41 protein-coding genes (2 of these 41 only partly in view) are annotated in these 57,671 nt (G+C 56.3%); 23 read left to right on the top strand and 18 right to left on the bottom strand.

Annotation, left to right across the window (positions count from 1 at the left end):
* From B1C80_RS10725 to B1C80_RS10700, 6 genes are all read left to right on the top strand, one after another.
* On the top strand, positions 1 to 1,341 hold the 3' portion of the coding sequence (locus B1C80_RS10725; protein WP_077921084.1) for a RagB/SusD family nutrient uptake outer membrane protein. The gene continues 198 nt to the left of window position 1, outside the view; 1,341 of the gene's 1,539 nt are visible here — the last part of the coding sequence; its start codon lies off the left edge, out of view; its stop codon occupies positions 1,339 to 1,341.
* Positions 1,342 to 1,430: 89 nt separating this feature from the next.
* Complete coding sequence (locus tag B1C80_RS10720) at positions 1,431 to 4,814, top strand: FG-GAP-like repeat-containing protein (RefSeq protein WP_077921083.1); 3,384 nt, start codon at positions 1,431 to 1,433, stop codon at positions 4,812 to 4,814.
* A 282-nt stretch (positions 4,815 to 5,096) separates the two neighbouring features.
* Positions 5,097 to 5,774 (top strand): response regulator, encoded by a 678-nt coding sequence (locus B1C80_RS10715; protein WP_077921082.1) that lies wholly within the window; start codon positions 5,097 to 5,099, stop codon positions 5,772 to 5,774.
* Positions 5,771 to 7,147: a HAMP domain-containing sensor histidine kinase gene (locus tag B1C80_RS10710; RefSeq protein WP_077921081.1), complete on the top strand. Its 1,377-nt coding sequence runs from the start codon at positions 5,771 to 5,773 to the stop codon at positions 7,145 to 7,147. The genes B1C80_RS10715 and B1C80_RS10710 overlap by 4 nt, the downstream gene beginning before the upstream one ends.
* A gap of 56 nt (positions 7,148 to 7,203) precedes the next feature.
* Positions 7,204 to 7,437, top strand: coding sequence for a hypothetical protein (locus B1C80_RS10705; RefSeq protein ID WP_077921080.1), 234 nt, complete (start codon positions 7,204 to 7,206; stop codon positions 7,435 to 7,437).
* A gap of 128 nt (positions 7,438 to 7,565) precedes the next feature.
* Positions 7,566 to 8,093, top strand: coding sequence for a CopD family protein (locus B1C80_RS10700; protein ID WP_077921079.1), 528 nt, complete (start codon positions 7,566 to 7,568; stop codon positions 8,091 to 8,093).
* Between the two features lie 11 nt (positions 8,094 to 8,104).
* Here the strand turns inward: B1C80_RS10700 and B1C80_RS10695 are convergent, their stop codons facing one another.
* From B1C80_RS10695 to cobA, 5 genes are all read right to left on the bottom strand, one after another.
* Positions 8,105 to 9,565 (bottom strand): rubredoxin, encoded by a 1,461-nt coding sequence (locus B1C80_RS10695; RefSeq protein ID WP_077921078.1) that lies wholly within the window; start codon positions 9,563 to 9,565, stop codon positions 8,105 to 8,107.
* Between the two features lie 102 nt (positions 9,566 to 9,667).
* Positions 9,668 to 13,240, bottom strand: coding sequence for a nitrate reductase (locus B1C80_RS10690; RefSeq protein ID WP_077921164.1), 3,573 nt, complete (start codon positions 13,238 to 13,240; stop codon positions 9,668 to 9,670).
* Positions 13,241 to 13,306: 66 nt separating this feature from the next.
* Positions 13,307 to 14,599, bottom strand: coding sequence for a NarK family nitrate/nitrite MFS transporter (locus B1C80_RS10685; RefSeq protein WP_369822688.1), 1,293 nt, complete (start codon positions 14,597 to 14,599; stop codon positions 13,307 to 13,309).
* A 55-nt stretch (positions 14,600 to 14,654) separates the two neighbouring features.
* Complete coding sequence (locus tag B1C80_RS10680) at positions 14,655 to 16,205, bottom strand: alginate export family protein (RefSeq protein WP_139361634.1); 1,551 nt, start codon at positions 16,203 to 16,205, stop codon at positions 14,655 to 14,657.
* A 268-nt stretch (positions 16,206 to 16,473) separates the two neighbouring features.
* Positions 16,474 to 17,235, bottom strand: coding sequence for a uroporphyrinogen-III C-methyltransferase (cobA, locus tag B1C80_RS10675; RefSeq protein ID WP_077921076.1), 762 nt, complete (start codon positions 17,233 to 17,235; stop codon positions 16,474 to 16,476).
* Positions 17,236 to 17,511: 276 nt separating this feature from the next.
* Between cobA and nirB the strand changes: the two genes are divergently transcribed.
* From nirB to B1C80_RS10655, 4 genes are all read left to right on the top strand, one after another.
* Positions 17,512 to 20,076, top strand: a complete 2,565-nt coding sequence (nirB, locus tag B1C80_RS10670; RefSeq protein ID WP_077921075.1) for a nitrite reductase large subunit NirB — start codon at positions 17,512 to 17,514, stop codon at positions 20,074 to 20,076.
* Between the two features lie 76 nt (positions 20,077 to 20,152).
* Entirely contained in the window at positions 20,153 to 20,506 is a 354-nt protein-coding gene (gene nirD / locus B1C80_RS10665; protein WP_077921074.1) for a nitrite reductase small subunit NirD, read from the top strand.
* A gap of 3 nt (positions 20,507 to 20,509) precedes the next feature.
* Positions 20,510 to 21,976: an ATP-binding protein gene (locus B1C80_RS10660; RefSeq protein ID WP_077921073.1), complete on the top strand. Its 1,467-nt coding sequence runs from the start codon at positions 20,510 to 20,512 to the stop codon at positions 21,974 to 21,976.
* 2 nt (positions 21,977 to 21,978) lie between these two features.
* Positions 21,979 to 22,647, top strand: coding sequence for a response regulator transcription factor (locus B1C80_RS10655; protein WP_077921072.1), 669 nt, complete (start codon positions 21,979 to 21,981; stop codon positions 22,645 to 22,647).
* A 39-nt stretch (positions 22,648 to 22,686) separates the two neighbouring features.
* On the opposite strand, the gene B1C80_RS10650 is transcribed toward B1C80_RS10655, so the two are convergent.
* The 5 genes from B1C80_RS10650 to B1C80_RS10625 form a co-directional block, all read right to left on the bottom strand.
* A complete protein-coding gene (locus B1C80_RS10650) occupies positions 22,687 to 23,637 on the bottom strand; it encodes a Brp/Blh family beta-carotene 15,15'-dioxygenase (RefSeq protein WP_077921071.1) in 951 nt (316 codons plus the stop codon).
* Positions 23,638 to 23,748: 111 nt separating this feature from the next.
* Entirely contained in the window at positions 23,749 to 24,522 is a 774-nt protein-coding gene (locus tag B1C80_RS10645) for a bacteriorhodopsin-like (protein WP_077921070.1), read from the bottom strand.
* A gap of 932 nt (positions 24,523 to 25,454) precedes the next feature.
* A complete protein-coding gene (locus B1C80_RS10635) occupies positions 25,455 to 27,929 on the bottom strand; it encodes a carboxypeptidase-like regulatory domain-containing protein (RefSeq protein WP_077921068.1) in 2,475 nt (824 codons plus the stop codon).
* Between the two features lie 20 nt (positions 27,930 to 27,949).
* Positions 27,950 to 29,161, bottom strand: a complete 1,212-nt coding sequence (locus B1C80_RS10630) for a DUF4249 domain-containing protein (RefSeq protein ID WP_077921067.1) — start codon at positions 29,159 to 29,161, stop codon at positions 27,950 to 27,952.
* A 46-nt stretch (positions 29,162 to 29,207) separates the two neighbouring features.
* Positions 29,208 to 30,215: a cation diffusion facilitator family transporter gene (locus tag B1C80_RS10625; protein WP_077921066.1), complete on the bottom strand. Its 1,008-nt coding sequence runs from the start codon at positions 30,213 to 30,215 to the stop codon at positions 29,208 to 29,210.
* Positions 30,216 to 30,288: 73 nt separating this feature from the next.
* Between B1C80_RS10625 and B1C80_RS10620 the strand changes: the two genes are divergently transcribed.
* Positions 30,289 to 30,837 carry an NUDIX hydrolase gene (locus B1C80_RS10620; protein WP_077921065.1) on the top strand — a complete coding sequence of 183 codons (549 nt, stop codon included), beginning with the start codon at positions 30,289 to 30,291 and terminating at the stop codon, positions 30,835 to 30,837.
* Positions 30,838 to 30,925: 88 nt separating this feature from the next.
* The gene (locus B1C80_RS10615; RefSeq protein WP_077921064.1) at positions 30,926 to 31,564 is read left to right on the top strand and encodes a LysE family translocator; all 639 of its coding nucleotides are present in this window, start codon (positions 30,926 to 30,928) and stop codon (positions 31,562 to 31,564) included.
* 5 nt (positions 31,565 to 31,569) lie between these two features.
* On the opposite strand, the gene B1C80_RS10610 is transcribed toward B1C80_RS10615, so the two are convergent.
* Genes B1C80_RS10610 through B1C80_RS10595 form a run of 4 tightly spaced genes read right to left on the bottom strand, consistent with a single transcriptional unit; the run spans position 31,570 to position 34,275 of the window.
* Positions 31,570 to 32,337, bottom strand: coding sequence for a hypothetical protein (locus tag B1C80_RS10610; protein WP_077921063.1), 768 nt, complete (start codon positions 32,335 to 32,337; stop codon positions 31,570 to 31,572).
* A 30-nt stretch (positions 32,338 to 32,367) separates the two neighbouring features.
* Positions 32,368 to 33,147: an SDR family oxidoreductase gene (locus B1C80_RS10605; RefSeq protein ID WP_077921062.1), complete on the bottom strand. Its 780-nt coding sequence runs from the start codon at positions 33,145 to 33,147 to the stop codon at positions 32,368 to 32,370.
* A gap of 20 nt (positions 33,148 to 33,167) precedes the next feature.
* The gene (locus B1C80_RS10600; protein WP_077921061.1) at positions 33,168 to 33,608 is read right to left on the bottom strand and encodes a DUF2147 domain-containing protein; all 441 of its coding nucleotides are present in this window, start codon (positions 33,606 to 33,608) and stop codon (positions 33,168 to 33,170) included.
* A gap of 49 nt (positions 33,609 to 33,657) precedes the next feature.
* Positions 33,658 to 34,275: a TetR/AcrR family transcriptional regulator gene (locus tag B1C80_RS10595; protein WP_077921060.1), complete on the bottom strand. Its 618-nt coding sequence runs from the start codon at positions 34,273 to 34,275 to the stop codon at positions 33,658 to 33,660.
* A gap of 317 nt (positions 34,276 to 34,592) precedes the next feature.
* Between B1C80_RS10595 and B1C80_RS10590 the strand changes: the two genes are divergently transcribed.
* Genes B1C80_RS10590 through B1C80_RS10575 form a run of 4 tightly spaced genes read left to right on the top strand, consistent with a single transcriptional unit; the run spans position 34,593 to position 42,990 of the window.
* Entirely contained in the window at positions 34,593 to 37,838 is a 3,246-nt protein-coding gene (locus B1C80_RS10590; protein ID WP_077921059.1) for a SusC/RagA family TonB-linked outer membrane protein, read from the top strand.
* Between the two features lie 31 nt (positions 37,839 to 37,869).
* On the top strand, positions 37,870 to 39,468 hold the full coding sequence (locus tag B1C80_RS10585; RefSeq protein ID WP_077921058.1) for a SusD/RagB family nutrient-binding outer membrane lipoprotein: 1,599 nt from the start codon (positions 37,870 to 37,872) through the stop codon (positions 39,466 to 39,468).
* Between the two features lie 17 nt (positions 39,469 to 39,485).
* A complete protein-coding gene (locus B1C80_RS10580; RefSeq protein WP_077921057.1) occupies positions 39,486 to 40,112 on the top strand; it encodes a hypothetical protein in 627 nt (208 codons plus the stop codon).
* A 46-nt stretch (positions 40,113 to 40,158) separates the two neighbouring features.
* The gene (locus B1C80_RS10575) at positions 40,159 to 42,990 is read left to right on the top strand and encodes a M14 metallopeptidase family protein (RefSeq protein WP_077921056.1); all 2,832 of its coding nucleotides are present in this window, start codon (positions 40,159 to 40,161) and stop codon (positions 42,988 to 42,990) included.
* A gap of 99 nt (positions 42,991 to 43,089) precedes the next feature.
* Here B1C80_RS10575 and B1C80_RS10570 read toward each other — a convergent pair whose 3' ends face one another.
* Positions 43,090 to 44,634: a GH3 auxin-responsive promoter family protein gene (locus B1C80_RS10570; protein WP_077921055.1), complete on the bottom strand. Its 1,545-nt coding sequence runs from the start codon at positions 44,632 to 44,634 to the stop codon at positions 43,090 to 43,092.
* Positions 44,635 to 44,727: 93 nt separating this feature from the next.
* On the bottom strand, positions 44,728 to 45,504 hold the full coding sequence (gene surE, locus B1C80_RS10565; protein WP_077921054.1) for a 5'/3'-nucleotidase SurE: 777 nt from the start codon (positions 45,502 to 45,504) through the stop codon (positions 44,728 to 44,730).
* 228 nt (positions 45,505 to 45,732) lie between these two features.
* Here surE and B1C80_RS10560 point away from each other — a divergent pair, with 228 nt between their 5' ends.
* Genes B1C80_RS10560 through B1C80_RS10550 form a run of 3 tightly spaced genes read left to right on the top strand, consistent with a single transcriptional unit; the run spans position 45,733 to position 48,336 of the window.
* Positions 45,733 to 46,128: a RidA family protein gene (locus tag B1C80_RS10560; RefSeq protein ID WP_077921053.1), complete on the top strand. Its 396-nt coding sequence runs from the start codon at positions 45,733 to 45,735 to the stop codon at positions 46,126 to 46,128.
* Positions 46,125 to 47,222 (top strand): D-TA family PLP-dependent enzyme, encoded by a 1,098-nt coding sequence (locus B1C80_RS10555; RefSeq protein ID WP_077921052.1) that lies wholly within the window; start codon positions 46,125 to 46,127, stop codon positions 47,220 to 47,222. The genes B1C80_RS10560 and B1C80_RS10555 overlap by 4 nt, the downstream gene beginning before the upstream one ends.
* Before the next feature lie 19 nt (positions 47,223 to 47,241).
* Positions 47,242 to 48,336, top strand: coding sequence for a dipeptidase (locus tag B1C80_RS10550; RefSeq protein WP_077921051.1), 1,095 nt, complete (start codon positions 47,242 to 47,244; stop codon positions 48,334 to 48,336).
* A 12-nt stretch (positions 48,337 to 48,348) separates the two neighbouring features.
* On the opposite strand, the gene B1C80_RS10545 is transcribed toward B1C80_RS10550, so the two are convergent.
* Positions 48,349 to 49,353, bottom strand: coding sequence for a rhodanese-related sulfurtransferase (locus B1C80_RS10545; RefSeq protein ID WP_077921050.1), 1,005 nt, complete (start codon positions 49,351 to 49,353; stop codon positions 48,349 to 48,351).
* Positions 49,354 to 49,448: 95 nt separating this feature from the next.
* Between B1C80_RS10545 and B1C80_RS10540 the strand changes: the two genes are divergently transcribed.
* Positions 49,449 to 50,105 (top strand): deoxynucleoside kinase, encoded by a 657-nt coding sequence (locus tag B1C80_RS10540; RefSeq protein ID WP_077921049.1) that lies wholly within the window; start codon positions 49,449 to 49,451, stop codon positions 50,103 to 50,105.
* A gap of 1,131 nt (positions 50,106 to 51,236) precedes the next feature.
* Here B1C80_RS10540 and B1C80_RS10535 read toward each other — a convergent pair.
* Positions 51,237 to 52,355: a LacI family DNA-binding transcriptional regulator gene (locus B1C80_RS10535; RefSeq protein WP_077921048.1), complete on the bottom strand. Its 1,119-nt coding sequence runs from the start codon at positions 52,353 to 52,355 to the stop codon at positions 51,237 to 51,239.
* 169 nt (positions 52,356 to 52,524) lie between these two features.
* On the opposite strand from B1C80_RS10535, the gene B1C80_RS10530 reads away from it, so the two are divergent.
* The 3 genes in view from B1C80_RS10530 to B1C80_RS10520 are tightly spaced (at most 34 nt apart) and all read left to right on the top strand, a layout consistent with a single transcriptional unit that may run on beyond the window.
* Positions 52,525 to 55,587: a TonB-dependent receptor gene (locus tag B1C80_RS10530; RefSeq protein ID WP_077921047.1), complete on the top strand. Its 3,063-nt coding sequence runs from the start codon at positions 52,525 to 52,527 to the stop codon at positions 55,585 to 55,587.
* Between the two features lie 30 nt (positions 55,588 to 55,617).
* Entirely contained in the window at positions 55,618 to 57,108 is a 1,491-nt protein-coding gene (locus B1C80_RS10525) for a RagB/SusD family nutrient uptake outer membrane protein (RefSeq protein ID WP_077921046.1), read from the top strand.
* Between the two features lie 34 nt (positions 57,109 to 57,142).
* A protein-coding gene (locus B1C80_RS10520; RefSeq protein WP_139361633.1) for a DUF6259 domain-containing protein crosses the window boundary here: on the top strand, positions 57,143 to 57,671 show its beginning. It continues 1,655 nt past the right edge of the window; only the first 529 of its 2,184 coding nucleotides appear in the window; its start codon is at positions 57,143 to 57,145; the stop codon falls past the right edge of the window.

The following is a 57,671-nucleotide window of genomic DNA, read 5'->3' as shown; positions in this document are numbered from 1 at the left end:
ACCCACGACCTGCGGGGCGACGAAATGGCATCGGGGGGCGGTCAGCTCGAAACGCCCCGTAACCAGCTGCTCATTGGCGTGCACGACACGGGTAACTCGGTGTCGGGTAGTGTGTGGCGGGGCTGGTACCGGACCATTCACCGGGCCAACGTGGTCATTGAAAAAGGCGGCTCCCTGACGAGCGTTACCCCCGCCGTACGCGACCGGCTCCTGGGTGAGGCCCGGTTCCTGCGAGCCTGGGCATATTATGAACTGGCTACGCTGTACGGGGGAGTGCCGCTGTACAAAGAATTTGCCAAGTCGGTCGACGGGGCATTGGGGCGTTCTTCGCAGAAGGAAGTGTATGATTTCGTCATTGCCGACCTGAAGACGGCAGAGGCTGGTTTGCCGACTACCTACGACGCCAGAAACCTGGGCCGGGCCACCAAAGCCGCAGCCCAGACGCTGCTGGCCCGCACCTACCTCCAGCTGGGCGATTACACCAACGCCAAAGCTGAACTGCAGAAAGTAGTCAACTCGGGTCTGTACAAGTTGGTTGATGAATATACGGATCTGACCAACGAAGAGGGCGAGTTCAACACAGAGTCGATCTTCGAGGTCGTCTACGCCCCTTCGGGCGGAGCGTACAACTGGGGTGGCGACAGCGATGGGTCGGCCGTACAGGAAGAAACCGTACGGACGCAGGAATACTCAGCTATCGGCTGGCGTAACGTTATCCCGTCCAACAAAATCCTGAACGCCTACGAGCGGGTGTCGGCCGGCGACGCCAAAAATGATCCGCGCTATACCTTCTCCTATTGGGTAGAAGGGGATAAATTTAACAACGGCACCAGTGTATTAACCCCCGACCGGGTGCAGGGAAATGCCTCGGTTGTCGACGGCAAAACGATAAAGGTCAGCTGGCGTAAATATTCGGTTCTGTACAAGATCGACAACGGCTATGCCCAGAGCGGCATCAACATGCGGATTATGCGCTATGCCGACGTGCTGCTGATGCTGGCCGAATGCGAAAACGAGACCGGTAACCAGGCGGCTGCCATCAGTCTGATGAACCAGGTTCGGGCCCGGAAGTCGGTCAGCATGCCCCCGTACCCGACCAAAAACTATCCCTGTGCCAACCAGAGCCAGGTGTTTGATGCCATTGTCCACGAGCGGATGGTTGAACTGGCAGCCGAACAGGTCCGCAACTTCGACATCATCCGCTGGCGGAAGAACAAGAAGCAGAAGTCGGAGCCGCTGTCGTATTTCATTGCCAACAAGCACGAGTTGCTGCCGATTCCACAGGTTGAACTCGACAATAGCCCGGCTCTCGATCAGAAAGACCAGAACCCCGGCTACTAAGCCCGGCTGATCGTTGGTCCTTAACCCGAGTAGACTCCCTTCCCGAACTGATTTGGGAAGGGAGTTTATGTTAGTAACCTTGCTGGATAATGTATTCCATGCCGAAAGCGCTCGTTCTTTTTAGTATCCTGATGGCCGGTGGTATCGTCGGGTGCCAGCCCAAACCGGAGCCCCTGTTCGATACAATCGAAGCCAGCGAGTCGGGAATCGACTTTGCCAACACCCTGACGCCGTCGGACTCGCTGAATGCGTTTACGTTTACCAATTTCTACAATGGTGGAGGAGTGGGCGTGGGCGATTTTAACCACGACGGCAAGCCCGATCTGTTTTTCACCGGTAATCAGGAATCGTGCCGACTGTACATCAACCAGACACCGGCCGGGTCGTCTGATTTTCGCTTCGCCGACGCTACCGATGCGGCCGGACTCAGAACCCGGCGCTGGTGTACGGGCGTATCGGTCGTCGATATCAACCAGGATGGCTGGGACGATCTGTACGTGAGCGTAGCTGCGCATCCGGCCCTGCGCGAGACTCGCAACCTGCTGTTCATCAACCAGAAAACAGCTTCTCCTACCTTCCGCGAAGAAGCGGCTGCCTACGGCCTCGACTTTGCAGGATACACGACCCAGGCTGCTTTTTTCGATTGTGATCTCGATGGTGACCTCGATGTGTTCCTGCTCAACACAGCCCCCGATCTGCAGAACCCGAATTACCTGCGCCCGGCCATCAACAACGGAACCTATCCGTCTACGGGTCGACTGTATCGTAACGAAGGGTTCGGACCTGCCGGGCACCCGGTCTTTCGCGACGTGTCGACCGCTGCCGGCATCCGGTACGAAGGGCTGGGACTGGGCGTGGTGGTTTCGGACCTGAATCAGGACGGCTACCCCGATCTGTACTGCTCCAACGACTTCATCAGCAGCGATATATTGTACCTCAACAAAGGGGCCAAACCCGACAGTCAGGGAACGTTTCAAAACAGCATCCGGGCCTCGATGGCTCACACCAGCCTGTACGGTATGGGCATCGACGCGGCCGATATCAACAACGACGGGCGCATCGATCTGATGCAGCTGGATATGCTGCCCCGCGACAATGCCCGGCAGAAGATGATGCTGGGCGCGCCCGATTATGACAAGAAAGAGCTGAGCCTGTCGCCCCAGTATGGCTACCAGCTCCAGTACATGCGCAACACCCTTCAGATAAACCGCGGACAGGCCAATGGCGTCCCCACCTTCGGCGAACTGGGTTTGCTGGCTGGCCTGGCCCAGACCGACTGGAGCTGGACAACCCTGCTGGCCGACCTCGACCTGGACGGTTACAAGGACGTATTTGTGACGAACGGCTATCGGAAAAACGTAACCGACCGCGATTTTATCAGCTTTACGGAAGAGTTTGGCACCTTCGGAACCGACCAGGCCCGTCAGGAACAACGGAATAAGCTGCTTCAGAAAATTCCCGAAATCCGGCTGCGCAATTACGCGTATCGCAATCGAAGCAACCTGTCGTTCGAGGATGTATCGGCCAACTGGGGACTCGACGAACTGTCGTACGCGAACGGAGCCGCCTACGCTGACCTCGATAGCGATGGCGACCTTGACCTGATCGTGAACAACATCGATCAGGAAGCGTCGCTCTTTCGTAACAACAGCCGTCAGCGGCTCAAAAACGGGTATCTGTCGCTCGCATTCGAGGGCACCGCTGCGAACCGGGCCGGTATCGGCGCAACCGTAACGGTCTGGGCAGGGGGCAAAAAGCCGGTGCAGCAGGTGCTGGAGCAGTTTCCGGTACGCGGGTATCTATCGTCGGTCGGTAGGGGGCTGGTAATCGGGTTGGGTACGGCGTCCCAGGCAGATTCGATACGGGTCGTATGGCCAGGTGGGCTGACCGAGATGCGGTACCAGGTAGGGGCTAACCAGCGGCTGGTGTTTCGGGCTGCCGATGCCCGATTGCGGCCCGAACGAGTACAACCGTCGGCGGCTCCGCTGTTCGAACGGCTACCTGCCGGCACCGACTTTGTTCATCAGGAGTCAGACTTCGTTGATTTTAAAACCTACCCGGCCCTGCACAAAATGCTCTCGCGGACGGGAGCGGCAGTGGCGGTGGGCGACCTCAATGGCGATGCGTACGATGACATAGCCGTTGGGGCGTCGTACCGGGGCAGTGGGGGAGGCCTACTCTTCGGGCAGGCCGATGGGCGGTTCAGACGAGTCGACTGGATGCCCAATACGCCCATGGAAGTGGGCGCTGTACTGCTGTTTGACGCCGATAACGATCATGATAACGACTTACTGGTTGTCGGGGGGGGCAACGAACGCCCACTGTCGGTAGCGGAAGCATTCCAGCCAGTACTGTATCGAAATGATGGGGCTGGTCGCTTCCAGGCAGTATCTGCGCTGCCCTCACTGGCCGTCAGCAGCCAGACCGTACGGGCCGTTGACTTTGATCGAGACGGCGACCAGGACGTGCTGATTGCGGGTCGGCAGGTGCCCGGCAAATACCCCTTGCCAGCGTCTGGCTACCTCCTTCGTAACGACCGGCAAGCGGGTGGGCCGCTGCGGTTCACCGACGTAACGGCTCAGCTGGCCCCCGACCTGGCCAACCTGGGTATGGTCTGTGATGCGCTGCCGATGGATGTCGACGCTGACGGCGACGAGGATCTGGTACTGGTCGGTGAGTGGATGCCCCTGACGGTGCTGGAGAATCGGAACGGCCGGTTCAGCAGAAAAGCCACGACGCCGTCGGAAACCCCTGACACGTCGGCCGGTTGGTGGAACTGCCTGGCCAGTGGCGATTTTGACAAGGATGGAGATCTGGATCTGATGCTGGGCAACGAGGGGCTAAACACCCTGTACCGGGCGTCGAAAAACGAACCGATCCTGATTTACGGCAAAGACTTCAACCAGGACGGTCTCTTCGATCCTATCATGGGGTATTTCATCAACGGAACCCGATACCCGGCGCTGCCCCGCGATGCCCTGAACCAGCAGGTCATCCAGTTTCGGCGGAAGTTTCTGCGCTATGCCGACTATGCCGAGGCCCAGTTCAGTGACCTTTTTTCGGATCAGGAACTCCAGGATGCTTTTCAGGGGCAGGCCACCGAGCTTCGAAGCTGCTATGCCGAAAACAAAGGGGGTGGGCGATTTACGCTGCATCCGCTCCCCGGTCTGGCGCAGCAGTCACCTATCTTTGGCTTTGTCGTCGCTGACTTCAACCGGGACGGCCATCTGGATGCCCTGGCTACCGGTAATTGCTATACGAACGAAGCAAACATGGGGCGTCAGGATGCGTCGCGGGGGGTATTATTGAGCGGGAATGGCCGGGGGCAGTTTGCAGCGATGGAGGCTGGCGAAACCGGCTTCAGCGTAACGGGCGATGCACGCCGGACGTACTGGCTCCGTAATCCGGACCGGCTGGTGACGGCGCTGAGCAACGGCCCGCTCGTCATGCACACCTGGCGCCGGCCCCGCTGAATACAGGCTGCCATACGAACCCGGTCGAGGCCGGGTTTTGGCCAGAATACCCTTGTAGTCTACTAGTTACATAAAAAAAGCTGGTCGTAGTGCGGCCAGCCTTTTTGGTTTGAATACAACCTGAATTGAAAAAAGCAATGAGTGTGGGAGCCTGTCAGGACATCCGATGAATCAAAATTGGTAAATAGTAAGATTAAATACAACAATTCGGATAGATATAGTTTTCATGGTCCCTGAACAAGAAATTGCAGGTTCCGGTTGGTAGTACTAAACAGCAACGGTATGAAAATTCTGGTGGTCGAAGACGAGCCCAAAACCCTGCAGGCGATTCAGCAGGGCCTGGAAGAAAGTCAGTTTGAGGTAGATGTCGCGTATGACGGGCTGATTGCCAAACGGCTGGCAATGAAAACGACTTATGCCCTGATTATTACCGACGTAATACTGCCTGGCCTGAATGGCTTCGAACTGGTTAACGAACTGCGCCAGCATGGACTAACTACACCGGTTTTACTCCTGACGGCCCTGGGAGAGACAGAAGACAAGATAAAAGGATTTGACGCCGGGGCCGATCAGTACCTGACCAAACCCTTTCAGTTTGCCGAGCTGCTGGCCCGGGTGCGGTCGCTGACCAAACGCAGCACCCTGGTGACCATGACGGCCCAGACACTCCGCTACGCCGGTATCGAAATGAACCTCGATGCCAAGACCGTAAGTCGCGACGGACGGCTAATCGACCTGACCGCCCGCGAATTCGCTCTTCTGGAATACCTGATGCGAAACCAGGGTCGGGTCCTATCGAAACCCGATATTGCCGAACGGGTGTGGGATATTAATTTCGATACGGGTACGAACGTGGTTGAGGTGTATATCAACTACCTGCGTAAAAAAATTGATCGCGACTTTCCCACCAAACTCATTCATACCCAGTTCGGAATGGGTTATGTCCTGAAAGAAGAATGACCATTCGTACACGCCTGACGCTTCGCTTTACGGGCTTGGTTTCGGCCATCCTGGCGCTGACGTTTGCGAGTATTTACGGGTTCTGCTGGTATTATATCTCGTCCGACTTCTACCATCGGCTCGATCGGAAGGCGAGTACATACGGCGAGTTGCTCCTGCGGCAGAAGATGGAACCCCGGTTGCTCCGACGGGTGAGCCAGTTGCGCAAAGATCAGCTGCCCGACCAGAAGATTACCGTTTATAACGTGCGGGATGTGCCGGTCTTCATGACCAACGACGACCTGCGGCTGGGCATGCCGGCGCGCGAGCTACAGGCTATCCGCAAACAGGGTAAACGGGATTTTCGCTGGCAGCGATACTATGTGTCGGGTATCCGGTATCAGGTGCCGGACGGCGATTTTGTGGTGCTGGCTTCGGCCCGAAACGTGTATGGCGACCGGTTTCTGCGCACGATGCTCTGGACCTTTGGCGGGCTTTTTCTGGCGATAGTAGGCATCGTTGCCTTTGCTGGCCGGCTGTATGCGGGCGATGCGCTCGAACCGATGCAGCAGATCGAGGAACAACTGACCGATATCTTTCCAAGAACCATGCACGAGCGGCTCCGGATCAGCCGGGAAGACGATGAGATTAGCCGGCTTTCGGCCACCATCAACCGGCTGCTCGACCGGATCGAAGAGTCGTTTCGCCTGCAGCGCATGTTTGTGGCCAACGTCTCGCACGAGCTGAAAAACCCGCTTACCCAGATCAGTTCGCAACTCGAAGTCAGCCTGCTGAACCGGCGCGAACCCGAGGCCTATCAGCGCACCATCCGGTCGGTGCTGGAAGATGTTGGTCACCTGTCGGCGCTGACCCTGGAGTTGCTGAAACTGTCGCAGGTGAACGACGCCGATCCGGCCCGTCTGCTGACCGATACGATGCGGCTCGACGAGGTAGTCTGGGACGTGCGGGATCATGTCAACAACCTCCTCCCGGCGTACAGGGTGACGGTCGACCTGGGCGAACTACCCGATGATTTTGATCGGCTGACCGTAGCTGGCAGTACGACCCTGATCCGAACGGCGCTGATCAACCTCACCGAAAACGCCTGTAAGTTTGCCTCCGATGGCCAGGCTGCGCTCCGGGTCGAGTTCGAAGGCGACTGGGTCTGCGTCAGTGTCAGCAACCAGGGGCAGCCCATCCCGGCCGATGACCTGCCGTATATTTTTCAGCCTTTTTACCGGGCCAACCCCACCGCCGACGTACGCGGTTACGGGATCGGCCTGCCCCTGGTCGAACAGATCGTTCGTCTTCACCAGGGTCGGCTGTTTGTGCGGTCAGCCGATGGCGAGCCCACCGTGTTTCGGATCGAGCTGCCCCGCCAGCCTGATCTCTAATGAAATTCTAAGGTACAACTTAGCCCATTTTAAGAAGTAGGGGTGAATTTTGGGGTATGTTACGACTCACCGAAAAAGCCCGCCCATCGAACAGGCCAACCGGAAAGGCAGACGCTGATCCGATTCGCTTCGACGATCACCAGCCGCGGCAACAACCGCCCGTTAACCCGCCCGCGCCCGTCCCGGTGAAAAGCCGACGACCCGACTGGCTGTTAATACTGATGATTGGTTTGTTTTTGCTGGCTTTGCTGATCGTGTGGCTCGTTGACATACCGGCGTTGCTGGACTAGTTACTTTTCATAGTTGTTTTAGGTGATATGAATCCTGTCGGTGCTAGAACAACCGGCAGGATCTTTTTATATCGGTTCGTCGAGTTGCCGTATATTCGTCCTGCACGCATGCCCGACCGAGCTGATTTATGGCATTTCTGTACAGCAAATCCCTCCACATCATTTTTGTCGTGACCTGGTTCGCAGGTCTGTTTTACATACCGCGTTTGTTCATTTACGTTACCGAGGCCGAGTCGCTGACCGAGCCGGGCCGGCGCGTTTTGCAGGACCAGCTTCGACTGATGCAGCGCCGGCTGTGGTATGGCATTACCTGGCCATCGGCGGTGGTTACCCTGGCGCTGGGCCTCAACACCTGGTACCAGTACGGCGCTACCCCCGACTGGCTTATTTACAAACTAGGTCTGGTGCTGGGCTTATACCTCTACCACGGCTCATGCCACGTTCTGTTCCGGCAGCAGCAGCGCGGAGAGTTGCGCTATACGTCCAACCAGCTCCGAATCTGGAACGAAGTAGCTACCCTGTTCTTATTCGCCATTGTATTTCTGGTCATTCTGAAAGATGCGCTGAACATGCTCTGGGGCATGCTGGGCCTGTTTGCGCTGCTGATCGTGCTGCTGCTGGCGATCCGACTATACCGGCGGATTCGAAAAGCATGATCCAGTCGTCGTTAGAGCACCGCCGGGTCCGGTAAGGCTATCGCCACAAAATCGGTTTTGGGGGCGTCGCAGGTCGGACAGGTGTAGCCATCCGGCAGGTTATCGAAGGAAACACCAGCCGGTATGTCGCTGAGTACATCGCCATACCGCTCATCGTAAAGGGTAAAGCAGTGGGGGCACTGATGGCCTGGTGGCACCGATAGTATCTGGACCGGCGATTCTTCGGATCTGACGGATAGAGCCTCGCTGGTTTCGCGTAGCCGACGGCTGCTGTAGGTGCGGCACAGGCGGTCGATTTGCGCGGGCAGGTGAATTTTCAACAGGCCTTTCTCGAACCGGTGATAGGTTCGGCTATTCGGGTTAAAGTTCTCCGTGTAGTACAGGTCGTAGACGCTCAGCAGGGCCAGTTGCCCGAGTTGAAGCAGCGGGCGTTTGCGCACCAGAATCGAACCGAACACTTCGGATTTGGGGCGGGTCTGCACCCCGAAACACAACCCAAACGTACGGGTGTCGTTCTTCTCGAAATAGCGGATTAGGAAATGTTTGAGCCGGGTACCGTCGTCCGTATGGTCTTCCGTCTGCCAGGCCAGTTCATTGGCTGCGTGGCGAACATTGATGTTGTGTTTGCCCAGCACCCGCGACCATTTGGCCCGGTCTTTCTCTTCGATACCTTTTATGATCACGGATTTCCAGGGCGTTACGCAGAGTTCACCGATGCGGGTGGCCAGGCAAAGCGTACAAATATCGAGCAGAAAGGCCACCGAAAACTGTTCGTCGCGCCGGTACAGGCCCAGCCAGGACCGGTGTCCGTATCGGTTGAATCCTTCGTAATACGGCAGCGAAAACTCGGGTAGGTCAACATCCTGCGTAGCGGGCTGGGTTATGAACGACCGGCCATTGGTAACGGCGCTGTAGAGGGTATCCTCGCTTTGATGCTCCTGATCCAGCATGGATTCCTCAATGGCTTTGGCCAGTCGCCCAATGTCATTGGTGTAGATCAGCTCGGGCCAGCGGAACAGCCTGTTCGTCTGTTTGGGTCGAACGTATACGTACCAGAAATGCGGTTCCGGCGAGGTTATAAAATTCAGGTTGCCGGTAAAAAAAGGCGTAAAGCTCTGGTTAGCATCCGACAGATTCACCTTCAGGCGGGGCTGGTAGTCGAACTGGTCAAGCACGGTATGGTATTCGCTCTCCCGCAGCCAGGCGCCTGTTTTAAAAACATCCTCGCCACAGTAGGAACTGATGATATTCGGAAACCGACTGGTCGTTTCGTAGCGAATCCCGTGTTGTTTGAAGTCTTTTTCCAGCCAGCGCATGTCCTCGTAATGGACCGTCATCAGCAGCTGCTGCCGCGCCCCGAAGCGCACCTGACGAACCCGCGCTTCGTACGCCAGCGACAACACCGTCTGCAGCGTCCCCACCGATACGATACCACCGGGTATGTTGACCGTAACTGTATAATAATCACGCATAATAGAATTTCATTTTAATGATGAGTTATGAGTGATAAGTGATAAGTGAGTCCGCGTCACCGTGGCGGATGAGGTGGGGACGGGTATTGACAAATCGCTCATTCACCCATTTACCAACTCGCTCATGGAAACGAGAATACTTCGAATTTCGGGGCGGCAGGAACCGCAGCCGGTACCGGCACCCGTGGTCTGGCAAAGCTGCTGAAAATCGGTGCAGCCCGCCCGAATGGCTTTTTCCAGGTTGCCCTGCCCAACGGTGTTGCATGAACACACCAGCTTACCCGCAACCGGGTCAACTTTTTTGCTGGCCCGCAGGAGCTGTAGTCGTTTCTCGGACAGTTCGGTGCCGTTGGCAATCAGATCGCGAAACTCCTGAAACTCGTTCTTGTCACCGACCAGAATAGCACCCACCAGCTTGTCGCCGTGGACAATGCATTTTTTATAGTACCGTTTCGACTTGTCGATGAATACGATTTCTTCGTAGTTCGCATACTCCGCTGAGCCGGGCGGGGCTGGTATCTCCGTGATCCCCATGCTGCACAGATGAAGGCCTTCCATCTTCAGTAGGCTAACCGATAAGCTGCCCCCATATGGGGCCGATACGTCGCCAGCTATGAACCGGGCGGCAGTATCGGCCTGTTGCTCGGCGGCCAGGGTTATGCCCCACATCTGCCCGCGCCACTGCGCTACTTCGCCAGCCGCGAATATATGGGGGTCCGACGTTTGCATGTAATCGTTCACCACCACGCCCCGGTTGCAGGTTAGCCCCGCAGCCTGGGCCAGTTCGGTGTTGGGTACGGTGCCAATTGCAATCACAACGGCCTGACAACGTATCTGCCGACCCGAATTGAGCTGAATACCCTCAACCCGGCCGGTACCCATGAAGGTCTGAACCTCTTCGTTGAAGTACACCTCGATGCCTCGGTCCAGTAGCTCCAGGTAGAGGAGTTCGCTCGCCAGCGGGTCGAGCTGGCGTTCCATGAAGCGGCTGGCCCGCTGAATGACCGTGACCCGAACCCCAATCTGACGCAGCGACGCGGCCAGTTCGAGCCCCAGTAACCCACCCCCTACAATGACTGTATGGGGTTCATGCGGCCCGGAAGGACTGTCGACGGGCGGTTCCAGAAAGGGCATGAGTGAGTCGGCATCCAGGCGCGACCGCATGTTGAAGATGCCGGGTAAGCGGGGCACCCCTTTAGGCATAAAGGCGCGACTGCCCGTGCCGAGCAGAATTTTGTCATAGTCGTGTTCGACGCCATTCGTATCTACGACGACCCGGGCGTTTCGGTCGATGTGCGCGATGCCGACGCCTTTGTGGACGATGATGTTGTTGTCGGCAAACTGATCTTCGCGCAGCTTGACCAGTTGCGCCCACGACTGCGCCCCGCTAATGTAATCGGGGAGGAGCACCCGGTTGTAGAACGGATGGATTTCTTTGGAGAACACGTGAATCTCGTCGTCGCTCGTCGCGTTGAGCGAGCGGTAGGTATTGATGAAGCCCAGCCCCGCCGAACCGGCCCCAATCAGGATGATTTTCTCGACGGGCTTCCGGTAGGGAACCACCTGAACCGCCGTGAACTTGAAATCGGGCTCTTTGGAGCGGGGGTCTACCAGGGCGTTGGTCAGGTTGTTAGCGCGGTTCAGGTTGGCGTGTTCCGGGTTGCCGCCGAGCGCTTTCCCCCAGTGCATGGGCAGAAAACACAAGCCCGGCCGAACGTCGTCGGTCAGTTGGGCAATGACCCGAACCACCCCCCGGCGACCCTGAACCTCGACCAGTTGACCGTCGTTGATGCCCCGGTTTCGGGCATCGTCGGGGTGAAGTTGCAAATACGGTTTGGGCGTATGCTGATTGAGTTTGGCCACCCGCCCGGTTTTGGTCATGGTGTGCCACTGATCGCGAACCCGCCCGGTGGTCAGCATGAGGGGGAAGGTGTCATCGGTCGGCTCAGATGTGTTTTCGTCGGGAACCGCGTGAATCTGCGCCCGTTGGTTGGGGGTGTTAAATCGGTGGTCCGAGAACAGCCGCTTCGTCCCGGACGCTTTTTGCTCCTGCCGTTGCGTTAGTGTGTAGGGCCACTGAATACTGCGTTTTTCGTTCAGGAGCGCATAATTTACCCCCGTCACGTCAATTGTGGTGCCTGCCGTGATCGCGACATACTCATCGTAGACGGCCGACGCACTAATGTAGTTGAACGACTCGCCGAAGCCCATTTTCTGGGCAAACCGCCAGATAATCTCCACGTCGGGCAGGGCCTCTCCTGGCGCGTCCAGTACCTTAGGAAGGTGCGTGATTCGGCGCTCGGCATTGGTCATGGTTCCCTCTTTTTCGAGCCATGCCGCAGCGGGCAGCACTACGTCGGCAAAGGCGACGGTATCGGCCCGGTTCGACACGTCCTGTACCACCACAAAACGCGCCTTATTGAGGGCGTTCTCGGCCGCGTTCAGGTCGGGCATACTCACCAGCGGATTGGTATTGATGATCCAGATGGCTTTCAACCGATCATCGTTCAGGGCGTCGAACATTTCGGTAGCCGTCAGGCCCGGTTTCGGGGCAATCCGAACCGGGCCGTTCCAGAATGCTTCCAGCTCGGCGCGGTGGGCTGCGTTGGCTACCTCCCGGTGTCCCGGCAACAGATTGGCCAGGCCGCCCACCTCGCGCCCGCCCATCGCGTTGGGTTGGCCGGTAAGCGAAAACGGCCCGTTGCCCGGTGTGCCAATGCGGCCCGTAATCAGGTGCAGATTGATCAGCGACAGGTTTTTATTTACGCCGATCACCGACTGATTGAGGCCCATGGTCCAGAGCGACAGGAAGCCTTTGGATTGACCAATCCAGTTGGCGGCCTGCTGAATGTCGGCGGCTGGAACACCGCATACGTCGGCGGCTTCGTCGAGGATGCGTTGCATGACCTGCGCCCGGTAAGCCTCGAAACCATCGATATGCGACGTGACAAACGACTGGTCAACAGCGCCCTGTTCGATCAATAGCCGACCGATGGCATTGTTCAGGACAATATCGGTACCGGGACGAATGGGCAGGTGAAGATCCGACGAACGGGCCGAGTCGGTTTTGCGGGGGTCGACGCAGATCAGTTTGACGTGCGGATTGGCGGCTTTGTGGGCTTCGATCCGTCGCCAGAGAATGGGATGGCACCAGGCTGGGTTGGCTCCCTGCACGTAAAACACGTCGGCGGCTTCGATGTCGTCGTAGCAGACGGGCACCGAATCGTCGCCCAGCGACAGCTTGTAGCCCACCACCGCCGAACTCATGCACAAGCGCGAATTGGTGTCGATATTGTTGGAGCCAATGAACCCTTTGATCAGCTTGTTGACCAGATAATATTCCTCCGTCAGGCATTGCCCCGACACATAAAACGCCACGGAATCGGGTCCGTATTTCTGAATCAAGGTTCTGAAAACAGCCGCTGTTCGTTCCAGAGCCGCATCCCAGCTTACGCGTTGCATGGGCATCGCCCGGTTGAGTCGCATCTGTGGGTACAGCAACCGGTCCGACTGGTCCATGACGGTGTAATGCAGGTTCATGCCCTTGGAGCACAACATGCCGCGGTTTGACGGATGGTCTTTGTCTCCTTCAACCGTCAGCCGACCGTTTGGCTCCTGGTTGACTACGATGCCGCAGCCAACGCCACAATAGCAGCAGGTAGTTTTGTGTGTCATTGGATTATCTGGAAAAAACAGGCTGACGAACCTCCCGTTGCCGAATCCGACAGCCAGCATCAGTCATCAGGCCGTTTGCAGGTCAGCTTCGACAGGTTCGGCAACGGGTTCGGTATTGAAATTGACCAGCAACAGCAGCAGACCGACGAACACCACCACCACGCCGATATACAGGAAAGCTTGTCCGTAGCTGATGGTCGCCGATTTGAACAGAAAGCCCATCAGCATACCGCCCACGTTGCCGCCCGCGCCCACCACCCCGGAAATAATGCCGACCGCTCTGGGATTTACAAAAGGCGTGATGGCGTAGGTGGTGCCATTGGCCATTTTGAGAAACATGGCGAAGGTCAGCATCGAAACAATGGCCAGCGGCAGGCTACCCGTTTGGGCAAATAGCGCAATACCAGCGCCTTCCATAAGTAGCAGTCCCGCCAGGAGCAAGCCTTTACCACGCATGCCGTACCTCCGGCCCACCTTGTCGGCAACGATACCGCCAACGGCGCGGGCAAAAATATTCATGAAGCCAAACAGCATGGCCCAGAAACCAGCTTCTGTTTCGGCCATGTGGAAGTTATCGAAGAAGTAAAGAGCCGCCACCCCGTCGAAGGTAATCTCCATGCCGAAGCAGCAGCCATAGGCGAGAGCCAGGGCCCATACGCGCAGATCGGCGCAGGCTTTCCAGAACGAAACTGTTTCCTGCTGACTGTCGGCCCGTTGAATTTCGTCGTAATTGCCAGCAGGCGTGTCCTGGGTGTAGCGGTAGTAGACGAACGCCATAACAAGCATCAGCACGCCCGGTACGATCATCGCCAGCCGCCAGGCGTCGGCTTTTACGTAGCCAAAGCCAACAATAGCGCTCATGATGAGGGGCATAGCGAGCTGCGTAACGCCCCCGCCCAGGTTGCCCCAGCCTCCGGCAACGGCATTGGCTGTGCCTTTGATAGTGGGACCAAACATCATGGAGGTGTGAAACTGGGTGATGACAAACGAAGCCCCAATTACACCAATGGTCAGCCGAAACAGCAGAAACGTGGTGTAATCGTGGGCCAGGCCAACGAGCATAACTGGCAGCGACCCCAGAATCAGCAGCGCCGTGTATGTTTTGCGCGGTCCCCAGGTGTCGCAGAGCCGACCGATAATCAGCCGGGCAAAGATGGTAGCCGATACGGCGGCAATGATGGTATTACCCACCTGGGGTTTGGTCAGGCCCAGATCGGCCCGGATGGCAGGCATGAGCGGAGCCAGGCCAAACCAGCCGAAGAAGCAAACAAAAAAGGTAAGCCAGGTAATATGAAAGGTCCGCATCTGTACTCCGCGGATGCTGAAGATGTTCAGTCTGGTTAATTTATCCGTCGACATAGTCATTCTGGTTCAAAGCGTGAAAAATTGGTAGTAAGGGGTAGTTGGGGGCTAGTCACTTGACAGCCACAGGTTTGGTGTAGAAAAAATCGGGTCGGATGTTGATCATTAGATACGCCCATTTGCCGATCTTATCGTTTGCATTCATCGTACCCTGTTTGGCATACTCCAGGCTGTTGGTACCGTTCATGATCGAGTAGCCCAGCTCCAGGCTGGTGAATTTGTTCAGGGCGTAAGTAGTCACGAAATCGTATTCCAAACCCAGCTTCGGGTCGAGCCGGGCTCCAGCGGGCGCATCGGCCATCCGGTTGTAGGTGGGAGCCGCAAGGGCAAAATAATGCAGGTCGAAGGTGGTGGTCAGGCGGGTCGTGGCGTATCTGAATTTCAGGAAAGCATCTCTAAGGCCACCAGCGGGTGAGCCCGTGCCGACGTAGAAGTAATCCATATACCCCCAGTGCCGGTGGGGAGTGCCATAGAGCGGATCGAACCGGTTCGTTTCGCCAGCCCGTAAGGTCGTTGCGTCGTTACCCGACAGCACTTCGTAGCCGGGGCCGACGCTGAGCGCACCTGTCTGAAACATGACGTTCCCGCCGTAGTGGTACGCTTTTCGGATGGTCAGTCCGTCGCGGTCTTTGCCGTTTTGTCCATAAGCAAAAGCCTGCCACTGCACCTTGCGGTTTTTAGCTACTGCACTTCCGAACTGGCCGGTCAGCATGGCTCCGTAGGTCAGCCGGGAGTTGGTGCCGGTTACGTCGTACCGTCGTCCATATACGTAACCCGTTGTTGGGCTGCCGAGCGAGTCGAGCCGGTACTTTTGAAAGTCATCTTTGAAAATCAGGGCCGAGAACCGGGTCTGTCCAAACGTACGGGTCAGATACGCCAGCTGAAACGATTTGAACTGCTGATTCTGCCCGTTGGTGCTGAGTGGCGTGGCCAGCACCGGAGCGCCCCCTTTGCCGGTAGTCGGCATAAAGCCAGGCGGAATAGCCAGGCTCACGTTTGCCGACGAAAGCGCCGATGCCGGGGCGTTTCCGGCGGTATAATTACTGCCCACCACACCGAAGGCATCGGTGTTCTGATTAAATCCGGCCCCAAGATCCAGCGCCCAGCCCTGGTGTCGGGCTTTGAGCAGGGCCGCATCGAACCGACGACCCTGCTGTAGCCAGTCGAGGTTACCGAGCAGGCGTACATCGTCATAGACGAGTTCCTGGCGCCCCAGCCTGAGCGCCAGGTTCTGTATGGTTCTGAAACGGATTGTGGAGTCGGCGCGGTTAGCGAGGGTAATTTCGGCCCAGGCCTCGTGAACCATCAGCCGGTTGCCATCGGCATTGTTGATGGTGGCGGCATCCTGACCCCAGACCCGTACGTCCTGTATGGCGGTCTGGATCGTGACGCGATCCCATTTGTAGCCGAAGGTAAGACGGGTACGCTGGGATGTAAACAACGCGGCCGGACTGTTTTTAGGAGCCAGATTGCCGAGTCCGTCGCGAACTTCGGTGCGGGTTCTGATCTGCCCCGTCAGCGAAATCTGGGCGAATAGATCAGGCATGGCCACTATCAGAATAATCACCGACATGGCCAGCCGGGTGATGTAGAGTGATTTCATAAAATTCCAGATCGACAGAGGTACGAATGCGGTGAGATGACATAGCAATAGCAGGAATACCCGAATACGGGTAAACAACAGGCAAAGGCCTGACGGACAGGAGTCGGGAGGGGTGGTCGTGAAGAAGCCCGCAGAAGGGGTACCACACGGGCGAAATGAAGTCGTTTGCGTTAGACGCTTTTTTCCATTTTCTTTGATGCGTTTGTGTTATACATAGACAACCCTGTTGAGCCGGTCCAAAGGTGCCCCCACACCGGACCGGCTTTTTTTAGACCCGGGCTGTAGACAGATCGTGCAGATACGCCATCGAGTAGGATGGATGTAACCCAACGACCTCGCCGACCATCAGCACGGCGGGCGCCCCCACGCCCTGCAATGCTACCAGACTCGGCATCTCCCAGACCTGGCCAACCACGCACTGCTCGTTAGCGCGTGTTCCGTTCTGTACCACCGCCATCGGTAAGTGACCCCGACCGTACTGGCAGTACATCGCACATATTTCATCCAGTTTGTTCAGCCCCATCAGAATAACCACCGTCGCTTTAGACTGGGCGGCCAGGTATAGATCGTCCGACAAGTCGCCCTGGCGCGTGGTACCCGTGATGACCCAGAAGCTTTCGCTTACGCCCCGGCAGGTTACCGGTATGTGCTGCGATGCCGGTACCGCAATGCAGCTTGACACGCCCGGTATTACCTCACAGGGAATATGGTGTTCCAGGGCATAGGCATACTCTTCGTACCCCCGGCCAAACACGAAAGGGTCGCCCCCCTTCAGCCGAACTACATGCCCATGCTTACGGGCCAGCCGAACCGCCGTCCGGTTGATGTCATCCTGCGACATGGACACCTGACCGGCTCGTTTACCCACATAGGTCCTGAGCGCTTGTTCCGGAGCAAAGTCCAGCAGGGTGGCGTTGGCCAGATCGTCATACAAAATAACGTTGGCCTGCCGGAGCGCTCTGATCCCTTTTAGGGTGATCAATTCGCCGTCGCCCGGACCCGCCCCCACGAGTGTTAGCTTTGGCTGCATAGTGATGATCTACTAAGGTGTCTATTGAAATTGTACTATAATAGTGAGTTATAACTATCTGTGATTTCTGCTTCAAAAGTATAGGGTAAATTCTTAAAAACAAGAGTTTTCAATAAAATATACTTTAAATTTAATAATAAGAAGAATATAATTGTAGGAAAAAGTAAAAAGACAGTTTAATTTTGATGCGTAATAATTTATAAGCCGTGGGGGTTAATTCTTGAATTATTACAATTAAAAAACAGGGTTTTTATAAGTTCATAGTCACTAATAACTATGTATGCACAAACAGCAAAGCGCGTTGTCGTAATCGGCAACGGGATGGTCGGCTACAAATTCTGCGAGAAGCTGCTGGCCGATGAGAAAAAAACAACTGCGTTTACAGTAACGGTTTTTGGGGAAGAGCCGCGCGTAGCCTACGATCGGGTTCATCTGAGTGAGTTCGTCGGGGGGAAGTCAGCCGATGAACTGGCGCTGGCCCCGGTTAGCTGGTATGCCGAACACGGTATTCAGCTCTACCTCTCCGATCCGGTTGTTGCCATTGACCGGGAGCGGAAGGAAGTGCGGTCGCACACGGGTCGGGTCGTTCCTTACGATTATCTGATACTGGCTACGGGCTCAGGCGCTTTCGTGCCCACTATTCCGGGGGTTGAGAAAGAAGGAGTCTTTGTCTACCGGACCATCGAAGATCTGGAGCTGATCATGTCGCACGCGCGTCAGCTGCGAACAGGCGCGGCCCACGGCCCGAAACGAACCCGGGGGGCCGTACTGGGCGGGGGGCTGCTGGGGCTGGAAGCGGCCAAAGCGCTGCTGGATCTGGGCCTCGACGAAGCCCATGTCGTTGAGTTTGCACCCCGGCTGATGCCCCGCCAGATCGACGAAGCCGGTTCGGGCATACTAATGCGCAGGCTCGAAACCGTAGGATTGTCCGTTCATCTGGGGAAAAGCACCCAGGCGATAGTGGGCGAGGCTGCCATTAAAAGCATGGTCTTCGCCGACGGCGCCACGCTGGACGTCGATATGCTGATCATTTCGGCCGGTATCCGACCCCGCGACGAGCTGGCAATACGGGCTGGCCTGGATACGCATCCGCGCGGGGGTATCGTGGTCGACGAGTTCATGCAGACATCGGACCCGGCCATTTTCGCCATTGGCGAATGCGCACTGGCTCATAATATGATATATGGACTGGTCGCGCCGGGCTACGAAATGGCATCCGTAGCCGTCGCCCGGCTGACCGGCATCGAGAAATCGTTCAAGCCGTATGACATGTCGACCAAGCTGAAGTTGATCGGTGTCGACGTTGCCAGCTTTGGCGATCCGTTTGCTGAAGGAGAGGCCTGCCAGACGATTGTGTATGAAAATAAAGCCAAAGGGATTTACAAACGAATCAACGTAACCCCCGATGGAAAGGAACTGCTGGGTGGTATACTGGTGGGCGATGCCGAGCAGTACAATATGTTGTTGCAGCTCTGTAAGAACAAGACCGTTCTGCCTCCCGATGCCGAAGACCTGATTCTGGGCGCGGGTCGGGGAGCCGCCGAAGGAGCCGGAACTGCGCTGGGTGGCGTGATGAGTCTGCCCGACGATGCGCTCATCTGCTCCTGCGAAGCCATTACCAAAGCCCGGCTCTGTTCGGAAATCACCGAAAACGGGCATACGACCATCGATCAGCTGAAAAAAGCCACGAAAGCCTGCACCGGTTGCGGAGGCTGTACCCCGCTGGTCAAAGACCTGCTAGCGGGCGTGCTGACCGAACAGGGACAGTACATCCGGAACGTAATCTGCGAACACTTCGATTATTCGCGTCAGGAGTTGCTCGATCTGGTGAAAATGAACGGGCTGAAAACCTTTGGGGCCGTTATCAGCCAGTTTGGCCATGGCGCAGGCTGTGAGGTGTGCAAGCCCGTCGTGGCCTCCGTACTGGCCAGCCTCTGGAACGAGAACGTGCTGACCAGCGACCGGGCTCCCATTCAGGACTCGAACGACCGGTATCTGGCCAATATTCAGAAGGGAGGCACGTATTCGGTAGTACCGCGGATTCCGGGGGGCGAGATAACTCCCGATAAGCTGATCGTGATCGGGCAGGTGGCCCAAAAATACGCCTTATATACCAAAATCACCGGCGGTCAGCGAATCGACCTGTTCGGCGCCCACGTCAACGACCTGCCCCGGATCTGGGAAGAGCTGATAGCTGCTGGCTTCGAGAGTGGCCATGCCTACGGGAAAGCCCTGCGTACGGTGAAAAGCTGCGTCGGTTCTACCTGGTGCCGGTTTGGGGTGCAGGACTCGGTTTCGTTCGCCATCGAGGTTGAAGAGCGTTACAAAGGCATCCGGTCGCCCCACAAACTGAAGTCCGGGGTGTCGGGCTGTATCCGCGAGTGTGCCGAAGCGCAGAGTAAGGATTTCGGGATTATAGCGACCGAAAAGGGCTGGAACCTGTACGTATGCGGCAATGGAGGGTCCCGGCCGCAGCATGCTCAGTTGCTGGCTTCGGACGTGGATAAGAAAACCTGCATCCGGCTGATCGACCGGTTCCTGATGTTCTACATCAAAACGGCCGACCCGCTGACCCGAACTGCTACCTGGCTCAACAAGATGGAGGGCGGCATGGCCTACCTGAAAGCCGTAGTCGTAGACGATGTGCTGGGTATTGCCGCTCAGCTGGAGCAGGAGATGCAGCAGCTGGTCGACTCCTTCGCCTGCGAATGGAAAGAGGTGGTAGAAAATCCGGACCTGCGCAAACGGTTCGCCCACTTCGTCAATGCCCCGGAGGAGAAAGATCCGCAGGTCCGGTTCGAGCCCCTCCGCCATCAGAAGCGCGCCCTCGAATGGCAGTAACCCCGCCATCGGCGACGCGGAGGCTCACTACGCGCATCGATCCTTTCTCCTCACTCATTCCTAACAACAATAGCCCATGGAGTCAATAACCCTCGAAAAAGAAGAGATTACCTGGCATCAGGTATGCACCATTGCCGATGTACCCGCCGATGGTGGCGCCTGCGTATTGGTAGAAGGCCGCCAGATCGCTATCTTTAACTTTGCCCGTACCGGCGACTGGTACGCCACCGACAACCAGTGTCCACACCGGCAGCAAATGGCACTGGCGCGGGGGATGACCGGAAGCCAGGGCGACGAGCACAAAGTGGCTTGTCCATTCCATAAGAAGACGTTTTCGCTTAAAACCGGTCAGTGCCTCACCGATAGCGACTACCAGATCGCCACCTATCCAATACTGGTGGAAAACGGACTGGTGTTCGTTGGCTTATAACGAATGACAGAACTCGATCAGCAGGTAGCCCGCCGTTTAACCCGTTTCTATATCCTGGCCCTCACCGTGATCGCCCTGCTCACGGTGAGCGGGCTCCTGTTTATCAAACGCACTATCCGGGATCTGAACGACAACGGGCGGGTTTTGAATGTGGCCGGGCGGCAGCGGATGCTGAGTCAGCGACTGACCAAAATCACCGTCCTGAAACTGGCCGGTATCCTCTCGCCCGATACCCCGCTGTTCGATTCGTTACTGACCGCCTGGAGCACAACCCATGTGCAGCTGCGCAATGGCCGTTTACTGATGGAAAAGGCATATGACGTGCCCAAAAGCAAAGAGCTGAACACAATGTTCGGTCAGATCGAGTCCAGTTATCAGACCATCTACAACAACTTTGTCCGGATCGGAACGCCCGGCTTATCGACCAGCCAGCAGAAACAGGCCGTAGAGCAGATTCTGGCTCAGGAGCCATCCTATCTGAGTCAGATGAATACAATCGTTTTTCGGTTCGATACCGAAAACTTCGCGCGGGTAAAGCACCTCGAACGGATCGAGTGGATGCTGTCGTTGGCAACCTTACTAACCCTGCTCATTGAAGGACTGCTGATATTCAGGCCGGTCGTAAACTACACCCGCCGAGCCATTCGCCGGCTGGCCGAGTCGAAAAAGGCACTTCAGCTCGCCAACGAGCGGCTGGCCATAACCAACCTCGATCTGGAAGCAGCCAATCGTACGTTAGTGGACACGCAGCAGTTGCTGGTCCGGGCGGTCGATGAAAAGTATGCGTTGCAGCGCGCCGAAGATCGGGTTCGGTCGGCGGCCCTGCTGGAAGGGCAGGAAGAGGAGCGCAGGCGTTTTGCCCGCGAACTCCACGACGGCATCGGACAGATGCTGACGGGGCTCAACCTGCATGCCGGGAAGCTTAAGAAAATTCAATTTTCGGACGATAAGCAGCGGCTCCGGTTTGAGGAACTCTGTACCATGATTCAGGACATTATTCAGACAACCCGCCAGATTTCGCATAACCTGATGCCGTCGGTACTGGGCGATTTCGGGCTGGAGGCTACCCTGCAGCTCCTGGCTCAGCAAACGGCGCAGGCCTCGGCCATCGATGTGCAGTTTACCGGTATGGGCGATGAGAAACGCCACAGTCCGGCGGTCGAAATTGGGCTGTACCGCATTGCGCAGGAAGCGCTGAACAACGCGGTCAAGTATGCGGGTGCGCAGCAGATCGACCTCAGGCTGCTGCGCACCCGCACTCAGCTGATCATGACGGTTGAGGATGACGGGAAAGGGTTTTCTCCCCGAAAGGCCATCCGGCGGGGGCAGGTCCCGTCGGTAACGAACGGACTGGAAAATATGCGAACGCGGGCTCGTTTGCTGAACGGTGATCTGACCATCAGCTCGACGCTAAAAAAAGGGACCAGAGTGGTGGTTAAACTACCTTTGTCTGACACTCAGATTCACTAACCATGCCGATACGACTCCTTATTGCCGATGATCATGCTGTGGTGCGGAAGGGAATCCGGACGCTGCTGGAAGACGAAACCGATATTCAGATCGTGGGAGAGGCTACCGATGGTGACGAAGCGATCGACCTCATTCCGTCAGTGCGTCCTGATGTGCTGCTGCTGGACATTACTATGCCGCGCATGTCGGGGATCGACGTAACCAGGGTGGTATCGCGGCAATTTCCGCAGGTTCGTATCCTGATCTTCAGTATGCACCATAATGCCGATTACATTCTGAGTGCGGTTCAGAACGGGGCAGCCGGTTACCTGCAGAAAGACACGAACGAAGAAGAGATTCTTCGAGCCGTTAGGATGGTAGCTACCGGCGATCTGTACTACCCATCGGCCGCATCGTCGGTCATAATCCGTCACCTGGTTCTGCCCAACGTACCGAAGCCGGGCGAGACGGGAGAATCCCAGCGTAACCCTCCGCCCGGTTCGATCTGGACTAAGCTAACCCCTCGCGAAGAACAGATTCTGACCTGCCTGACCGAGGGAATGAGCAGCCGGGAAATTGCCGATCGATTCGATATCAGTGCCAATACGGTCGCCAATCAGCGGGCCAGCATTATCCGAAAAGCGGGGGTTAAGAACACCGTCGAACTGATCCGGCTGGCGCTGAAAAAATAGATGACCCGCAGCTGCGATGTCTGTCGGGTTCTGCCGGGGTTACCGGTCCAGCTGCGTACGCATGCCATGGAGGGCGAACAGATGGGGCAGGGTGATGACCGAGAGAAAAATAAACAGCAGCGGCAGCGGATCCCACAGGCGGGTGCTGAGGTGCCACCAGCCGAAAAAGAGCAGTAAACCAGCCAGCGAGAGGGCCGTAAAGGGGACGGCCCGAAGCCAGATCCGCTGGCTGGTCGACCGAGCTGGCCCCGCAGGTTTCAGGTAGTCGCCAATGGCCTGGAACGAACTGAGTGCATGCCAGCCTCCGAAATACAGACCGAACGAAAGCAGCAGGGGTAAGCAGGATCCTACGGCCAGTATGATGACCAGCTGAGTCAGTCGCAACCAGTCAACAGCCACCGGGTTGACCCAGATCGATAGCCCCAGTAAACCGCTTACAAGCAGCACGGTGCCTATCAGGAGTAGGTGCGTATGACTGACCGCCGTCTGCCATATCGATGCCGTTAGCGTATCGTAACGGGTTATGCGCGCCAGAATGGGCGTTACTTCCTCGGCATGGACCAGCAGAATAAACGAGATGACGAGAACGCCGGCCACCAGCCGTGTCAGGGTCCAGAGAATCGAAGCCGGAACCCGCTCAATGTCGGTTTCGCCAAAATGCCAGGCTGAGCCAACCAGAAATAAAGCCAGGCTAAACGAAGGAAACAGGGCCCATAGTAAGCCGTAGGCCGTCATCATCAGTACATAGCCAGCTATAAAGCGGACCCAGGAAAACGGCTTGCCCAGGCGTTGCGCGGTCTGACGACTTACCAGATGGTCGAGAGCCCCGTGCGGAATACCCGCCCCAAACAGCAAACCCGTGAAGATAAGCCACTGGGCGGGCAGGGGAATACTACCGGACATCAGTTGCCAGCCTGTCAGGCCAAGGCTCAGCCCAATCAGGAGATTGGCTGGCCGATAGGAAGCACCGGTCAGGGGGTAGGTCAGCATAGGTACGGTGGGGTGGTATGGGTTCTGGTTTGGGGAAGCTGGCCAGGCCAATTGTACAGCCACGAGCGCTCCCACTGGTAGAAAGCGCTCGTGAAACTGCCAGAAAGCGGCTTACAGCTGTCCTACCGGACTCTGAGACCGCTGAACGGGTGCCTCATGGTGAGCCTGCGAATTGGCTACTGCCGCCGAATAAACGACCAGCCCAAAACCAATTTTGTTGATGGCATCGCCAATGTTGTACACCAGGTCAATGTTCAGGGACAATCCACTGAGCAGGCCACCCGGAATCAACATATACCCAATTGGATAGATAGCCCAGCCAACCAGTACGAACCAACGGAGCAGCGATACCGCTTTCAACGTAGACGCATCGTTTGAGGCCACGGCAATTTTCTTGACATCGCCCAGGTAGATTTCGTACAGAATACCCACGTAGCCAAGGGTAGAAACAGCCCCCCAGAGTGCACTGCTCGGCCGGTCGAGCGACTCACCGACGTAACCGAAGACCAGCATCCAGACCGAATACGCGATCAGTTTCCACATGGTACTCACCTTGCCCCCAAAGGGCTTGATGATCATGTAAAACTCGACACACATAAGCGGGACCGTGAGTGTCCAGTCGATGTAGCGAAACTCCGTTGGCGACTGGCCGCTGGCCAGATACTGATCACGCATGTAGAAGTAGTGCACAGCAGCAATCATGGTAATAAGTCCCGAAATGGTCAGGGAAGTTTTCCAGTGGCCTTCTACCTGAGATCGCTCCAGGAAGAAAAATATTGAAGCTGCGAACATGGCCATGTAGCCCGTAAAGAAGGTGAACCCAATTACGTCACCTGGTCTTAGTTCGCCCACCAGCAGGAGGGTAGAGAAGGGTAATGTTTCCATTGGCTTGTGTAGTAAAAGTTAAGAAAATAGTGAGTACTCAATCAGTGATTCTGATTTACAGACACTAATGAAGTGTGAACGACAATTGTTTAATTTTTTTTCAAAAAAATTAAACAGAATCAATAGTGCATCCCGATAGGAAAAAAGGGGTTGATGACTCGCTAAGCAGGGTAAGCATGCCAAAAGGGCGATTTCCTGATGTGGAGAGCCTAAAATGCGATCGGGACCAACCCTGACATGCTGTCCTGATTGGTCCCGAGGATGGAAAAAATACGGAAAAATCGGTTGGCTGTCGCTAGCAGTAAAAAAAAGTGATCAGCTTATAAAATGCTGAAAGTAAGAAAGTTGTTTCCTTGAATTTCTACGACATATATCCCTGCATCAGGGTATCTAACCGCTAATAGGCTGAAATGTCTCCCGGTGCCCGAATCGTCAGTTCGTCCTCAAAAGGAACCGTAACCGACGTGACGCTCCTCAGGTTTGGATACTCACGCATGAAACGCTGATGCGCTGCGTCTGGATTGACATTTAGATAAGCTTTCCGGGTGGGCTTTGGTGAGACGGACCCATAGCCAGTAATGATGATCAAGGTGTTGGTACTCATAATTTTAGATCTGGTTTGATTGGGTAGACTTGACAAATAGGATCAGTTCGGAATGGGGGTAATCAGGCACTTGACGGGTGCGGAAACGGGGTCAGTTGAGGTAAGATGAAGTAGCTTCGTAGAGCAGAAAAGCGGTGTAGCCGGATCGGACTCGACAGATGAAAGAGCAGTTAGACTGGTATGTGGATAACGCTCTGAAAATGAATAAGTTTTTTTAGCGGTCACAAAGAAAACTTATTTCTGTAGCGTTTATGCCGACCAGGCTCTGATAGTATGGGTCAATTCGGCAGTCTGTTTATTTTTTTTGAGAAAAAAATAAACAGACTGCCTAGCGGAACGTGAAGTTATACGTCAGGGTCGGGATGGGTGTGGCGAAGATTTGCAGCTGGTAAGCCTGCGTCTTGCCGTTCTCGGTCCGGAAGAAGGCCGAGTAGGTGTTCCGGCGCGCGTAGAGGTTATACACGGTAAACACCCAGCTACCCTGCCAGCGCCGGTTTTTCAGGCTGGGGTTGGTAATGTTCCAGGAGAAATCGAGCCGGTGATAGTCGGGTAAACGGGCCTGATTACGCTCGCTGTAATAGGGGAACTGGCTGGGTTCGATCGATCCAAAATCGGTAACCCCATTGATCAGTTCGGAGAGGGAGCCCCCGTTGGCCGGCGACTCATTGCTTTGTAAGGAGACAAAACCGTTAGGGGCAGTATAGGGCCGTCCGCTACTGTAGGCAAAGGTGAAACCAAAACTGTTGTTCCGGTTCACGGTGATCGTCATCGATGCGTTGAGCGTGTGAGGTCGGTCGTAATTGGCGGCATACCAGTTGCCATTATTAACCCGCTCCTGAAATGTGGGCCCCTGATCGACCTTATTCAGCGTTCGGGCATAGGTATAATTGACCCAGCCGGTCAGTTCGCCTTTTTTGCGGGCCAGCATGACCTCCAGGCCATACGCCTGGCTACGCCCCTGAAGCAGCTGGGTTTCCGGGTAGGCCTGCAACAGGAAGTTCGCGCCCGGTTTGTAATCGAGGGCCTGCCGGGTGGTGCGATAGTAGGCTTCGAGCAACAAGTCGTAGACGTTATCCTTGAAATTTCGGAAGTAGCCGGCTGTAACCAGCTGGCTAACCTGGGGCCTGATGTGGGTGTCGCTGGTTTTCCAGCGGGCAGTGGGGAGCGGGGTCGTCGTATTGGTGACGACCTGCAGGTACTGCCGCATCAGATTGTAGCCGAACTTAACCGACGAGCTGGCCGATAGTTCGTAGCGGATGCCGAGCCGGGGTTCCAGGCCACCGTAGCGCTGGCTTACCTGACCCGCTCCGTACCGCGTGGAGTCGACAACCGAAAAATCGTCGACGGGCTGCCCCGGTGCATAACGCCGTACCACACCCGGGCCCATAGCGCCGAAGAGCGAATAGCGCAGGCCGGCCGACACGGCCATTTTGGTCGAGAGGCTCCATTCGTCATCGGCATACACGGCCAGTTCGAGCCCGCGTTCGGTTGGGGTGCTAACGGGGTTGACCCGGTCGCTCGTACCCGGTAGCAGCGACCCCGGCTCTACCTGGTAGTGGGTAGCGTTTACTCCAATCTCGAGTTTCTGGTCGCCCTGCTGAACGTTGAGGCTGGTCTTGAGCTGACGCTGCCTGATGCCGGACCGAATGGTTACGACGTTGGTCGAGTTGAGTTCGGGTAGCTGGATTTTCGGTACGTAATAAGTCGACGAAAGGGTAGTCTGCAGGTTCAGCCGGGGCGACAGCACCCGCAGCCAGCGGGCCATGCTGTTCACCGTCTGATGGTCGTACTGGGTGGCGGTGGCGTTGATGTTCGGGATACTTCCCAAAAGCTGGGTCTGAAAAAAATCCTTGCTCATGTACGTCATGGCCGTCAGCGTGTTGCGGTCGTTGATCCGCCAGAATCCTTTCACGACCAGGTCGCCGAACTGCGCTTTGATGCCCGCCAGCCGGTCCGATACCAGGGGCAGCAGGAAATCGTTGAAGGCCCCCCGGCCCGACACCAGGATGCCCAGCCGGTCTTTTATAATGGGTATATCGGCCGTTAGCCGGTTCGAGACTACGCTTACCCCGCCCGTAAGCCGGAACTGGTCGAGGCTGGGGTTGCGCAGCGAGATGTCCATGACGGAGGCTGTCCGGCCCCCGTAACGGGCGGGCACGTTGCCTTTGTACAGATCGAGTCCGTTTACCGCATCGGCCGGGAAGATGGAGAACAGACCGAACATGTGCGACGGGTTGAAGATGGGTGTATCGTCGAGGAGGATTAGCGTCTGGTCGGTGGTGCCACCCCGGATGTTGACCCCGTTGGCAGCCTCACCCACGCTGGTAACCCCGGGCAGCATCTGCAGGCCGCGCAGGAGATCGACTTCACCCAGCGCAGCCGGTAGTTTTCGGAGGGTCTCGACGCTGATCTGACTGACGCCCAGCAGGGGCTGCCGAACGTTGCGGTCGAACCCTTTGCTCGTCACTACAACTTCTTCGAGCTGACTGGCCACCAGTACCAGTTTGACCGGCAGCTGGTAGTCGCTTTTCAACTGGAGGCCTATCCGAAACGGTTTGTAGCCAACATAACGCACCACAACATGGTGGTTCCCTTCAAACACATCGACCGAAAACCGGCCGGCTGCATCGGTATTGATGCCACGCACGGACTTATTGAAATCGACCACCACCGATGCGCCGGCCAGGGGCTGGTTGGTCGCCGAATCGCGGACGGTTCCGCTGATGGTTACGAGCGAGGCCTGCCCGCGGGCTGCCGTGGCGAAGAGGAACCCGATTAACAGAAGGCGAAGGCCGGTGAGCATACAGGTGGCTGGTCAGCGTCTTATTGCCAGCCTTCCGGCTGTACGTTGGTACGGGTAGGACTGGGAATACAAACCGCCGAGGGAACCCCGACGCCATAAACGGGCGGGTTGCCGCGCGACGTTTCAATATTCGGATAACGGCGGTTCTGGGCGTAGAACAGGCCCCGGTAGTTGCCCAGCGGCACATTCCGGCGACTAAGCCAGTAATGGTTGATGGCTACCGACGAAGCTGAAAAATACCCGACCACATTCTCAGACGGGTCGGTCAGGTTACGAACGTTGCCGACGGTGGGGGCGGGGGGCGTATCGACCAGGGTGCCGGTGTTCTGGGTTTGCTCTTCGAACAGCCGGTAATACCGATAGGCGCCAACCGTCAGGGATAACTGCTCGACATCGACAACGGCTGGTTCACGCTGATAGACGGGGACCTGGGCTACGAGCCGGCCTACCTGTGGCCGTCCGTTGGCGTACACATCGGCAAAGACGTTGACGCGGGTGCTGTAGAAGATATCCCAGCAGGAGCCGCGACAGATGTAGTCGTAAAAATTATACACCCCCAGGGTACTGTCCGGAACGCAACCGATCACCCGGATCGGGCCGGTGCCTACCGGGCCAATATCTTCGAGGATATACCGTCCCTGCTGGCAGGACGCGCACCATTCCTGCGCTTCAAACACCCGGGTGCGCCAGAGGTAGAAATTCGGCTGGCCCGCCGGGTCCTGAAAATCGACGAAGATGTCGTTGCTGGGCGTGTACAGTTCATTGGCAAACCGGCCCGGCCCCTTCGGATTGAACTGATCGTATACCCGCTGAATAGCCGGAACTGCCACCATCGTCTCGACTGTCGATTCGTAGCGGGAGCCGTTTGCCGTCTGAAACCGAAGCTGGTAACTGTCGCCCACGCGGCCGCTGAACTGGCTGGGCTGAAGTTCGTAGCGGCCCGGCTGGGTCTCGGTCAGCAGAACGGTCTGCGTGCCGTTGATTATAAGTTGCACCTGAGCCTGGCTGACGGGAGTGCGGGAGCTGCTGTCGCGGGTCGATGTCGACTGGTTGAGGGTGATGGCCTGGGTAACTGGCTGATCGGTCAGGATGCCTTCAACCACCAGCAGGGTCGTGTTGGGGGTAATGGTCGGGTCGAACGTAGCAACGCAGGTGCTGAGGCCGATCACGACCGCAAGCAGGGCAACAATCCGAAAAAGTCTGGATGAGGCAGACGGCCAGCCGGTATACATACTTAACCAAGTATTCTAATCGGTTAAGTATAAAAAGGTTCGGAATCTACTCGCTCTGTATGGCCAGGGGAACGAAATGCTTTTGGTTCAGCGGCAGATTCTCGCTGGTCCAGTCTACATCCCGCACAAAGGCAAACGCCCGCACGGGGCAGTCGGCCACGCGGCAGTAATGACAGCATTCTTTCATGCACGGGTCGGTATGCACGAAAATTTCGACCTCGTTGCTGAACCCGGCCTTGAGGGTATCCTCAAACGCATGTACCTCGTCATGGACCTGCGTCAGTTCCCAGTAGTAGGGTAACGTCAGGTGACAGTCGATGTGCAGGTCGGCGCCGTACTTCTGCACCCGCAGGTTATGCACGTCGATCCAGTTTCGCTCTTTGTGTACATTGAGCAGGGCCACGACCCGGTCCAGGGTTGGCGCGTCGGTTTCGTCCATGAGTCGGGCAACGGACTGACGAACCAGCTGCAGGCCATTGTAAATGATCAGGACAGACAAACCCAGCGACAACACGCTATCGATCCAGCGCTGGCCGGTCAGGGCCACTATGGCCACACCGATCATGACCACAATGCTGCTGATTACATCGGTCATCAGGTGCTGACCGTCGGCAATCAGGGCCAGTGAATCGGTCTGGCGGCCCGTACGGATCAGCATCCAGCCCACAAACGCATTGGCCAGGGCGGTAATCCCCAGCAGCACAAAGCCCGTATCCAGATTACTAAGCTCCTGCGGCTCGAAAACGCTCAGGATGGCCTGCCAGACGATCACCAGCCCGGCCGATAATATCATGGCCCCTTCGAAACCCGACGACAAAAATTCAACTTTTCCGTGGCCATAAGGATGGTTCTGGTCGCGGGGTTGGCCGGCGAGGTAGATGCTGTACAACGCGAATCCGCTGGCCAGCACATTGACGATCGACTCGACGGCATCGGTCAGAATAGCCGTCGATGACGTCAGGAAATAGGCTGTGAATTTGACAACCAGCAGAATGATGCTGAGCCCAAACGACAGGCCCATCCAGCGGTATTTAGTGCGTTGACTGGCCCTCATGAAGCCCGGAATGAAGTGGTATGTGTGAACAAATATAGCCAACCGTACCCACAAAGTCCGTATTTTCGCTGGCATGAATGCAACCGATAATCCCTGGCAGACATTACAATCGGCCGTAACGTACGAAAACCCCTGGCTGAGCATCCGGCATGAGGATGTGATCACACCGGCCGGTACACCCGGTATTTATGGGGTTGTCAGTTTCAAGAATAAAGCGGTGGGGGTGATCCCGATCGATGCGGATGGGAATACTTATCTGGTTGGCCAGTACCGCTATCCGCTCAACGAATACTCGTGGGAGATACCGGAAGGCGGGTGCCCGCTGGGTACCGACCCGCTCGAATCGGCCCGGCGTGAGCTTCGGGAAGAAACCGGTCTGGAAGCCCGGGCGTGGACAAAAATTGCCCGGATTCATACCTCCAATTCGGCCACCGACGAGGAGGGGTTTCTGTACATTGCCGAAGATCTGGTTCAGGGTGATCATGAGCCCGAAGAAACAGAAGATCTTAAAATCTGGAAACTTCCATTGGCCGAAGCCGTTGATATGGCTATGAACAGCCGCATTACCGACGCCCTGAGCGTTAGTGGTCTGCTCATGGTAGCCCGCCTGCGGGGAATTTAACGGGTACTGGTATACGGGGGCGGGCTGTTGACTCCAATGGCCCAACCGATTCCGCAGCCAGCCACCAACACTGTAAACTTCATCACTTGTGTTTTTACCTATTTTGTACGGATTTCTGGTCGGCGTTGCCCTTTGCCTGACATTTGGAACCGTTTTCTTTGCCCTGATCCAGAACAGCGTCGATAACGGCTTCCGGTCTGGTATGAAGATCGTGCTGGGCGTGATCATCGGCGATATTCTGTTCGTACTGGCTGCCCTGCTGGGGACATCGTTTATTCCGAAGGTGCAGGGGTTCGAGCACTTCATGGCGGTAGTGGGAGTCCTTTTCCTGACGGCCATGGGCCTGGTCAACATCCTCCGGGGTACACCCCGGCTGGCCTATCCCCAAACCCGATTCGGCAATTACCTGTACTACGTGTCGACGGGCTTTTTTCTGAATGCACTCAATCCGGTCAATTTCGTTTCCTGGGTAGCCATTGTAGCGTACATCCGCTCGCACCTGCACTACACCCAGGCCGAACAGTACGGGTTCATGAGCGCCAGTTTGGTTGGGGTTTTTGTGACGGAGTCGGCGCTGGCGTATTACGCCAATCGGCTCAAGCGGCTCTTCACCCCCCGGGTCGTCACCCTGTTCAACCGAACAACGGGTTTTGTCTTTCTGGCCGTAGCCGTTCAGATTGCCTATACCCGGCTGTATGAGCCAGTAGCCCGGCTCATGAACTGGTAATTTTATCAGAGGGGCCAGAATGGCTTACCGCGCATCGCCTGAATAAACAGCAGAGTCGTGGCTAGGCCATAAAGCAAACCCACCACCACCGTTAGTCGAACACTTTTAAGGGCGTAATAGGCCAGGATGGGTATGATCTGGATGGCGTGCATGCCCATAAAATGCGCAATACGCAGGTCGCCGTAAGTTCGGCTCCAGTTGACCACCGGCAGTCCCGGGCTACCATCGGGGCCACCTACCGTATGCCGTAGCTGAGACCCCATTGCCAGCCCTTCTATCGCGAAAATCACGAACAGGCCGATGCCGATCCGGATGCCCCAGACATAGGCCGCGGGTAAGTCCGGAAAGTTGCGCAGGCAGAATAGCACCCCAATGTACCCTGTCCATATCGCTATGGCCACAGCGGCCAGAGCCATCATGCCGTAGAGGGCCGCGTATGCAGGGGTATCGACCTTGAAGTGGGACAGCTGCCCCCGCCCGGCCTGAACGGCAATATAAATCAGTTCGAATCCCAGGAGCAGTATGACCCCCCAGGAGTAAATCTGCACCGCTCTGGACGGGCCTAGGTAAAACATGTACCAGGCCATGGTCCAGACAAACAGGGTGGTTGACAGGAAAAACTTGAAGGGTTTGTACCAGGCACTGACGCCGTTTACCTGAACATCGGTGAGCCGGGTCAGGACCAGGCAAACGGCGGCTGCCAGCAGGCAGACGAGGCCGAACAGATACAGCGGTTCATTCCGGTAGCGCAACAACTCGGATAAGGCTTTCATGGGGAAATGGCTAATAGAAATAGAGACGTGTCAGCGTTTGGGGCTGGCCAGAAATTTATTGATCCGCATGGTGAGCCAGCGGGGTGAAAAGCGGGGCGTGTTTGCCAGCAGCCAGTTCAGGCGACCCACGATTTTGACCCCTTTGCCCGATAGCAGATGCCGAACGCCAACGGCGGCTACCCATTGCACATCGGCTGGTTTATTCGTCGCGTATGCATTGGTTTTCAACATGGCATCGGTGGTGAAACCCGTATCGACAGGACCCGGGCAGAACGCCGAAACGGTAACCCCACTGCCGGCCAGTTCCGCTTCCAGCGTTTCGGAGAAGGAGAGGACAAATGCCTTGGTGGCTGAGTATACCGAATAGTACGGAAACGGCAGGAACGACAGCAGCGAAGCAACATTCATGATGTGCCCGCTGCCGCGACGCTTCATATCGGGCAGGAACAGTTTGGTCAGCGTTACTACCGCTCCCACGTTCAGGTTGATCATACGCAGATCCGGTTCGAGCGCACCCTCATCGAAGGGGCCGTAGGTGCCGAAGCCGGCGTTGTTGACGAGCCTCGTTACCAGAAGACTCAGGGCGCTGATCTCGTGGTGCAGGGCAACAACCTCATCGGTGCTGGAAAGGTCTTTGGCAAAGGTGTAAACGATGATCCCGTGCTCGTTTACCAGCTCGGCTTTCAGCGTTTCCAGCCGGTCGAGCCGGCGGGCTACCAGGATCAGGTTCTGCTTTTGGGCAGCCAGTAAGCGGGCCATGCTGAGGCCAATACCCGACGAGGCTCCGGTCAGTAGGATAAATTCGTTCATGGGATTTGGATTGTGGGTGGTTAAGGGTTGGGGCGACCGGGCGTAACCCGGGACCAGACTTCTGTTCGGCCAAAGAGCGATACGCCAACGTAGCCGCGGATACTGAGGCTGTTCGGGGTGGTAAGGGTCATCTTGCAGGAATAGGTTTTTCCCTCACGCGGGTCGTAGATGGTGCCGTTCGCCCAGGTGCTGCGGCCGTCGTAGACGAACCCGTTCAGGATGACCAGCCCGATCAGATTTCGGCTGCGCAGGCCTGGGTCGGGGTTGTTCTGATCCGTAGTGGCCGTTCCCGTACCCCATACGATCTTACCCAGGTACTGATCACCCTGCCGATAAATAGTGATGCGACTGTCTTTCCGGGGCGAGAGCCACTCGCCGGTAACGGCCTCGGCAGGCGGTTGGGTGTGTTGGGTAGACCTCCCGGCGATAAGCACGACGAGTAGTAAAAATAAAGCTTTCATTGATCTAAGTTTAAAATGTGAACAACGTTCATAAGCAGGGCAAAAAAATTTAGAAGTGATCCAGTAGTTTCAAAAACTCAGTATACGCCTGATCAACGATAGCCGACGGATCGGTCAGGTTGACTCCCTGCGTGCGCTGGCTGATTTCCAGGCTGCACATGCCGTGAACCAGACTCCAGAACATGAACGACAGCGGTTGGAGCGAATGGCCGGCAAAATGACCAGCTTCGAGGCACTCCGCAACAGTACTGCTCAGGGCGGTAAAAGTTGCTTTCCCTTCGTCCCATTCCGGCTGATCGGTAGCGCACAAAAACGTCATAGGCGCTTTGGTGCTGAACATGAGCTCATACATATCCCGGTTTTCGAGGCCGAATTTGATGTAGATCCGACCCATGGCCCGTAACCGCTCCATCGGATCTGCCACACTGGCCAGCACCGAGAAATGGCTGGCCAGCATGCCGAACCCCTGGCTGTGGAGGGCATGCAGGATCGCATCCTTATTCCTGAAATACACATACACCGTTCCAACGCTGTAGTCGATGGCTTCGGCTATGTTCCGAATGGTAGTCTGCTCGATCCCATTTTCGGTAAACAGCTTTCTGGCGGCCCGTAATATCAGGTCTCTCAGTTCTTCCTTCTCGCGTGCTTTCCGTTCGGCAACTCCCATTGTGTTCAAGATCTGTTGCAAATAAAATGAACAACGTTCAAAATTCAAAATTGTTTTTTTCTATTCGTTTGGACAGGTGGGATATAAAGAAACATCGCTTTTTTGTTAGTTCAGTATTTTATTTGGAGATTTATGTATCATATGCGTTTACTTAGCTGCATTGATTAGAATAAAAGAAATAATATTTTTAACTAATTTCATTATGTAAAATAAAATTCTGTTCATCTCTTTTTTTGTAGTCGTAAGTTTTCTAGAATTGATCGATAATAAAATCTCTCATGTATTAATCACCATGTACACATCTAATCCAGAACGGCATGAAAATACAGGTACTACTTTTTCTCTTACTTCTACCCGGTTTGTTAGTCGCGCAACAGCGAGCTGTACGCGGCAAAGTGATCGACGGAACGGGTAAGGAAGCGCTGCCCGGCACGACCATAACGGTAAAGGGAAGTACCGTCGGAACGGTGACCGATGCGCGCGGGCAGTACGAACTAACGGTGTCTGGCCGCACGGCAGTCTTGGTCTTCTCGTCGGTTGGTTTCCAGTCGAAAGAGGTAACGGTCGGCAACCAGCAGGTTATCGACGTGGAGCTGACCGCCGACACCAAACAACTCAGCGAAGTGGTCGTGACGGCTGCCGGTATCAAGCGCGACAAAAACGCCCTGGGCTATGCTGTCTCGACGCTGGACGCCAACCAGCTGGCCCAGAAATCGGAACCCGATCCGTTACGGGCGCTGACCGGCAAAGTAGCCGGGGTCAATATTCAGGGGTCGGGCGGAGCCGCCGGTGGAGCTACCAACATCACCATTCGCGGAAATTCGTCGCTGGGTAACAACAATCAGCCCCTGTTTGTGGTCGATGGGGTTCCCTTCGATAACTCCAGCTTCGGCAGCACGGATGGTTTCGTAGGCGGGTCGACCATTACGAACCGGGCCTTTGACCTCGATCCAAACAACATTCTGACCATGACGGTACTCAAAGGCGCGGCAGCGGCTGCGCTTTACGGGTCGCGGGCGGCCAACGGAGCCATTATCGTTACTACCAAAGCCGGCAAGCGCCAGAGTCGGAAAGGGCTTGAAATTACCTACAGCACGGGGTATTCGACAGAAACCGTGGCCGGTCTGCCCGATTATCAGACCAGCTACGGACAGGGGACAAACTTCGATTACCGCAGTGGTGTATTTGGCTCCTGGGGACCGCCGTACGAAGGGATTCCGAGCCTGATTCCCACCCGGAAAACCATTCCGCACCCGCTCACGACCAACAATCGATACCCCTCCACGGTGTTCCCCCAGTTTTACGAGGCCAATGGAACCACGCCGATTCAGGTGCCCTATCAGTCGTACGCACAGGATAATGCGCGGAACTTCTTCCGGACGGGCAGCGTCTTCGAAAACGCCATTTCGGTGTCGAGTGGCAGCGAGAAGGGCAGCTTCACGGCGGGTCTGTCGCGCACGGGCAACCAGGGCGTCGTACCCGAAAACCAGATTACCCGGACCGCTGTCAACCTGGGCGGTAATGCCCAGCTGGACAATAAATTCTACGTGGGCGGGTCTATCAACTACGTCAATACCAACCAGGTGTCGCCCCAGGTGTCGGCGGCCAACGGGGCCGGCAGCTCCATCCTGGACATTCTGATGTTTGTGCCGACGAGCTATGACCTCACCGGCTTCCCGAACACCAACCCGCTCAACGGGAACAATGTCTACGACCGCGTCGGTACGGACAATCCTTACTGGTCTGTCGTTAACAGTCCAACGACGAGCAAGGTAGATCGCTACTATGGCAATGTGGTACTGGGCGTCGACCCGCTGCCTTGGCTGAACGTGCAGAATACGGTTGGTTTCAACGCTTATACCGACCGGCGCACGGTGGTGAACGGCAAGGGGGGCGATTACTTCCCGAACGGCAACATTACCAACGACAACATCTACCGGCAGGAGCTGGACAATACCCTGTTGCTGACCGCCACCAAGCCGATCAATGAAAACATCGGGCTGAAAGTGATTCTGGGTAACAACGTGAACCAGCGCGTCACCGAGCGGGCCGTTGTGTTTGGCGATGGCATCATTTTTCGGGGTATCAACTCGCTCAACAATACCAGCGTGACGATTCCGCGGGTACTGCCCAACAACCGGAATAACTTCAAGCAACGGTACTATGCCTTCTTCACGGATATCTCGCTCGACTATAAGAACTACGCCTTCCTGAACCTGGTAGCCCGTAACGACGTCTCGTCGACACTGCCGGCCAGCAACCGCAGCTATCTCTACGGCGGGGCCAGTGCGTCGCTTATTTTTACCGAAGCGTTCCAGCTGCCCAAAAGCATACTGTCGTTCGGTAAGTTCCGGGCGGGCTACACCCGGGTGGGTAACGAAGCCACGCCCTACCAGACCCAGACGGTCTACATCGCCAACCCGGTACTGGGCGTGGGCACCGGTACGGGAAGCATAGCATCGCCCTTTGCCGGACAAAGCTCGCTGACCGAGTCGGACCTGCTGGCTAACGCCAGCCTGAAGCCCGAATTCATTACCGAACTCGAAATCGGTACGGAACTTCAGTTCTTCAACAACCGGATCGGGATCGACGTAACGTACTACAACAAGATTAGTACGTCGCAGATCTTTACCGTCAATGCTGTACCGTCGTCGGGCTATACCCAGAAGGTGATTAACCTGGGCCGCTCCTCGACCGAAGGGGTGGAGATCGGGCCGAACGCTACGCCTATCAAGCTGAACAACGGCTTTACCTGGAACCTGTCGTCGGCCTTTACCCTGAACCGCAACATCGTGCTAGACATCGGCGCCCTGAAAGAGCTGCCCTACGGTGGGTTCTCCGATCTGGGAAGTGTGCACATTGCGGGGCAGCCCTACGGCCAGATTCGTGGCTCTACCTACGCCCGCGACGATGAAGGAAACATACTGGTGAACCCCAACACGGGTAAACCAATCCTGAGCGGCAAGACGGCAGCTATCGGCAACCCTAACCCGGACTTTATCCTGGGCGTTACCAATACGTTTAGCTATAAGGGGCTGACCCTGAGTGCGCTGTTCGACTGGAAGCAGGGGGGCGACATGTACTCCTTCACGGCTTATGAGCTGCTGAGCCGGGGGGCTACCAAAGATACCGAAGAGCGGGAGGCAATCCTGGTCGGACCCGGTGTGCTGGGTGACGTAAATACGCTCAAACCTCTGCTGGATGGAGAAGGCCGTAAAATACCCAACAACATCGGTATTGCCGTAGCCGACTACTATTTCACGGGCGGGTTTGGCCCCGGTGGCGCGGCTGAAGTAAACGTACTCGACGCTACGGTTTTCCGGCTGCGCGAAGTGTCGCTGGGGTACCAGCTGCCCAAGCGCTGGCTGGCCAAAACCCCGTTCGGATCGGCTTTCCTGTCGGTGAGTGGCCGTAACCTGTGGTATCTGGCCCCCAACTTCCCCAAGTATCTGAACTTCGATCCGGAGGTCAGCTCGCTGGGTGCGGGTAACTCGCAGGGTTTTGACTTCATCGGGATTCCGACCACCCGCCGTCTGGGTGTCAACCTGCGGTTTAGCTTCTGATTTTCCTCTATTCATCTATACCTGGCATGTTATGATACGTATCGCAACCATACGAACGGCTTTTTTGCTGAGTCTGCTGTTTATCGGGGGAAGCTGCAAGGAGTTCGTCGATATCAATACCGACCCGAATAACCCCACTACGCCGGTGCTGGAGCTGCTCCTGCCCGCCACCCAGCTGTCGATGGCCGGCAGTCTGCGCGACGTGAATCAGGGAACGTCAATCCTGGTTCAACACCTGTATACGAGCACGACCAGCCGTAATTTTCAGGACGGCACCGATTACCAGCAGTCCTGGAACAGCCTCTATACCCAGATGCTCAACGACGTTGACATCATAATCCGGGAGGGGACCCGGCTGCAACGCTGGGATTATGTGGCCATTGCCAAGCTGGAAAAAGCCTATGTCTACAGCATGATGGTCGATTTGTGGGGCGACATCCCGTACTCGGATGCCTCGCAGGGCCTTACCGTATCGGACCCCACCTTCGAGAGCGGAGCCGCCATCTATGACAAGCTCTTCGTGCTGATCGACGAGGCCCTGGCCGACGCCAACAAAGGTGCGTTTGCCATCCAGCCCACCACGGCCGATATAATCTACAAAGGTGATAAGAACGCCTGGATCCGGATGGCCAATTCGCTGAAGCTGAAGTTATTCAATCAGATCCGGCTGGTGCAGCCCGAGAAGGCAAAAGCTGGTATCAACGCCCTGCTAACCGCCAACGCACCCCTGATCACGACCAACGCGCAGGACTTCTCGTTCCGATTCGGTACCACCGAAACGCCCGCCAACCGGCACCCCTGGCATCGGGCCGAGTACCAGGCCAGTAAAAGTTATTACATGAGCCAGAACTTCATCGAGCGGTTGTTCAACACCGATGATCCGCGCATCCGGTACTACTTTTTCCGGCAGACGTCGAACTACACGGTTGGGTTTACGCCCACCGGCAACGGCTACTTCGGCCGCTATACCGGCGACGCCACCGCATCGCCCAACGATAACGCCCTGAAGGCAACCTTCGGCGTGTATCCGGCCGGTGGCCTGTACGACAACAGCCCGATCAACAACCTAACTGCGGCCCAGACGTTCATTACAAACACTGGTGCGACGGGCGCGCCCAAGGTAGTTACGAACCTCGATGGGAGCGGAGCCGGAGTGTTTCCGTTTATCACCAACGCCATGGTCAAGTTCATTCTGGCCGAAGCAGCCCTCACGATGGGTACGACCGGCGATGCGCGCCAGCTGTTTCAGGATGGGATAACGGCGCACCTCAACAGCGTCAACACCATCTCGACAACGGGCGGCAACTCCGCGCCGACCCTGCCTGCTGCCACTGTTACGGCTTTCGTAGCCAACCGGAGCAGCCAGTACGACGCGGCCGATGCCGCCGGTAAGCTGAATGCCGTCATGACGCAGAAATACATTGCCCTCTACGGCAACGGCATGGAATCGTACAACGACTACCGTCGGACGGGGCTGCCGGTGCTGCCGGCTCCCATCGCGCCACTCAACACATTCCCGCTCCGGCTTACCTACTCGGTAACCGAGCTGGCCACCAACGTAAACGTATCGGGCAAAGCGGATCAGCTCCAGACCGCTCAGCAGACCACCCCCGTTTTCTGGGATAAATAAAAACCACATTGAGAACCATGAGAGCCATATTGATCTGTTGTTCCCTGCTGGGGTTGATTGCCCTGGACGGTTGTAAAACGGAAAATTACGTTTGGGAAAACTGGTCGTATACCGCCGTGCCGCTGGTGGCCGTCAACACGACCAAATCAGCCCTGCCAACGGTATCGACAGCCAACACCTCCTTTTTTGCGCTGAACGATGCTGACCTCCCCAACCAGGTTTTTGAGTACACCCTGCGCTGGGAAGGCTTCGGTAAAGCGGAGGTCAACTCCATCGATGTATACCTCGGTTTTAACAAGGCAGCCGCCACCGGTAATCCGGCCTATCCGATCGTACTGTCGCAACCGGGTGGGCTGTATCCGAGCGTTACGCAGTTTCCGCTGCCCAGCCGGGTTGGGGCTGCCGACAAACTGTACGAAACCGTTACCCAGTTTCCGAAAACGTTTACAGTAACGGCAGCTCAGCTGGCTGCTTTTACGGGGGTAAACCTGAGTACGGTGGCGCAGAATGATTATTTTCTGTTTAAGTTTATCCTCAACCTGAAAGACGGCCGCCGGATTGCGGGCTTTCAGGAAAACGTATGCGATGAGGCCCGGGGCGAAGTGGGCGACTGCCGGGTTGGTGTTCGCTTCCGCAGACGATAGCCAAGAAAACTAACTCCAATTCTATATTACTCACAAACAGACTATTATGATGTCTATTTTCCTTCGATTATCAACGTTTCTATTGCTGTCAGGCTGGTATCTGACCGGTGCCCTGGCGCAGTCGATACCGTCGCCCAAAGAACATTTCGGGTTCAACATTGGCGACGATTATCAACTCGCTACCTATACGCAGACCGAAGCCTATTTCAAGAAAGTGGCGGCTGCCTCGGACCGGGTCAAACTCGTCGACATCGGTATGACTGAAGAAGGACGCCATCAGTATATGCTGATCGTTTCGTCGCCGGAGAACCTGAAGAAACTGGACCGCTACAAGGAGATTTCCCAGAAGCTGGCCCGCGCCGAAGGACTCACCGACGACCAGGCCCGGGCGCTGGCCCAGGAAGGAAAAGCCATTGTCTGGATCGACGGGGGGCTCCACGCTACCGAAACCGTTGGAACGATGCAGCTCATCGAAACCATCTGGCAGCTGGTGAGCCGCAAAGACCCCGAGACGATGCGGATCCTGGATCAGGACATCCTGCTCCTGACGCACGCCAACCCCGACGGTCAGGAGATCGTGACCAACTGGTACATGCGCGAGCCGAAAGCCGAGAAACGATCGCTCGATAACCTGCCCCGGCTGTATCAGAAATACATCGGACACGACAACAACCGCGACTTCTTCATCATGAACATGAAGGAAACCCAGAACATCGGGCGGCAGCTGTTTGTCGAGTGGATTCCGCAGATCATGTATAACCACCACCAGCGCGGACCGGCCGGCTCGGTACTGGCGGGACCGCCTTACCGCGACCCCTTCAACTACGTTTTCGATCCGCTGATGGTTACCGGTATCGACGCCCTGGGCGCGGCCATGATCAACCGGCTCAATGCCGAAAACAAACCGGGCTTTACGCGGCTGGGTGGTTCGGTATTCTCGACCTGGTACAACGGCGGTCTGCGCACAACGACTCACTTCCACAACATGATCGGCCTGCTGACCGAAATCATCGGTGGCCCAACCCCCGAAGATATTCCGCTGGTACCGAGCCGGCTGATCCCGAACGGCAACACCCCGTTCCCGGTAACCCCGCAGAAGTGGCACTTCAAACAATCCATCGATTATTCGTTGTCGCTGAACTATGCCGTGATGGGCTACGCGGCCCGCTACCGCGACGAGCTGCTGTTCAACATCTACCGCATGGGTAAAAACTCGATCGAGCGCGGTAGTAAAGACACCTGGGGCCTGTCACCCAAGCGGATCGAGGCTATCAACGACGCGTTCAAAAATGATCCGAAGAAGCCGACGTCTACCTCCGCCAATGCGGCCCTGGCTCAATACGGGATGTTGCCACGGGGGGGCGGTATGCCGGTTAAGTACTACGATACGATCATGAAAGCACCGGTCCTGCGCGACCCGCGGGGCTTCATCATTCCGGCCAACCAGCCCGACTTTGCTACCGCTGTTAAGTTCATCAACGCGCTGGTCAAAACCGGAATCCAGATTCAGCAGGCTACCGCCGACTTCACCGTTGCCGGCAAAAAATACCCCGCCGGTTCGTACGTAGTCAAGACCGATCAGGCGTTCCGGCCCCACGTGCTCGACATGTTCGAGCCGCAGGATCACCCCAACGATTTCCAGTACCCGGGTGGGCCGCCGGTTCGTCCGTACGATGCCGCTGGCTGGACACTGGCCTACCTGATGAACGTGCAGTTCGACCGGGTGCTCGACGGCTTCGATGGCCCCTTCAAAAAGCTGCCATATGGTGAGCTACAGTCGCCCGAAGGGCGCATGGCCGGGGCTGCCGGGGGAGGATACCTGCTGAGCGCCCGAACCAACAATTCCTTTATTGCGGTCAATGACCTGCTGGCGTCGGGGGTAGACGTGTACCGGTTGCCCAACGGACTGGGCAGCAAGTCGGGCGTAGAAGCAGGCGCTTTCTTCGTGTCGGCATCACCCAAGGCCAAGGCGATACTCGATAAGTCGGTAAAAGACCTGGGGCTCGACGTGACGGGCGTCGCCAAACGGCCATCCTCATCGATGGTTAAAGTCTCGCCCATGCGGATTGCCCTCTGGGATACCTATGGCGGATCGATGCCGTCGGGCTGGGTACGCTGGCTGATGGAACAGTACCACTTCCCGATGAAGGTGATCTACCCCGGCGATATCGACGCGGGTGACCTGAAAAAGAAATTCGACGTTATCGTTTTCGTGACCCGGGCCATACCGCCCGTACGCGGTCAGGACAACGACATCTTCAGCGCTATGGAGCGGGAACCCAAAGAAGAGACAACCCCGGAAGAATACCGCCCCCGGCTCGGAAAAATCACCGCAGCCAAGTCGATCCCGCAGATCAAAGCGTTTCTGGAAGCAGGTGGTACGGTTGTGACGATCGGGTCGAGCACCAACCTGGCCTATCACCTGAAACTGCCCGTGAAGAACGCGCTGACGGAGATGACGAGCAGCGGGACAGAGCGGCCACTACCGGGCGAGAAGTATTACATTCCGGGCAGCGTGTTGCGGGTGAGCCTGGATTCGACCCAGCATGCCACCTGGGGTATGCCTTCGCAAACCGACGTCTACTTCGATAACAGTCCGGTATTCAAACTCTCGCCCGATGCCATCGCCAAAGGGGCCGTAATGCCGCTGGCGTGGTTCGATACCGACAAGCCGCTGCGGAGCGGCTGGGCCTGGGGACAGTCGTACCTGCAGGATGGTGTGGCGGCCTTCATGGCACCCGTGGGTGCGGGCAAGCTATACGCATTTGGACCCGAAATCACCTTCCGGGCTCAGGCACAGGGAACGTTCAAACTGCTGCTGAACCAGTTGTACAGCACCAGCCTCAACAACCAGGCCGTGTCTATGATTGGTAAGTAAGCGGTTCAAGCTGAAACGGTTCGGGCCCGGCAGGAAGTCATTCTTCCCGCCGGGCCCGAACCGTTTCAGTAGGGTAAAGCTACAGGCGCCGGGTCCTGGTCAGGCCGTAGCCAGAAACGACTCCCATTCGTTGATCAGCCCTTTTTTCAGCACCCGCGGAAACTTATGCTGCCCCCCCAGCTTGCCCTTCGACTTCATCCACTTGTAGAACGTGTCGGTAGGCAGCACCGTAACCGTAATTTCTTTCAGCGCATGACGGCGTTCTACGGCATAGTCGTCGTTGAGCTCCTTCAGTTTCTCGTCGAGTCGGGTACGCAGCGCGTCGGGGTTGACCGGGTCGTCGGTGCCGATGTACCAGTTGTGGGCGAACAGGGTATCGTGGGTAACGCCGGCCACGGTAAACTCCCGCACCGAAATGCCGAGTTCTTCGGATACCATCTCGATAGCCCGGTTCATATTGTCGACGCTCAGGTGTTCGCCACAGAGGCTCAGGAAGTGCTTCGTGCGACCCGTAATGATGATTTCTGACCGCTGTTTGCTGACGAACCGGATGGTATCGCCAATGAGGTAGCGCCACGCGCCGGAGCAGGTCGACAGGAGCAGGGCGTATTCTTTGCCTTCGTCTACCTCGTCGATCATCAGCGTTTGGGGGTTCTCCGTCAGCTCGCCATCGGCGGTGAAGTTCTGCTCGTTGAAGGGAATGAACTCGAAGAACAACCCATTGTTCAGCACCAGCTGCATACCCTCCGCGTTCGGGTGGGTCTGGTAAGCGATAAAGCCTTCCGAAGCCAGGTAGGTTTCAATATAGGTAATGGGGTGGGCGAGGAGCTTCTCAAATCCAGCCCGGTAGGGTTCGAACGAGACGCCCCCGTGGCAAAACACCATCAGGTTGGGCCATATGTCGTGGATGGTCTTTACCTGGTAGCGGGCAATGATTTTCTCCATCAGCAGCTGTATCCAGGCCGGTACGCCCACTACGTAGCCGATATCCCAGTTGGCGGCCTGTTCGGTAATTTCGTCGAGCTTCAGCGCCCAGTCGCGCTCCTGAGCAATTTCGCGGCCCGGTTTATAGAACCGCTCGAACCACAGGGGTATCCGGCTGGCGGTAATCCCGCTAAGGTCACCTTCGAAGTGATCCCCCCGGGCGTTGAGGTCGGTGCTACCCCCGAGCATCAAACAGCCTTTTTCGTAAAGGGTCGGCGGCAGGTTCTGGTAGCGTCCCAGCGTCAGAATCTGCCGTACGCCCGTTCGCTGAATGGCCTTCGACATCGACTTGGTTACCGGAATGTATTTCGAAGCCGCTTCGGAGGTGCCGGAACTCAGCGCAAAATACTTCACCTTCCCCGGCCAGGCTACATCTTTTTCGCCCGCCAGCGACCGTTTCCACCACCTGTCGAACATGCGGTTGTAGTCGTGGATGGGGACGTTCTGCTTGAATTTTTCGTAGAACTCCCGCTTGCCGCCAAATTCGGCTGCGCTGAGCAGTTCCTCAAAGTGGTAGGTGGTGCCAAAATCCGTAAACCGGGCTTTGCCGACCAGTTTGCGGAACGCCTTCCGCTGTTGTTTCAGCGGATTCAGCTGCCTGCGCTGTACGACATTCGTAAGCCGAATGCCGGTTTTTAACATACTGCCGAGAAGTGCCATTCTTAATAAGGATGAATGCTATCTAATGAACGACCCAGACGAACCAACTGGGGTGTCGATTGCTCATTGTTTCGTTTATCGGGTAGCATTTGGTTACAGATTCCAGTTACGTAATTGATCCATCATGCTGTAGGCGGTCAGGTCATACTGGCACGGCACAACGGAGGTATAGTTTTGTGACAGCGCATACTCGTCGGTGTCTTCGGCATGCGTGTCGAAGTTGACAAAATCGCCCGCGAGCCAGAAATACCGACGCCCGTGGGGGTCGCGTCGCTCGTCGAACACCTCCTGCCATTTGGCGTTAGCCTGCCGACAGATCCGGATGCCTTTGATCGGTTCTGCCGTCCGGGCCGGGAAGTTTACGTTCAGGGCGGTACCGCGCTGCATACCGCGCTCGAGTACATTACTGGCAATGCGCAGGATGTGATCGTGCGTATGCGAAAAGTCGGGCTGGCGCGTAAAATCGCCGAGCGAAAAACCAATGGCGGGAATGCCTTCAATAGCCGCTTCGATGGCGGCCGACATGGTGCCGGAATACAGCACGCTGATGGATGAGTTGCTGCCGTGGTTGATACCGCTCACAACCAGGTCGGGGGCCCGGTCCTTGAGTACGTGATGTTTCGCCAGCTTGACGCAGTCGGCGGGGGTGCCGGAACATTCGTAGGCGGGTACCTCGCCAAAAATATCGGATGGATAAAGCCGGATCGGGTTGGCTATGGTAATGGCATGTCCCATGCCCGACTGCGGGCTGTTGGGCGCCACGACCACCACCGAGCCCAGTTGTTTCATCAAGTCAACGAGTGTCCGGATGCCGTGGGAGGTGATACCGTCATCGTTCGAAATTAAAATCAGGGGCTTTCTGTCAGCCATAACGAGTTCGTATGTCGCCGGTATGAATAAGACCGGCTGTTTTTGCAAAACTACGCAAATACGCCCGAAGCTGCTGCTTTTGCGTCTATCGGGCTGTGGGCCTGATGACCGGAAAAGGTACTCCTAATACGCGATCGGATTCAAAGGCTACCGGGTCGATAGTGGGTAAATAAATTGGGTAGGGACACAAAAACTGTTTCTTTTGCAGCCAGTACAAACCAACCCGACATGGCCACAAAAACACCCATTCATCATCCTGTTGTTAAAGAAGGACTTATAACACCTGCCTATTCGCCCGGTCTCGTTTGCGATGGCTGGCTCTTCGTATCCGGCCAGACCCCCCTGGACTATCTAACCGGTGAGGTCATGCTGGGCACTATCGAGGAAGAAACCAATCGCGTTATGCAGAACATCCAGGAACTGCTGGAAGGCGCGGGTTGCACCTGGGATGATGTGGTGAAGACGACCGCCCATTTGGCCAATATCAACGACTTCGAGGCCTATAACGCCGTTTACGCAACCTACTTTCCGGGGGTGCTGCCGGCGCGTACTACCGTTCAGTCGGGGCTGGCCAAAGGGATCAAGGTAGAAATCGATGTGATTGCCCGGGTGCCGCAGTCATGAACTGGTACGAAGTAGAAAATCCCGACACCATTGCCTCTCCCGCCTTGTTGGTGTACCCAGACCGGGTGACGGCTAATATTCGGTCGGCCCTGCAAATTGCTGGTATGGCCGACGGAAAGGGGGCGGAGCGACTGCGGCCGCACGTGAAAACCCACAAGATGCGGGCCGTAACCGAGCTGCTCCTGGCGGAGGGGATCGTGGCTTTCAAGTGCGCCACCCTGCGCGAAGCCCGGATGCTGGCCAATGCCGGTGCGCGGGACGTCCTGCTGGCGTATCCACTGGTTGGTCCATCAGTACAGCGGCTGGCCGAGCTGAGGGATCAGTACCCCGCCGTTCGATTTGCCTGTCTGATCGATAACGAAACCGCAGCCGATCGCCTGTCAGCTTCGTTCGTGGCCAGCCCGCTCGACGTGTACATCGACCTGAACGTGGGAATGAACCGAACCGGTATCAAGCCCGCCGACGCACCGGCCCTCTACGATCACTGCCAGTCGCAACCCGGCATTCGGGTGGTAGGGCTGCATGCTTACGACGGCCACATTCGGGATACCGATCTCACGGACCGCGCCCGGCGGACCGACGAGAGCTTTACGCTGGCTGCGGGCGTTCAGCAGGCTATTGCCGACGCGGGGGGCGAAACGTTGCCGCTGATCATGGGCGGCTCGCCGAGTTTTTCCATGCACGCGCGTCGGCCTGGTCTGGAGCTGAGTCCCGGTACGTTTGTATTCTGGGATGCGGGCTACGCCCAGATGCTGCCGGATCAGCCGTTTGTCATGGCTGCCGTTCTGCTGATGCGGGTCATTTCCATTGTCGATCCGCAAACCATCTGTCTCGACCTCGGCCACAAGTCCGTCGCGGCCGAAAACCCGCTGCCCCGGGTCGTTTTTCTGAACGAACCCGGGGCGCAACCCATAGGACAGAGCGAAGAACATCTGGTCGTGCGCGTGGAGGACAGCAGCCCATACCAGCCCGGCGACGTATGGTACGGGGTGCCGGTACATATCTGCCCGACGGTCAACCTGTACGATCAGGCCGATGTGGTGGTCAATAATCAATGGACTGGTCGGTGGGAGGTAACCGCCCGGGGCCACTAACCAGTTTTTCCCATTACTTATGTTCATCATCGATACCCATCTGGATCTGGCCATGAATGCCATCGAATGGAACCGCGACTACCGCCAGCCGGTAACCGCCATTCGGGCTTCGGAGCAGGGCATGACCGACAAGATTGATCGGGGTAAAAACGTGGTGTCGCTCCCCGACCTTCGGCGGGGCCATATTGGATTGGTCGTTGCCACGCAGATTGCCCGGGTCAACCCCTCCGATGCGGACGGTTCGGGTGCTGTACTGCCGGGTTCGGGCTGGAACTCGCCCGCCCAGGCCTGGGCCATGACGCAGGCGCAGCGGGCCTGGTATCAGGCGATGGAAGACGAACAGCAGATGGTACTCATTGCCAGTCGGGCGGCCCTCGATGCACATGTCGCCCGCTGGCAGGATCAGAGCGAACCCGCTGATCAAAAGCCTGTCGGTTTTGTGCTGAGTCTGGAAGGAGCCGATTCGTTGATCGACCTTTCCTACGTTGAACGGGCTTATGCGTATGGCCTGCGGGCGATAGGGCCAGCCCACTACCGCGATGGACGCTATGCCCCCGGTACCGGACTAAGCGGTCCCCTAACAGCCCGTGGCCGCGAGCTGCTGCGGGAAATGGATCGGCTAGGGATGATTCTCGACGTAACCCACCTGACCGACGAAGGATTCGAGGAAGCATTGGCGCTCTACAGCGGGCCGATCTGGGCCAGTCACCACAACTGCCGGGCCCTGGTACCGCACCAGCGGCAACTCACCGACCGTCAGATCCGCCAGCTCGTTGAGCGCGGGGCGGTTATTGGCGGGTGTTTTGATGCCTGGATGATGAAGCCCGGGCTGACCCAGCGTCAGAGTAACCCGGCCGACTTCGGTATAACCATCGAGACGATCGTTGATCACTACGACCACATCTGCCAGCTGGCCGGCAACGCGCTGCACTGCGCTATCGGGTCCGACCTCGACGGAGCGTTTGGTCGGGAGCAGTCGCCTACGGATCTCGATACCATTGCCGATCTGCAACGGCTTGGCGACCGGCTGGCTGCCCGGGGCTATCCAGCCGACGCCATCGACGCGATTTTTTTTGGCAATGCGCTTCGGTTTCTGCAGAACGCCTTACCCTAGCTTAACCAGTAACTAGGCCGACGGCGTATCCGTGCTGGCAGCGGCCAGCCGTGGGGCGCTCAGGTCAATTTTCTGACCCCGACGGCTGATGTAGCCCTGCGCCGGCGTATACCCAACGGATTGCTTGCCGTAATAGCCGGTGCCATCGTAGGGGCGCAGATCCGGGTCGGTTTTGCAGGCATCGGTGCAGGTGCCGCCGTGTTCATCGCCACAGGATTCGCAGAGGGTAACGTGGTTGTTGCAGGCCGGGCTGGCGCAGTTGATCATGCGGCTGGTAGGGGTGCCGCAGCGGTAACAGACCGACACCGTGGTTGGATTCACGTGATTGACGTCGACCGTAACCCGGTTGTCGAACACGTAACACTGGCCGTCGAAGTCAGTGCCTCCCGCTTCCATGCCGTATTTGATAATGCCACCGTGGAGTTGGTACACGTTCTGAAAGCCCTGCGACAGCAGATAAGCGCTGGCTTTTTCGCACTTGATACCCCCGGTGCAATAAGTGATGATTTTTTTGTCTTTGAGGTGTTCGATCTCGTGGACATGCTCGGGCAGTTCGCGCAGGTTCTCCATGTCGAACGTCACCGCTCCCCTGAACCGGCCAACGGCATGTTCGTAATTCGATCGCATATCGACCAGAACCACATCCGGATCGTTTTTGAGCTGCTGAAACTCCTCGGGTTCCAGGTGGATACCCGTTTGCCGGCGCGGATCGACGGGCAGGTCGGAGTGCACAATTTCGGGCTTTACCCGAACGTGTAGTTTCTGAAAAGTATGCCCGTCAGCCTCGTCGACCTTAAACTCGATGTCGGCAAAGCGCGGGTCGGCGTGGAGCGCGGCCATGTACGCTTCACAATCGGCGGTCAGGCCCGAAACGGTGCCGTTGAGTCCTTCGGGGGCTACAATTACCCGGCCCAGCAAGTTCAGCCGCAGGCACAGCCGATGATGCTCGTCGCGGTACTGGTCGGGGTTCTCGATGGGTGAATAAATATAGTAGAGTAAGACGCTGTACGGTTTCATACTACAAAATTAACGGAAAACACTCGATAGTTAGCAGCGGTTAGCTGATAGGCGGCCCGATCGACTCACCTAATCACGGGGCGCGCCTGACCCGAATGCACATTGCGATCACAGGAAATATAGGCGCCGGCAAGACCACGCTGGCCGAGATGCTGGCTGCCCGATACGGCTGGGAGGTACTCTACGAAGCCGTGGAAGGCAATCCGTATCTGGCTGATTTTTACGTCGACATGCCGCGCTGGGCCTTTAACTTACAAATCTATTTTCTGAACAGTCGGTTCGCCCAGGTCAAAACGATTATGGCCATTCGGGAGGCCAATCGCGACAATCCCCGTCAGGTACATACCGTGGTTCAGGACCGCACGATCTACGAAGATGCCGCCATCTTTGCCCGCAACCTCTACCAGAGTGATCGAATGGCCGAGCGCGATTACCAGACCTATCTGAATCTGTTCGATAACATGATGAGCCTGGTGCAGCCGCCCGACCTGATGATCTACCTGCGGGCTGACCTGCCCAAACTCCGCGAACAGATCCAGAAGCGGGGCCGGTCGTTCGAGCAGCGCATCAGCGATGAATACCTGCTCAGCCTTAATCAGCTGTACGACCAGTTCGTGGATACTTACGAACAGGGCGATTTGCTCATTCTGGATGTGAACACGCTCGACTATGCGGAGCGTGCGGCCGATTTTGCCGAAATAACCCGGCAGATTGACCAGCGCCTGGCCAGTAGAAGCCTTTCTAGCCGCTGAGTAGCCGTTCGGATGCGAAAAGGCTACTCACTAGCATACCGATCTGAGCAGAATGACGCGGTAATGCACACTATTGCCGGATAAATTTGGTTACCGAATAATTTATATTTTTGAAAATGTAATTACGAATAAGCAACTTTGGGTAACATTTGATAAGTTTGATTGTTTTTATAGGAACAAATATTGGTTTCCTAGACAATACAGAGAAACAAACAGTCAACCTGTACGGAGTTGACTGACAAGACAATATATTGAGAGGAGTTTACAAAGCCCGGTAGCCCTGCAACCGGGCGTTTGTTTTGCTCAATGCCTACGGAAAACAAGTGCGAACCCTCGGCTCGTGACGGGTTCGTGTTTGAGTGATTCTATCAATGAACGGCCCGAATCCGGAGTAAATGCTCAGTCTGAAAAGGGCTATGGAAATTGGGTGGATACAGTAGCTAACGAGTGAGTAATATACTGATTTACAGATGGTAATTCAGGTATATATGGGTTGTTATGGCGTTTTTTGACATATCAGGTTTCGTGCCAGTGTTACAAAGGGCAAATTCGGAATATGGTCTATGGGGTAATTATTAAATGTTAACTTATTGATAATTAAGAATTTATATAAAGATGTGCCGCTTAATAAATAGGTAAAATAATTCAGCTGCACCGACGCCGGACACAGGCATGATTTTTGCTTATGTATTGGTAGAATAAAGTATATTGAGAATATCACAACGCCCGGTCGCCCTTGCAGCCGGGCTTTTGTTTTTAGCCCTTTACAGCTGGGCCTTTCATTTTCCCGATCTCAGCTTCTCTAATTCGATCTGCCAGCTGGCCCCCCTACCAATAAGGCGCGGCTGTATATAGCTTAATTAGGAACACGTGCCTATCGATTCCATTACCCAACCTTCGGTATCTAATGCCCTTATGCGGGTGGAGCTAAAATACTGATAGACTTAAAAAAAGGCGCAAGCTGCATATTCGCGCGAGACTATGTTAACGGTAATCTTTTAATGAATTGATGGGTGGTATCCAGGCCGTTTTCACTCTGCCAGACCGGGCGACTCTGCCTGAATGGGTAAAACAGGGACGTCTTGTGAGTGACTCTACTTATGGGATCCAGCCCCGCCTTTTATCCGACAATTAATAAATGTGAACCTCGTCGGCACCTGGCTCATGAGTAGTTATATGCCGGCTGTAGTCGCCAGTTGCGTACTCCCCGCCCTGCGGACGAACACTGGAATGCCGGATCACCAGGTCGGAGGTGATCCGTTCGGTTCGGGCCTTAACCGCTTTGTCGGTATTTTCAATGTCCTGAATGCAGAGGTAGGCGGCCCGGCTGCCCATTTCGAATCCTTTCGCCGTCAGGCTTGTCACTGCGTTTTCGAATCGGGCATGAAACGGATCGCCCCCGCAAACGACGAGCCCTAACTGACCGGGAATGGCCAGTTTAAGGCTACGCGCTTCCAGTAAAGTGGCGAAGGCCAATTGGTCGCTGCCTGCCAGAATAGCATCTGGCGGGGCTGGCTGCTTCATCAACTTCTGGAAACCCACGCAGCCATCCTGGTAGCCAAACCCCACTGTCTGTACCAGCGTTGCATCGTCACCTTTTTGGTAGCGGTCAAGGGCTTTTTCGTACCCCCGGATCTGCTCCTGGCAACTAGTCAGGTGGGCCGGGCCGGTTAACAGGGCAATTCGGCTGAAACCTGATTTGAGCAGGTGTTCAGTTAACTGAAACGCATGGGCTTCATTGTCGAACACTACTTTGTGGGCCGTAAAGCGCTCCGGCGACCGATCAAAAAATACCAGCGGCATACCCTGTTGCTTCAACTGCCTGAAGTGCTCGGTTTTACGGGTTTGCTGCGATAGACACACAATCATCCCATCTACCTGATTCCCCATGGCTGAGGCCTGAAGCATTTCGCGCTCGTAGGTTTCGCCTGATTTACAGACCACAACCTGATACCCTTTTCGGAAGGCAACCTCTTCGATGCCGTTGAGGACCGAACTGTAAAAGAATTGCTGAATCTCCGGAACCAGTACGCCCAGCAGCCGTGTCCGGCGTTCGCGCAGGCTTTGGGCCTGGGTGTTGGGCTGGTAGTTCAGCTTCTTGGCCATACTCTTGACGGCCTCAACGGTCTCAGGTCGGATATCCGGATGATTACGCAACGCCCGGGATACCGTCGACGAGGAAATCTGAAGCTTTTCAGCAATATCAACAATAGTAACAGTGGTACGGCGGCTGCGGTCGAGACGGGGCATAGCTATGGAACGGGATAAAGAAAGATAGCGAAAATTGACTCCACAAAAATAATTTTTTCTGCACACGTTCCCGCAAACGTTTGCATAAAATTGTGCAGTTGTATATTGAAAATGTGCTATTATAATTGTGCCGGATTTAACATCAACCCTTAATCAAGGCCAATTACAGATGAAACGCCTATACGCCTATTTAGCGCTGTTAATCACGCTTTGCCTTTCGATCCTCCATCCGGTATTTGCCCAGCAAAAAGTGACAGGTATTGTTTTCTCAGGGACCGACAACTCGCCTTTGCCCGGCGCATCGGTGGTGATCAAAGGATCCGCTACCGGTACCACAACAGATGCCAATGGCCGCTTTACACTGACCGCAAGTCCTACGGCAACGCTCACCGTCAGTTACATTGGCTACCAGAATACCGAAGTGGTCCTGGGAAATCGGACCGAAATCAGCGTAACCCTGGCTGCCGACGATAAATCGCTGAACGAGGTGGTGGTGGTCGGCTACGGTACGCAGAAACGACGGGACGTAACCGGCTCCATTGCGTCGGTGTCGGCCCAGGCTATTAAAGAGATGCCCATCACCTCGGCCGAGCAAGGCCTGCAGGGGAGGGTTGCCGGGGTACAGGTGATCCAGTCGAATTCGGCACCGGGTGGGGCTATCAGTATCCGGGTACGCGGGGGAAATTCAGTCCTTGGCGGTAATGAACCGCTCTACGTCATTGATGGCTTTCCGGTATACAATAGCATCGGAACGAACGACGGTCAGTCGCAGCCGACCAACCCGCTGGCGACCATCAACCCCAACGACATCGTTTCGATGGAAGTCCTCAAGGATGCGTCGGCAACCGCCATTTTCGGTGCTCGGGGTGCTAACGGGGTCGTCATCATAACAACTCGTCGCGGCAAAGCCGGTCCCGGTACTGTCGATTTCGAAGCCTACTATGGGGTGCAGACGGTTCGGCGTAAACTACCACTGCTGAACGGCTCCCAGTACATGGATCTGGCCAACGAAAAAGCCCGGAACCTCGGGCAAACCACCCTACCGTTTCCTGACAAAAGCAGCTGGCCCGTCAGTACCGACTGGCAGGAGGAGCTATTCCAGGCGGCTCCTATCCAGAATTATGCCCTGTCGTTCTCGGGTGGGTCAGAAACCAGTCGATACGCCATCTCGGGCAACTGGTTCGATCAGCAGGGGATCGTGATCGGTTCGGGCTTCAGCCGGGGTTCCGTGCGGGCAAACATGGATAACACCATCAGCCGTAAACTGAGTCTGTCGACCAGTATCACCGCATCGCGAAGCATCAACCAGCAGGCCCGAACCAGCATTAATTTCGGCAATGGGGTGGTGTATAATGCGTTGATCAGCGCACCGCTGGCCCCGGTATACAACGCAGACGGCAGCTATTTCCGGGTCAACACCATTCCGGCAACGGAGCCGTTCGGTACCAATCCGCTGGCATTGGCTCAGGAATTCAGTAACCAGTTGGTTACGAACCGAATCCTGGCCAATACAAACCTGACCTATGCTTTTTCGCCTGAATTGGCGCTGAGTGTACGACTGGGAATCGACTATAGCAATGACCGTACCGACCGCTATTTCTCCCGGAAGCTCCCCGGATCGACCGGCCAGGCCAGCGTTTTCACGGGGGAGGGATCGACCTACCTCAATGAAAACATTCTGACGTATAAAAAACAGATTGGAGCGAATCACAGCCTCGACGCCACGGGCGGATTTACCTGGCAGGAAAGCGTGTTCTCCTCACTGTCGGCCAGCTCGCAGAACTTTGCCGTCGACCTGTTTGGAACGGATAACCTGTCGGCGGGCAACAGTCCGGGTTTGCCCGGGTCGGGCCGGAGCAAAAACACGCTGTTGTCGTGGCTGGGCCGGGTCAACTATGGCTTCAGGGACCGGTATCTGCTAACCGTTTCGGCCCGGACCGATGGGTCTTCCCGGTTTGGGTCCGGTAACAAATGGGGCTTTTTCCCGTCGGCCGCGCTGGCCTGGCGGGTGTCGGAAGAACCGTTTATGAAGGCGGTAAGCTGGATTTCTGATCTGAAGATACGTACGAGTATAGGCGTAACGGGGAACCAGGAAATTGGAAACTATCAGTCGTTAAACCGGCTCAATACCGTTACCAGCATTCAGGGTGTTACTCAGGCACCGGTGGTAGGCTTTGCCGTCACGACGATGGCGAACCCGGACCTGAAGTGGGAAACCACCACGCAGTATGACGCCGGGCTCGACGTTAGCTTCCTGAATAGTCGGGTCAATCTAAGCCTCGATTATTACGTCAAGAACACCACCGATCTGCTGGCTCAGGTACCGGTCGCGATTTCATCCGGATTCAGCAGCATTTTGCTTAATTCGGGTTCCATCCGCAACCAGGGATTCGATGTTTCCATAGACGGGACGATCCTCAACCGCAGCAAACTGCGCTGGAATGCCGGGCTGAATCTGTCGACCAACCAGAACCGGGTACAGTCGGTAGCCGTTCGGGGGGGGCAGTTTTTTGCCCCGCTGATCACTTCACCCGTCGATTTGCCGGTCAACATCATCCGCGAGGGTCAGCCAGTGTCGGCCTTTTTTGGCTACGTCCGCGACGGCCTGTGGGGAGAGGACCAGGGCACTACCAGTCTGATGCCTAACGCCCGGGCGGGCGAGCAACGGTACAAAGACCTCAATGGGGACGGCCGGATCACGGCCGACGACCGGACGATTTTGGGCAAACCGAACCCTGACCTGATTTATGGCCTCACCTCGCAGCTCACCTACGGCCCCTTTGATCTGAATGTTCTGTTTCAGGGTGTGCAGGGGGCCACGGTCTTCAATGCCAACAATTTCACGCTCAGTGATGTGTTTGCCCGGGGTAACAACCAGGTAGCCGACATCACCGACCGCTGGACGACCGAAAACCGAAACGTAAACGCCAAATATCCCCGCGCATCCAGCGTCAGTCCGCTGGTATCCGACCGTTTTTTCGAGGATGCTTCCTACTTCCGGCTGCGGAACATTCAACTGGGCTACAACCTTCCGGTGGGATCGCTGGGCGTAAAGTGGTTCCGGTCAGCACGGGTTTACGTGAGCGGTCAGAACCTGCTGACGGTGACGCGGTATACCGGGTTCGACCCGGAGGTAAGCTCAACGGCGGGCTCCGATCTGCGCAAAGGTGTCGATATCGGGGCGTATCCGGCGGCCAAAATGTGGACAGCCGGCCTGCGACTGGGTTTTTAACGCATTCTTAAACCGACAAGTAACCAACTCATGAACACACGTCAAACACTCCTCCGTCGGGGGCTGATCTCGCTGAGCCTGTCGCTCTCGCTGGCCCTGTTGCCGGGCTGTCAGGATTCGTTGCAGGAAGAGGTGTACAGTTTCGTATCGGCAGACAATTTCTATAAAACGGCCGCCGATGCCGAAGCCGCCGTTGTTGCGGCCTATCAGCCTTTCACCAGCGACGATTATTTCAGGCGCAACTTTTATAACGTCGGTTTATTGGCCGACGACCAGGTGATGATCGGCCGGAATGCCACCTTCCAGGCAGTCGATAACTTCAATGTCACGCCCGATCACCCGTTTCATACGGCACTGTGGCAGCAGATGTACCTGTGCATCAATCGCTCCAATACGGGTATACAGCGGATTCCAACGATTCCAATGGACGAAGCACGCCGGGCCTCCCTGGTCGGTGAGTGCCGATACGTGCGGGCCTACAATTACTTCAACCTGGTCCGGCTCTTCGGTGGCGTGCCTATGCCCACAACCGAAATTCAGTCGACCGGTCAGACCAACAATCCGAAGGTGCCCAGAGAAAAGGTGTATGAGCAGATTGTAGCCGATTTGCTGGAAGCCGAGAAAGTGCTGCCGCTGACGCGCCCGGCGGCCGAATGGGGACGAGCAACCCGGGGAGCGGCTCAGACGTTGCTGGCAGAGGTATTTCTGACTACAGAACGCTGGCAGCAGGCCGCTGATAAGGCGAAAGAAGTGATCGATTCAAAGCAATACCAGCTACTGCCCGATTTCAGGTCTGTTTTTTCCATCAGCAACGAAGCCAATGCCGAAATCATCCAGTCGATTCAGTTCGACGGGCCAACCATTGGTACCTGGTTCGCTTCCTTCAACCATGCCGGAGGCTCCGACAACCCCAATTGTTTTCTGGGTAGCGCCAACTGGTCGGTAGAACAGAAGTCCGACATCTGGCTCAACTGGGATAGTAAAGACGGGCGGAAGGCGGCTTCGACTTATGACAAGTTTATCAACAAGGCGGGCAAACTTGTCAGCGTATTCGATTATCCCCAACCGTTTCCGGGCTTTGGTAAGTACAACGCCCCCAACGAGGTATCAAACGGGAACAGTCCGTGCAACCCGATCATTCATCGCTACGCGGATGTACTGTTAATTTTTGCCGAGGCTGCGTCACAGGCCGCTGCCAGCCCCCCGCCGGCCGCCTACGATGCTGTCAATCAGGTCCGGCGTCGGGGGTACAAAGTGCCGCTGAACGCTCCCTCGGAGTTCGACCTGCCGGCGGGTTTGAGCAAGGCCGCATTCCGGCAGGCAGTTATCCGCGAGCGGAGCCTGGAATTTGTGATTGAAAACAAGCGGCTATTCGACCTGATGCGCACGGGTCAGTTTCCGGCCATCATCAAAGCCCAGGGCAAAAACGTACGGGAGGGAGCCACGCTGTTCCCCATTCCCCTTTCCGAACTTAACTCCAATCTGGCCCTTACGCAGGCCGACCAGAATCCCGGGTATTGAGCAAACTTGCCGGACTAATGCTGATTCATAATTTATGATACATTTACGTTCCCTTCGCCCACTTTATTTCGGATTGGCGCTGCTGGCGGCCGGTCTGTGGCCGCTGACGGGTCTGGCCCAGTCGGTCCGGCTCTCCACCACCCATGCCACGCTGTCCGTCGACCGGCAGGGAAACCTGACCATTGCGCCGAAGGGTAGCACGACCCTGGCAACCCGCACGCCCCTGTCGAAACTCTGGAAGCTGACCCTGCAGAACCGGCTGGAAAGCACCATCCTTGCTCCGAAACTGGTAGAGGTACTGCCGGAGACAGCCCCTGAAGTAGCGCAGACGGGCAATGAAATCGTCTTGACGTACAGTGGGTTGCAGGGCGGAGGGCGTGCGTTGCCCGTAAAAGCGGTGTTCCGTGTCGGGGTGAAAGACGATGCCTTTGTCTTTTCCGGCAACCTGAGCATAGAGGCCGATAAACCCGACGCGTCACCGTGGCTCCTGCGGGAGCTCACCTATCCGATCCTGTCCGATATCCAGGCTAAGGATAGTAAACCCAGTGTCTATTGGCCCGAAT

The organism is Spirosoma sp. 209 (assembly GCF_002006735.1).
Lineage (GTDB): Bacteria > Bacteroidota > Bacteroidia > Cytophagales > Spirosomataceae > Spirosoma > Spirosoma sordidisoli.
This window is presented reverse-complemented; position numbering and strand designations above follow the sequence as displayed.

What these genes read in the sequence shown, in the direction of transcription:
- B1C80_RS10720 (WP_077921083.1), top strand. Translation starts at nt 1,431, where the DNA reads ATGTATTCCATGCCGAAAGCGCTCGTTCTTTTTAGTATCCTGATGGCC.
- B1C80_RS10715 (WP_077921082.1), top strand. Translation starts at nt 5,097, where the DNA reads ATGAAAATTCTGGTGGTCGAAGACGAGCCCAAAACCCTGCAGGCGATT.
- B1C80_RS10710 (WP_077921081.1), top strand. Translation starts at nt 5,771, where the DNA reads ATGACCATTCGTACACGCCTGACGCTTCGCTTTACGGGCTTGGTTTCG.
- B1C80_RS10705 (WP_077921080.1), top strand. Translation starts at nt 7,204, where the DNA reads ATGTTACGACTCACCGAAAAAGCCCGCCCATCGAACAGGCCAACCGGA.
- B1C80_RS10700 (WP_077921079.1), top strand. Translation starts at nt 7,566, where the DNA reads ATGGCATTTCTGTACAGCAAATCCCTCCACATCATTTTTGTCGTGACC.
- B1C80_RS10695 (WP_077921078.1), bottom strand. Translation starts at nt 9,565, where the DNA reads ATGCGTGATTATTATACAGTTACGGTCAACATACCCGGTGGTATCGTA.
- B1C80_RS10690 (WP_077921164.1), bottom strand. Translation starts at nt 13,240, where the DNA reads ATGACACACAAAACTACCTGCTGCTATTGTGGCGTTGGCTGCGGCATC.
- B1C80_RS10685 (WP_369822688.1), bottom strand. Translation starts at nt 14,599, where the DNA reads ATGTCGACGGATAAATTAACCAGACTGAACATCTTCAGCATCCGCGGA.
- B1C80_RS10680 (WP_139361634.1), bottom strand. Translation starts at nt 16,205, where the DNA reads ATGAAATCACTCTACATCACCCGGCTGGCCATGTCGGTGATTATTCTG.
- cobA (WP_077921076.1), bottom strand. Translation starts at nt 17,235, where the DNA reads ATGCAGCCAAAGCTAACACTCGTGGGGGCGGGTCCGGGCGACGGCGAA.
- nirB (WP_077921075.1), top strand. Translation starts at nt 17,512, where the DNA reads ATGTATGCACAAACAGCAAAGCGCGTTGTCGTAATCGGCAACGGGATG.
- nirD (WP_077921074.1), top strand. Translation starts at nt 20,153, where the DNA reads ATGGAGTCAATAACCCTCGAAAAAGAAGAGATTACCTGGCATCAGGTA.
- B1C80_RS10660 (WP_077921073.1), top strand. Translation starts at nt 20,510, where the DNA reads ATGACAGAACTCGATCAGCAGGTAGCCCGCCGTTTAACCCGTTTCTAT.
- B1C80_RS10655 (WP_077921072.1), top strand. Translation starts at nt 21,979, where the DNA reads ATGCCGATACGACTCCTTATTGCCGATGATCATGCTGTGGTGCGGAAG.
- B1C80_RS10650 (WP_077921071.1), bottom strand. Translation starts at nt 23,637, where the DNA reads ATGCTGACCTACCCCCTGACCGGTGCTTCCTATCGGCCAGCCAATCTC.
- B1C80_RS10645 (WP_077921070.1), bottom strand. Translation starts at nt 24,522, where the DNA reads ATGGAAACATTACCCTTCTCTACCCTCCTGCTGGTGGGCGAACTAAGA.
- B1C80_RS10635 (WP_077921068.1), bottom strand. Translation starts at nt 27,929, where the DNA reads ATGCTCACCGGCCTTCGCCTTCTGTTAATCGGGTTCCTCTTCGCCACG.
- B1C80_RS10630 (WP_077921067.1), bottom strand. Translation starts at nt 29,161, where the DNA reads ATGTATACCGGCTGGCCGTCTGCCTCATCCAGACTTTTTCGGATTGTT.
- B1C80_RS10625 (WP_077921066.1), bottom strand. Translation starts at nt 30,215, where the DNA reads ATGAGGGCCAGTCAACGCACTAAATACCGCTGGATGGGCCTGTCGTTT.
- B1C80_RS10620 (WP_077921065.1), top strand. Translation starts at nt 30,289, where the DNA reads ATGAATGCAACCGATAATCCCTGGCAGACATTACAATCGGCCGTAACG.
- B1C80_RS10610 (WP_077921063.1), bottom strand. Translation starts at nt 32,337, where the DNA reads ATGAAAGCCTTATCCGAGTTGTTGCGCTACCGGAATGAACCGCTGTAT.
- B1C80_RS10605 (WP_077921062.1), bottom strand. Translation starts at nt 33,147, where the DNA reads ATGAACGAATTTATCCTACTGACCGGAGCCTCGTCGGGTATTGGCCTC.
- B1C80_RS10600 (WP_077921061.1), bottom strand. Translation starts at nt 33,608, where the DNA reads ATGAAAGCTTTATTTTTACTACTCGTCGTGCTTATCGCCGGGAGGTCT.
- B1C80_RS10595 (WP_077921060.1), bottom strand. Translation starts at nt 34,275, where the DNA reads ATGGGAGTTGCCGAACGGAAAGCACGCGAGAAGGAAGAACTGAGAGAC.
- B1C80_RS10590 (WP_077921059.1), top strand. Translation starts at nt 34,593, where the DNA reads ATGAAAATACAGGTACTACTTTTTCTCTTACTTCTACCCGGTTTGTTA.
- B1C80_RS10585 (WP_077921058.1), top strand. Translation starts at nt 37,870, where the DNA reads ATGATACGTATCGCAACCATACGAACGGCTTTTTTGCTGAGTCTGCTG.
- B1C80_RS10580 (WP_077921057.1), top strand. Translation starts at nt 39,486, where the DNA reads ATGAGAGCCATATTGATCTGTTGTTCCCTGCTGGGGTTGATTGCCCTG.
- B1C80_RS10575 (WP_077921056.1), top strand. Translation starts at nt 40,159, where the DNA reads ATGATGTCTATTTTCCTTCGATTATCAACGTTTCTATTGCTGTCAGGC.
- B1C80_RS10570 (WP_077921055.1), bottom strand. Translation starts at nt 44,634, where the DNA reads ATGGCACTTCTCGGCAGTATGTTAAAAACCGGCATTCGGCTTACGAAT.
- surE (WP_077921054.1), bottom strand. Translation starts at nt 45,504, where the DNA reads ATGGCTGACAGAAAGCCCCTGATTTTAATTTCGAACGATGACGGTATC.
- B1C80_RS10560 (WP_077921053.1), top strand. Translation starts at nt 45,733, where the DNA reads ATGGCCACAAAAACACCCATTCATCATCCTGTTGTTAAAGAAGGACTT.
- B1C80_RS10555 (WP_077921052.1), top strand. Translation starts at nt 46,125, where the DNA reads ATGAACTGGTACGAAGTAGAAAATCCCGACACCATTGCCTCTCCCGCC.
- B1C80_RS10550 (WP_077921051.1), top strand. Translation starts at nt 47,242, where the DNA reads ATGTTCATCATCGATACCCATCTGGATCTGGCCATGAATGCCATCGAA.
- B1C80_RS10545 (WP_077921050.1), bottom strand. Translation starts at nt 49,353, where the DNA reads ATGAAACCGTACAGCGTCTTACTCTACTATATTTATTCACCCATCGAG.
- B1C80_RS10540 (WP_077921049.1), top strand. Translation starts at nt 49,449, where the DNA reads ATGCACATTGCGATCACAGGAAATATAGGCGCCGGCAAGACCACGCTG.
- B1C80_RS10535 (WP_077921048.1), bottom strand. Translation starts at nt 52,355, where the DNA reads ATGCCCCGTCTCGACCGCAGCCGCCGTACCACTGTTACTATTGTTGAT.
- B1C80_RS10530 (WP_077921047.1), top strand. Translation starts at nt 52,525, where the DNA reads ATGAAACGCCTATACGCCTATTTAGCGCTGTTAATCACGCTTTGCCTT.
- B1C80_RS10525 (WP_077921046.1), top strand. Translation starts at nt 55,618, where the DNA reads ATGAACACACGTCAAACACTCCTCCGTCGGGGGCTGATCTCGCTGAGC.